The organism is Terrimonas pollutisoli, assembly GCF_029360765.1.
GTDB lineage: Bacteria > Bacteroidota > Bacteroidia > Chitinophagales > Chitinophagaceae > Terrimonas_B > Terrimonas_B pollutisoli.
The window spans coordinates 115,343-173,013 of the sequence record NZ_JARKNA010000008.1; the positions used below are offsets into that span (position 1 = coordinate 115,343).

54 protein-coding genes and 1 riboswitch (1 of these 55 cut by a window edge) are annotated in these 57,671 nt (G+C 40.9%); of the genes, 28 read left to right on the top strand and 26 right to left on the bottom strand.

What is annotated here, in order from left to right; all coding sequences use genetic code 11:
- The first annotated feature begins 122 nt into the window (after positions 1-122).
- From P2W73_RS14835 to P2W73_RS14855, 5 genes are all read left to right on the top strand, one after another.
- Complete coding sequence (locus tag P2W73_RS14835) at positions 123-1,640, top strand: aldehyde dehydrogenase family protein (RefSeq protein WP_276502849.1); 1,518 nt, start codon at positions 123-125, stop codon at positions 1,638-1,640.
- A 166-nt stretch (positions 1,641-1,806) separates the two neighbouring features.
- Positions 1,807-2,163, top strand: a complete 357-nt coding sequence (locus P2W73_RS14840) for a four helix bundle protein (RefSeq protein ID WP_276502850.1) — start codon at positions 1,807-1,809, stop codon at positions 2,161-2,163.
- Positions 2,164-2,193: 30 nt separating this feature from the next.
- Positions 2,194-3,147, top strand: coding sequence for an aldehyde dehydrogenase family protein (locus P2W73_RS14845; protein ID WP_276502851.1), 954 nt, complete (start codon positions 2,194-2,196; stop codon positions 3,145-3,147).
- A gap of 115 nt (positions 3,148-3,262) precedes the next feature.
- Entirely contained in the window at positions 3,263-3,709 is a 447-nt protein-coding gene (locus tag P2W73_RS14850) for an SPOR domain-containing protein (protein WP_276502852.1), read from the top strand.
- 82 nt (positions 3,710-3,791) lie between these two features.
- On the top strand, positions 3,792-4,967 hold the full coding sequence (locus P2W73_RS14855) for a M20 metallopeptidase family protein (RefSeq protein WP_276502853.1): 1,176 nt from the start codon (positions 3,792-3,794) through the stop codon (positions 4,965-4,967).
- A gap of 261 nt (positions 4,968-5,228) precedes the next feature.
- Here the strand turns inward: P2W73_RS14855 and P2W73_RS14860 are convergent, their stop codons facing one another.
- Genes P2W73_RS14860 through P2W73_RS14890 form a run of 7 tightly spaced genes read right to left on the bottom strand, consistent with a single transcriptional unit; the run spans position 5,229 to position 10,115 of the window.
- Positions 5,229-5,993: an ABC transporter permease gene (locus P2W73_RS14860; RefSeq protein WP_276502854.1), complete on the bottom strand. Its 765-nt coding sequence runs from the start codon at positions 5,991-5,993 to the stop codon at positions 5,229-5,231.
- On the bottom strand, positions 5,990-6,901 hold the full coding sequence (locus P2W73_RS14865; protein ID WP_276502855.1) for an ABC transporter ATP-binding protein: 912 nt from the start codon (positions 6,899-6,901) through the stop codon (positions 5,990-5,992). The genes P2W73_RS14860 and P2W73_RS14865 overlap by 4 nt, the downstream gene beginning before the upstream one ends.
- 38 nt (positions 6,902-6,939) lie before the next feature.
- Entirely contained in the window at positions 6,940-7,695 is a 756-nt protein-coding gene (locus P2W73_RS14870; protein ID WP_276502856.1) for a hypothetical protein, read from the bottom strand.
- 14 nt (positions 7,696-7,709) lie between these two features.
- Positions 7,710-8,084 carry a GntR family transcriptional regulator gene (locus tag P2W73_RS14875; RefSeq protein WP_276502857.1) on the bottom strand — a complete coding sequence of 125 codons (375 nt, stop codon included), beginning with the start codon at positions 8,082-8,084 and terminating at the stop codon, positions 7,710-7,712.
- Between the two features lie 51 nt (positions 8,085-8,135).
- Positions 8,136-8,939 (bottom strand): hypothetical protein, encoded by an 804-nt coding sequence (locus P2W73_RS14880; protein ID WP_276502858.1) that lies wholly within the window; start codon positions 8,937-8,939, stop codon positions 8,136-8,138.
- Positions 8,940-8,965: 26 nt separating this feature from the next.
- On the bottom strand, positions 8,966-9,235 hold the full coding sequence (locus tag P2W73_RS14885) for a hypothetical protein (protein ID WP_276502859.1): 270 nt from the start codon (positions 9,233-9,235) through the stop codon (positions 8,966-8,968).
- Between the two features lie 49 nt (positions 9,236-9,284).
- A complete protein-coding gene (locus P2W73_RS14890) occupies positions 9,285-10,115 on the bottom strand; it encodes an ABC transporter ATP-binding protein (RefSeq protein WP_276502860.1) in 831 nt (276 codons plus the stop codon).
- A 251-nt stretch (positions 10,116-10,366) separates the two neighbouring features.
- Between P2W73_RS14890 and P2W73_RS14895 the strand changes: the two genes are divergently transcribed.
- From P2W73_RS14895 to sucD, 5 genes are all read left to right on the top strand, one after another.
- Positions 10,367-12,715 carry an NADP-dependent malic enzyme gene (locus P2W73_RS14895; protein WP_276502861.1) on the top strand — a complete coding sequence of 783 codons (2,349 nt, stop codon included), beginning with the start codon at positions 10,367-10,369 and terminating at the stop codon, positions 12,713-12,715.
- A gap of 155 nt (positions 12,716-12,870) precedes the next feature.
- Entirely contained in the window at positions 12,871-13,608 is a 738-nt protein-coding gene (locus tag P2W73_RS14900; RefSeq protein ID WP_276502862.1) for an MlaE family ABC transporter permease, read from the top strand.
- Positions 13,609-13,722: 114 nt separating this feature from the next.
- The gene (locus tag P2W73_RS14905) at positions 13,723-14,532 is read left to right on the top strand and encodes an ABC transporter ATP-binding protein (RefSeq protein WP_276502863.1); all 810 of its coding nucleotides are present in this window, start codon (positions 13,723-13,725) and stop codon (positions 14,530-14,532) included.
- A 202-nt stretch (positions 14,533-14,734) separates the two neighbouring features.
- The gene (locus P2W73_RS14910; RefSeq protein ID WP_276502864.1) at positions 14,735-15,058 is read left to right on the top strand and encodes a YcxB family protein; all 324 of its coding nucleotides are present in this window, start codon (positions 14,735-14,737) and stop codon (positions 15,056-15,058) included.
- Positions 15,059-15,186: 128 nt separating this feature from the next.
- Positions 15,187-16,062, top strand: a complete 876-nt coding sequence (gene sucD, locus P2W73_RS14915) for a succinate--CoA ligase subunit alpha (RefSeq protein ID WP_276502865.1) — start codon at positions 15,187-15,189, stop codon at positions 16,060-16,062.
- An 81-nt stretch (positions 16,063-16,143) separates the two neighbouring features.
- On the opposite strand, the gene P2W73_RS14920 is transcribed toward sucD, so the two are convergent.
- Positions 16,144-16,917, bottom strand: a complete 774-nt coding sequence (locus P2W73_RS14920) for a proline and serine-rich protein 1 family protein (protein WP_276502866.1) — start codon at positions 16,915-16,917, stop codon at positions 16,144-16,146.
- Positions 16,918-17,186: 269 nt separating this feature from the next.
- Here P2W73_RS14920 and P2W73_RS14925 point away from each other — a divergent pair, with 269 nt between their 5' ends.
- A complete protein-coding gene (locus P2W73_RS14925) occupies positions 17,187-23,378 on the top strand; it encodes an alpha-2-macroglobulin family protein (RefSeq protein ID WP_276502867.1) in 6,192 nt (2,063 codons plus the stop codon).
- Positions 23,379-23,566: 188 nt separating this feature from the next.
- Positions 23,567-24,628 carry an NAD(P)/FAD-dependent oxidoreductase gene (locus P2W73_RS14930; protein ID WP_276502868.1) on the top strand — a complete coding sequence of 354 codons (1,062 nt, stop codon included), beginning with the start codon at positions 23,567-23,569 and terminating at the stop codon, positions 24,626-24,628.
- Between the two features lie 103 nt (positions 24,629-24,731).
- Here the strand turns inward: P2W73_RS14930 and P2W73_RS14935 are convergent, their stop codons facing one another.
- Entirely contained in the window at positions 24,732-25,514 is a 783-nt protein-coding gene (locus P2W73_RS14935; protein WP_276502869.1) for a zinc-dependent peptidase, read from the bottom strand.
- Between the two features lie 359 nt (positions 25,515-25,873).
- On the opposite strand from P2W73_RS14935, the gene aspS reads away from it, so the two are divergent.
- Entirely contained in the window at positions 25,874-27,703 is a 1,830-nt protein-coding gene (aspS, locus tag P2W73_RS14940) for an aspartate--tRNA ligase (protein WP_276502870.1), read from the top strand.
- 47 nt (positions 27,704-27,750) lie between these two features.
- Positions 27,751-28,188, top strand: a complete 438-nt coding sequence (locus tag P2W73_RS14945; protein ID WP_276502871.1) for a hypothetical protein — start codon at positions 27,751-27,753, stop codon at positions 28,186-28,188.
- Here the strand turns inward: P2W73_RS14945 and P2W73_RS14950 are convergent.
- On the bottom strand, positions 28,185-29,597 hold the full coding sequence (locus P2W73_RS14950) for a S1C family serine protease (RefSeq protein WP_276502872.1): 1,413 nt from the start codon (positions 29,595-29,597) through the stop codon (positions 28,185-28,187). The two genes, P2W73_RS14945 and P2W73_RS14950, sit on opposite strands and share 4 nt — an antisense overlap.
- 222 nt (positions 29,598-29,819) lie before the next feature.
- On the opposite strand from P2W73_RS14950, the gene P2W73_RS14955 reads away from it, so the two are divergent.
- From P2W73_RS14955 to P2W73_RS14975, 5 genes are all read left to right on the top strand, one after another.
- Positions 29,820-31,268 (top strand): circularly permuted type 2 ATP-grasp protein, encoded by a 1,449-nt coding sequence (locus tag P2W73_RS14955; RefSeq protein ID WP_276502873.1) that lies wholly within the window; start codon positions 29,820-29,822, stop codon positions 31,266-31,268.
- A 50-nt stretch (positions 31,269-31,318) separates the two neighbouring features.
- Positions 31,319-32,257: an alpha-E domain-containing protein gene (locus P2W73_RS14960; RefSeq protein ID WP_276502874.1), complete on the top strand. Its 939-nt coding sequence runs from the start codon at positions 31,319-31,321 to the stop codon at positions 32,255-32,257.
- A gap of 11 nt (positions 32,258-32,268) precedes the next feature.
- Positions 32,269-33,216: a transglutaminase family protein gene (locus P2W73_RS14965; protein WP_276502875.1), complete on the top strand. Its 948-nt coding sequence runs from the start codon at positions 32,269-32,271 to the stop codon at positions 33,214-33,216.
- A gap of 98 nt (positions 33,217-33,314) precedes the next feature.
- A complete protein-coding gene (locus tag P2W73_RS14970) occupies positions 33,315-34,583 on the top strand; it encodes a replication-associated recombination protein A (RefSeq protein WP_276502876.1) in 1,269 nt (422 codons plus the stop codon).
- Positions 34,583-34,981, top strand: coding sequence for a group III truncated hemoglobin (locus P2W73_RS14975; protein ID WP_276502877.1), 399 nt, complete (start codon positions 34,583-34,585; stop codon positions 34,979-34,981). The genes P2W73_RS14970 and P2W73_RS14975 overlap by 1 nt, the downstream gene beginning before the upstream one ends.
- Before the next feature lie 36 nt (positions 34,982-35,017).
- On the opposite strand, the gene P2W73_RS14980 is transcribed toward P2W73_RS14975, so the two are convergent.
- Positions 35,018-35,476, bottom strand: a complete 459-nt coding sequence (locus P2W73_RS14980; RefSeq protein WP_276502878.1) for a CHRD domain-containing protein — start codon at positions 35,474-35,476, stop codon at positions 35,018-35,020.
- A 161-nt stretch (positions 35,477-35,637) separates the two neighbouring features.
- On the opposite strand from P2W73_RS14980, the gene P2W73_RS14985 reads away from it, so the two are divergent.
- The 4 genes from P2W73_RS14985 (at position 35,638) to P2W73_RS15000 (ending at position 38,618) form a co-directional block, all read left to right on the top strand.
- Positions 35,638-36,081: a GNAT family N-acetyltransferase gene (locus P2W73_RS14985; protein WP_276502879.1), complete on the top strand. Its 444-nt coding sequence runs from the start codon at positions 35,638-35,640 to the stop codon at positions 36,079-36,081.
- A 143-nt stretch (positions 36,082-36,224) separates the two neighbouring features.
- Complete coding sequence (locus P2W73_RS14990; RefSeq protein WP_276502880.1) at positions 36,225-37,184, top strand: hypothetical protein; 960 nt, start codon at positions 36,225-36,227, stop codon at positions 37,182-37,184.
- A 38-nt stretch (positions 37,185-37,222) separates the two neighbouring features.
- Complete coding sequence (locus P2W73_RS14995; RefSeq protein WP_276502881.1) at positions 37,223-37,612, top strand: hypothetical protein; 390 nt, start codon at positions 37,223-37,225, stop codon at positions 37,610-37,612.
- Positions 37,613-38,009: 397 nt separating this feature from the next.
- Positions 38,010-38,618 (top strand): Yip1 family protein, encoded by a 609-nt coding sequence (locus P2W73_RS15000; protein WP_276502882.1) that lies wholly within the window; start codon positions 38,010-38,012, stop codon positions 38,616-38,618.
- 124 nt (positions 38,619-38,742) lie between these two features.
- On the opposite strand, the gene uvrA is transcribed toward P2W73_RS15000, so the two are convergent.
- Entirely contained in the window at positions 38,743-41,652 is a 2,910-nt protein-coding gene (gene uvrA / locus P2W73_RS15005; RefSeq protein WP_276502883.1) for an excinuclease ABC subunit UvrA, read from the bottom strand.
- A gap of 163 nt (positions 41,653-41,815) precedes the next feature.
- On the opposite strand from uvrA, the gene P2W73_RS15010 reads away from it, so the two are divergent.
- From P2W73_RS15010 to P2W73_RS15030, 5 genes are all read left to right on the top strand, one after another.
- Positions 41,816-42,676: a hypothetical protein gene (locus tag P2W73_RS15010; protein WP_276502884.1), complete on the top strand. Its 861-nt coding sequence runs from the start codon at positions 41,816-41,818 to the stop codon at positions 42,674-42,676.
- 180 nt (positions 42,677-42,856) lie between these two features.
- A riboswitch (SAM riboswitch) is annotated at positions 42,857-42,986 on the top strand.
- Positions 42,987-43,194: 208 nt separating this feature from the next.
- A complete protein-coding gene (locus P2W73_RS15015) occupies positions 43,195-44,376 on the top strand; it encodes a trans-sulfuration enzyme family protein (protein WP_276502885.1) in 1,182 nt (393 codons plus the stop codon).
- A 222-nt stretch (positions 44,377-44,598) separates the two neighbouring features.
- Entirely contained in the window at positions 44,599-45,924 is a 1,326-nt protein-coding gene (locus P2W73_RS15020; RefSeq protein WP_276502886.1) for an O-acetylhomoserine aminocarboxypropyltransferase/cysteine synthase family protein, read from the top strand.
- Between the two features lies 1 nt (position 45,925).
- Positions 45,926-46,984: a homoserine O-acetyltransferase family protein gene (locus tag P2W73_RS15025; RefSeq protein WP_276502887.1), complete on the top strand. Its 1,059-nt coding sequence runs from the start codon at positions 45,926-45,928 to the stop codon at positions 46,982-46,984.
- 84 nt (positions 46,985-47,068) lie between these two features.
- Positions 47,069-48,325 carry a homoserine dehydrogenase gene (locus P2W73_RS15030; RefSeq protein ID WP_276502888.1) on the top strand — a complete coding sequence of 419 codons (1,257 nt, stop codon included), beginning with the start codon at positions 47,069-47,071 and terminating at the stop codon, positions 48,323-48,325.
- 350 nt (positions 48,326-48,675) lie between these two features.
- On the opposite strand, the gene P2W73_RS15035 is transcribed toward P2W73_RS15030, so the two are convergent.
- The 14 genes from P2W73_RS15035 to P2W73_RS15100 all read right to left on the bottom strand — a co-directional run.
- Positions 48,676-48,945 (bottom strand): helix-turn-helix domain-containing protein, encoded by a 270-nt coding sequence (locus P2W73_RS15035; protein ID WP_276502889.1) that lies wholly within the window; start codon positions 48,943-48,945, stop codon positions 48,676-48,678.
- A gap of 162 nt (positions 48,946-49,107) precedes the next feature.
- Complete coding sequence (locus P2W73_RS15040) at positions 49,108-49,281, bottom strand: hypothetical protein (RefSeq protein WP_276502890.1); 174 nt, start codon at positions 49,279-49,281, stop codon at positions 49,108-49,110.
- On the bottom strand, positions 49,278-49,574 hold the full coding sequence (locus P2W73_RS15045) for a hypothetical protein (protein WP_276502891.1): 297 nt from the start codon (positions 49,572-49,574) through the stop codon (positions 49,278-49,280). The genes P2W73_RS15040 and P2W73_RS15045 overlap by 4 nt, the downstream gene beginning before the upstream one ends.
- Positions 49,575-49,586: 12 nt before the next feature.
- Positions 49,587-50,723, bottom strand: coding sequence for a hypothetical protein (locus P2W73_RS15050; RefSeq protein ID WP_276502892.1), 1,137 nt, complete (start codon positions 50,721-50,723; stop codon positions 49,587-49,589).
- Between the two features lie 31 nt (positions 50,724-50,754).
- The gene (gene traN / locus P2W73_RS15055; protein WP_276502893.1) at positions 50,755-51,522 is read right to left on the bottom strand and encodes a conjugative transposon protein TraN; all 768 of its coding nucleotides are present in this window, start codon (positions 51,520-51,522) and stop codon (positions 50,755-50,757) included.
- A 26-nt stretch (positions 51,523-51,548) separates the two neighbouring features.
- Positions 51,549-52,835, bottom strand: a complete 1,287-nt coding sequence (traM, locus tag P2W73_RS15060) for a conjugative transposon protein TraM (protein WP_276502894.1) — start codon at positions 52,833-52,835, stop codon at positions 51,549-51,551.
- A complete protein-coding gene (locus P2W73_RS15065; protein ID WP_276502895.1) occupies positions 52,832-53,317 on the bottom strand; it encodes a hypothetical protein in 486 nt (161 codons plus the stop codon). Before P2W73_RS15065 ends, traM begins: the two co-directional genes overlap by 4 nt.
- Positions 53,318-53,321: 4 nt before the next feature.
- A complete protein-coding gene (traK, locus tag P2W73_RS15070) occupies positions 53,322-53,939 on the bottom strand; it encodes a conjugative transposon protein TraK (RefSeq protein WP_276502896.1) in 618 nt (205 codons plus the stop codon).
- Between the two features lies 1 nt (position 53,940).
- Entirely contained in the window at positions 53,941-55,104 is a 1,164-nt protein-coding gene (traJ, locus tag P2W73_RS15075; protein WP_276502897.1) for a conjugative transposon protein TraJ, read from the bottom strand.
- 24 nt (positions 55,105-55,128) lie between these two features.
- Complete coding sequence (locus P2W73_RS15080; protein ID WP_276502898.1) at positions 55,129-55,755, bottom strand: TerB family tellurite resistance protein; 627 nt, start codon at positions 55,753-55,755, stop codon at positions 55,129-55,131.
- Positions 55,752-56,390 carry a hypothetical protein gene (locus P2W73_RS15085; protein ID WP_276502899.1) on the bottom strand — a complete coding sequence of 213 codons (639 nt, stop codon included), beginning with the start codon at positions 56,388-56,390 and terminating at the stop codon, positions 55,752-55,754. Before P2W73_RS15085 ends, P2W73_RS15080 begins: the two co-directional genes overlap by 4 nt.
- Positions 56,387-57,061: a conjugal transfer protein TraI gene (locus tag P2W73_RS15090; RefSeq protein ID WP_276502900.1), complete on the bottom strand. Its 675-nt coding sequence runs from the start codon at positions 57,059-57,061 to the stop codon at positions 56,387-56,389. Before P2W73_RS15090 ends, P2W73_RS15085 begins: the two co-directional genes overlap by 4 nt.
- Positions 57,058-57,429, bottom strand: a complete 372-nt coding sequence (locus P2W73_RS15095) for a hypothetical protein (protein WP_276502901.1) — start codon at positions 57,427-57,429, stop codon at positions 57,058-57,060. Before P2W73_RS15095 ends, P2W73_RS15090 begins: the two co-directional genes overlap by 4 nt.
- 11 nt (positions 57,430-57,440) lie before the next feature.
- Positions 57,441-57,671: the end of an MT-A70 family methyltransferase gene (locus tag P2W73_RS15100; RefSeq protein WP_276502902.1), read on the bottom strand. 330 nt of this gene lie beyond the right edge of the window; 231 of the gene's 561 nt are visible here — the last part of the coding sequence; its start codon lies beyond the right edge, outside the window — the gene reads right to left on this strand; it ends in the stop codon at positions 57,441-57,443.

Genomic DNA, 57,671 nt, shown 5'->3' on the forward strand with positions numbered 1-57,671 from the left:
GGCTGTGTGTTGGAGGCCTCCCTTTAGGGAGGTCGGGAGGGTTTCGCGAACAGAACGATGAAGTGTGCGACGCAACAGACGATGATCCGTGTTAGTGTCGCTGGTAACATAAAAAATAAACTATGCCAGTTGCAAAAAAATCATCTCGTACAAAAGCGGAAAATGCGAACGGGAAAACGAATACACTCAAATTAAAGTTTGATACCAGTTGGACCTATGCACCGGCTCCGGAAAGCAAGAGTGCAGCTACCATCAATAAGCAATACGATCTTTTTATAAATGGTGAATGGCAAAAGCCATCATCCAAAAAATATTTTGACAGCATCAACCCGGCCAATGAAGAAAAATTGAGTGAAATAGCCGAGTCCAACGCTGCCGATGTTGATAAAGCAGTGGCGGCTGCCAGGAATGCTTATGATAAGGTTTGGAAAAGAATACCGGCAAAAGAAAGAGCAAAATATATCTTTCGTATTGCAAGAATGATACAGGAGAAAGCAAGGGAACTTGCAATCATTGAATCATTGGATGGTGGTAAACCCATTCGGGAGAGCCGCGATTTTGATGTACCTACAGCCGCCAATCATTTCTTTTATTATGCCGGATGGGCCGATAAGCTGGAATATGCGTTTCCCAATCGCCGAACTGAATCGTTGGGCGTGGCGGGACAAATTATTCCCTGGAATTTTCCGCTACTGATGGCAGCGTGGAAGATTGCCCCGGCATTGGCAACAGGCAATACAGTTGTGTTGAAACCTGCAGAAACTACTTCTTTAACGGCGTTGAAACTGGCTGAGATCATACAGGAATCGGATCTGCCGCCGGGAGTGGTGAATATTATAACAGGCGCCGGCGAAACCGGGGCTGCTATCGTCAATCATCCCGACATTAACAAAATTGCTTTCACCGGGTCTACAGAAGTAGGCAAGATAATTCAAAGAGCTATCGCCGGCACGGATAAGAAAGTCACTTTGGAGCTTGGCGGGAAAGCTGCGAATATCATTTTTGAAGATGCACCCATAGACCAGGCGGTAGAAGGCGTGATCAACGGCATTTATTTTAACCAGGGACATGTTTGCTGCGCCGGTTCAAGGTTATATGTGCAGGAATCAATAGCAAAAGAAGTCATTCGAAAATTAAGAGACCGCATTGAATCACTGATCGTAGGTGATCCGCTTGACAAGAACACGGATATCGGCGCTATCAATTCCAAACAACAATTACAGACGATTCAAAAATATATTGGCATTGGCAAAAAAGAAGGCGCTGAAATGTATGAAAGCAATTGCTCTTTACCGGGCAAAGGATTTTGGTGCAGGCCTACGATGTTTACCAATGTGGCGCAAAGCAACCGGATAGCGCAGGAAGAAATTTTCGGACCGGTATTATCTATTCTTACTTTCCGCACCGATGATGAAGTGATTGAGAAAGCCAACAACTCTCCTTATGGATTAAGTGCCGGTGTATGGACGGACAAGGGTTCTAAAATATTTAATATGACGAAACGGATGAGAGCCGGTGTGATTTGGGCCAATACGTTTAACAAATTTGACCCCTCCTCTCCTTTTGGTGGTTATAAAGAAAGTGGTTTTGGAAGAGAGGGTGGGTTGCATGGATTGTTGCCTTATGTGAATCTGATTTAAAATGATGTTTAAAAGGTTTAAGAAGTTCAAGGAGTTTAATAAGTTTAACTCATTCTATTTAATTTCATTTGACCAATGAAAAACAACCTGTTAAACCTTTAAACTCTTCACTATGGCAAAAATTGAAAGATTTGAAGATATTATTTCCTGGTAGGAAGCAAGAAAGTTGAACAAAACAATTGGCACTTTAATTGACGATGGCAGGTTTAAGCACAGTTACAGGTTGATAAACCAAGTTGAAGGTTCTGCAGGATCAATCATGGATAATATCGCCGAAGGCTTTGAAAGAGGTGGTAATAAAGAATTCACACAATATTTATATACATCAAAAGCATCTTGTGGCGAATTAAGATCACAACTGTATAGAGCATTGGACAGAAATTATATAAATCAGGCAGAGTTCGATATGTATGCAGCTCATGCAATGAAGATCAGCAGCCTAATTCAAAAGTTCATAACCTATTTAGAAAACTCCGAAACAAAAGGAATAAAGTATAAACAAAAGAACTCTAAAACTTTTTAAACCTATTAAACCTTTTAAACTCATTAAACAATGGGTAAAGCACTAATAAAAAAATCTTCGCTCACCATCGGTGAGAATGGGCTTGAAAAAGCAGTCAGCAGCAAACGCCTTGAAGTTTTAAAAACCTATAAAATTTATATCGGCGGACAATTTCCCCGCACTGAATCGGGCCGTTATTATATTCCGATGAATGCCGCTGGAAAAAAATTGGCCAATGTTTGCCTGAGCTCGAGAAAAGATTTTCGCAACTCCGTCGTAGCTGCAAGAGGGGCGGTTAGTGGATGGAGTGGTCGTGCAGCTTTCAATCGCGGACAGATACTTTACCGGATGGCTGAAATGCTGGAAGGAAGAAAGGCACAGTTTATCGAAGAGTTGATATTTCAGGATAGCACCCGGGCCAAAGCAGAAAAAGAGGTGAACCTGGCTATTGACAGATTGATCTGGTATGCCGGCTGGTGTGATAAATTTCAGCAGGTGTTTAGTGCCGTCAACCCGGTGGCCTCATCGCATTTCAATTTTTCGGTTCCAGAGCCTACCGGCGTTGTTTCCATTATTGCACCACAAGGGGATTCGTTGTTGGGACTCGTGTCGGTAGTAGCACCTGTTATTGCAGGTGGTAATACCTGCGTTGTATTGGCCTCAGAATCAAAACCACTTTGCGCAGTTACTTTTTCAGAAGTTTTAAACTCCTCCGATCTTCCGGGTGGAGTAGTTAATATTCTGACCGGTAAGGTGAGTGAACTGGCAAGTTGGTTTGCCGATCATATGGACGTAAATGCAACCATTTATTGTGAAAAAGATTCTACCATACAGAAAATGATGCGTGAAAAATCGGCATTGAATGTAAAACGCATTGTTTTTTATGATAAAATAAACTGGATGAGTGACGAAGGACAATCGCCTTATTTTATCATGGATACACAGGAAATAAAAACCACCTGGCACCCCGTGGAGAATATTGCGGGAGCCGGCGGCGGGTATTAGGTTCCAAAAGTTCAAGGAGTTTAAAGGTTTAAGAGGTTGTCGCAACTTATTGAACTTTTTAAACCTCTTAAACTTATTAAACTTCTTTTGGTAAGAAATTTGAATACGATATTTCATGAAAAAACTTTTATTTTTCTGCACCCTGTTTCTTTCGCTGAACCTGTTTGCCCAGAATACGCAAAGCACCGGTGATACGAACAACGTGGTGATACATAAGGACCCCCGCATTGATCTGTTGATTAGCAAACAAGCACAGATCAACGAAGAAACAACCCGTGAATCACGCCGCACTGTAAAAGGTTATCGCCTTATGATCATCAGCACCAGCAACCGTGATGAAGCGATTGCCGCAAAAACCACCGTTTATACTTATTTCCCTGAACTAAAAGCCTATCTCTGGCATCAATCACCCTATTATAAAGTAAAAGCCGGTGATTTCAAGGAAAGAAAAGAAGCGGAAGAATACCAGAAACGTTTAAACGTGTACTTTACAAAAGGTGTCTACATCATGAATGACATAGTAGAACTGAAACCTGAAAAAAACCGCGAAGAACAATTATAAGTTTTCCTCTACCGTTTGTTCGCTTTTTAAAAACAGTCTTCATTCAGAATTTATCTTTTCTGCGAAACGCTATTTTTGCGTTATGATAGAAAAGATCAAGTCGTTAGCGAAACAGTACGCTCCTGAGTTTATTGAAGTGCGTCATCACCTGCATGCACACCCCGAACTGAGTTACCAGGAGTTTGAAACTTCCAGGTTTGTACAGAAGAAGCTGGAGGAAATGGGTATCCCGTTTGAAATAAAAGCTACGACTGGTGTGATCGGCTTGATAAAGGGCCAAAACCCGGATAAACGTATTACTGCTCTCCGCGCCGACATGGATGCATTACCCATCAAAGAAGAGAATAACATTTCCTATAAATCAAAAAATGAAGGCGTAATGCATGCTTGCGGGCATGATGTGCACACGACCTGCCTGCTGGGTGCTGCAAAAATTTTAAATGAAACAAAGGATAATTGGGAAGGCACGGTAAAACTGATATTTCAGCCGGGTGAAGAAAAAAATCCAGGTGGTGCCAGTTTATTGATCAAAGAAGGTGTATTAGAAAATCCAAGACCCTCTTCTATTTTTGGCTTGCATGTTCATCCGGGACTTGCAGTCGGTAAAATGAGTTTCAGAGGCGGCAAAGTAATGGCCAGCGCTGATGAATTATATATCACCATCAAAGGCAAAGGAGGTCACGCCGCATCCCCACATTTTTGTATCGACCCTATTTTAATTGCATCGCACCTTATCATCAGTCTGCAGCAGATTGTAAGCCGTAATAATAATCCGCATAACCCAACTGTACTTTCTATTACTTCGGTGCAGGGAGGATCAACTACCAACGTTATTCCAAATGAAGTGAAACTGAAAGGTACGTTCCGTGCCATGGATGAAGTATGGCGGTTTAAAGCTCATAAGCTGATCAGAAAACTGGCGGTTGATTTAGTGCATAGCATGGGTGGCGAAATTGATCTGCTGATAGATGTTGGTTATCCTTCCGTGTACAACAATGAAGCATTAAATGAAATGACAAGAAAAAAAGCAGAAGACTATATCGGCAAAGCAAATGTGGAAGAAACCGAGGCCAGGATGGGAGCGGAAGATTTTGGTTATTATACTCAGCAAATACCTGGTTGTTTTTATAGGCTTGGTGTGATGAATACAGAAAAAGGAATTGTATCAGGCGTGCATACTCCTACTTTCAATATTGATGAATCAGCCATTGAAACCGGCATGGGGATGATGGCCTGGCTGGGCGCTTCTTCGCAATAATATTTGGTGCAGCAACAACATCGTTACTGCACCCGGAACAATGTTCTCCATTTAGCCTTCATAAAGACGACGCCGTTTTTTGGCAATTAAAAGGATGATAATTAAACCCACGAGAGAATAATTGCCGGAAACTTTGCCTGTAATGCTATTTAACAGATCACACAGATGAAATAAAAGCCGGGCAACGCTTTCAAAAAAAGTTATCGTTTGCTCAAGCAGATAAGAAAGCATACTATTCTTTTTTTGAGATTGTTAAATGTATTATCCCTTCTCCTTTCTGAAACGCATATCTAAAAATGCAAGAATGGTAAAGAAGGCAAAATAACCTATCGAATTCCATTCGTGGTTCTGCAACAGCGGCCCTTCAGTATCCCGCACTCCTTCCATAGTCAGCACAGGCAGGGCATAAGGCACTTTGTAAACATGCTCCCACCTGAACTGATAAATGATCAGAGCGGTGACAAGCAACCCAAGCCCTATTCCAATGGGAACAATGAAATTCCGGAAACGAAGGCTTACCCAGTATTGAATAGCGATAATCCCCAATAGTGATACAAATGTTTTAAAATTTAGGCGGAGCAACTCCTGCCAGTCTATCGCCGTATTTAGAAAACTAAACTTTCTGAAAAACAAGTTGGGGACGACGCCGGATAATAGTAGAAAAATATTGAACAGCAGGAAAAGAAACAAGATCATGATCAATATTGTGAACCATTTTGAGAAAAAAATACCACCTATCGACTGCGGTGACGCAAACACCTGTTTCCAGGTATTGTTTTTATATTCGATCTGCGGAATAAGACTGCAAACAAGTATGACGAACATTGGCAAAAGAAATGCGTTGAACGCCTGCCATCCCTGCATTAAATGCCTGTCCCAGCCTTGTGAATAACTTTTCTCTGGCTTTATAACATAAGCAAGAAAAAATATTAAAGGAATAACGGCTGCACCCGTAACGCTTAGCCAAAACGAAGCGCTGCGCTTTGTTTTTATCAATTCTGCTTTTGTTGATACTAGTAGACTCATGAGTTGGTAGATGTAATGTCAAGAAATAGTTGTTCAAGGTCGTTTTGCTGTGGGTGCAGTGCATAAACATCAAGGCCGCCCTGCACCAGCAATTTATTGATGACGGCAGTTTGCTCTTTGTTTTCAAACGGTAAAACCAGTTTACCATTTACACTCGTTATCGTAAATGACTCCAGCAGCCGGGCCGCCTGCTCATTATTATTTGTTTCGACTTCCAGTGAAGTTTGTCTTGTTTTCATCTGCTGCAATTCCGTTAATGGACCCTGGAAGAGCATTTTACCTTTGTGAATAATACCGACATGACTCGCCATTCTTTCTACTTCATTCAGGATATGACTTGAAACGATGACCGTGGTGCCATGCTCTTTATTCAGTTTTTTGATCAACTCTCTTGTTTCAATGATACCATTTGGGTCCAACCCGTTTGTTGGCTCATCCAGTATCAACAACTCGGGCTGGTGGAGCAACGCAATGGCGATCGATAATCGTTGTTTCATGCCCAATGAAAATTGCTTTGTTTTCTTTTTACCGGTATGATCGAGCCCTACAATTTTCAATACTTCATCGATGCGGGTCTTACCAACATTATACACGAGCCGGTATATCTCCAAATTTTCTTTGGCTGTCAGGTGCAGGTACAGCGATGGTTGTTCGATCAGGGAACCAAGTCTTTTCAAAATTTCGATCCGGTGAGAAGCAAATTCTTTCCCAAAGATCTCCAGCTTACCTTGCTGATTTTTTAAAAGCCCCAGTAATAAACGCAGCGTGGTTGTCTTACCTGCACCATTAGGTCCAAGAAAACCATAGACACTGCCCTGCGGAACCTGGAGATTGATATTATCGAGTGTTTTATTACCGTTCCTGAATGAGTAGGTCAGGCCGGTCGTTTGAATAACGGCGGAGCTCATATGATAAACTTTAATGGTTAAGTTTTGTGACTGAAAAACTAAGGCCGGTCTAGCCCTGTCAATTGTTTTAAATATTTCCAATTGGCTTTTACGGATGAGCTGTCAGAAAGTGAACCCATCACTTCATTTACCATTGCTCCATCACTGATCGTAACATCAGCTGATCCGTTTGTTTCTAATTGCACTCGTGATACACTCACGTTCTTGCCAATAAAAAACCTGCTTCCGTTTGCTTTAACTGCCAGTTGATCAATTTTTAAAGAGGCTTCTGAATCATTTCTGGAATAATTTTCATGCCTTCCTATACTCAATAAACTATTTTCGTTTAATATTATATCCACCCTATTAAACGCTGAAGAATCATTAGCGTTTATAAAAGCTTCTGCATTATCTACGACTATACCTTCCAATGATGGCAATGATAAATCAACCCATACGTCATTTTGAAAATGATCATCCTGGCTTTCCTTCGCCTCGCCTACCGATTGAATAAACACTGTATCTGCTGAATGATAAATTTTCACGCTATCACTTCCGTCAACCGAGTATTTATAACAGGCCGTGTTGGCCACACTTAAATTCACTTTCAGGTTATTGCCTTTTGCACCCACTAGTTTGATCACTTTGAATGACGCAATATCTCCTTTACGTGAGTTGATGCTTTGGAATGAATCATTCCTTACAAGCGTATACTGTCCCTTTTTGATCTTGCTCTTGAATGACATAAACATGGCGATAGGTACCAGAAATACGATGATAAAGAAACCTGTCAATATTTTACTGCTTGTCTTCATGTTAGTTGGTTTTATCAGGCGGCGTAATTTTTTTTGAATTTTTCAAACCTTGCTTTTAGGTCGTCCATTTCAATACCCAGCATGTGCATAATACGGAACACGGCCGGCATTTCTTTTTCAGTAAATTCATGTTTGCGATAATCCATAGCGTTTTTTGGACCATTTGCAGATATGAAATACCCGATACCACGTTTATCGTAAATGATATCCTGTTGTTTTAAAAATTCGTAAGTACGGGCCACCGTATTGGGATTTACCTCCAATTGCACTGCCAACTCCCTCACACTCGGAATTTTATCCTCTGCCAGCCACTCTTTCAGCAACACCTTCTCACACACATAGTCAGCTATCTGCAGATATATTGCCTGGCCACTATTATTAAATTGCATAAAGCATTTTTTTCTGTTCAATAATTTAGAGAAACGACACAACCACTTTTTTTATAATTGTTTTTCTTTTAACCGAAACCATGTCACTAACCAAAACACCGGCGCCCACACAAACTTTACAGCGAAGCCAAGCAGGTTGGTTGCAGCAGGTGACAGCCCGTATAACTTATAGGTCGCTGAACCCTCTTCGTATTTCCGGATATGATCACCATTCCATGAATAGCCGTTAAAAGAATCCTGCAACAATTCCATGGTAAACCAGATAAAGAAGAAAATCAATACCGATCCGAGTATAGTGGTGATAACAAAAGAATACCTGGCAAAAAAGCTGGAGCCCATCAGGTAAAAAGACTGCACCGCAAAAAAACCATATAGGAAATAAGGCATCACATTCAGGAAAGTACGGTTGCTGTCCCACAATGATCTGCGGAAAGTATATACACCGGGATTATCAGTAACAATAGCATTGACATAACTAACACCGATTGATTTTACCAGGAAAAAACATAGTGTAAAAACGATTGAAAAAGCAATCACATTATAAAAGATCATACACAACAATTTCTCCAAATGACTGGCAGGAAAAGCCAGCCAGTAAGTACCCCGCTCTTTATTACCAAGCATCGAGAAAGACATACTGGCGTACACCGCACCAGCTATATATAACCCAAAAAGAAAAATGATATAGAGCGAATCTTCGCTGTAGTGCGGCCCGGATGATATAACCCAAAAAGTGATGATCAATCCCAGCAATCCCAATAGAGCCAATATGGAATAGATGTAAAGCCGGGAGTTTTCAACCCATTGCTTACGGATCAGTTGCAAGAGGCGTGAAAAACTAAATGTAGTTGCCATGTGATAAAAAAGTTTATGCAGTGTGGTTATTGAAATACAGAACGGATAGCGTCACCATTAGTAACAATACTCCTGTATTGCGACTCGCTGTCAGCCTGGCTGCGCCTTACATCGCCAGCCGCTTCGTTTGTTTCAAACTGTTTGCTGGTATAATATCCTTCATCCTGAGGTTTCCAAAACGTAAAAACAGCCAGCAACAGCAGGACTAAAAAAAGCAATGAGTATAATCTTGCATTTTCATCCCAGCTTTTTTTAATAACCGGCAGGCGTTGGGATAAACTAAAATTGGCTGACATAATAAATTAAATTAAAGTAGTTGGATAAGGTTAAATGGTTAATGATTGCTTATTTGAAAGTCGAACGGATCGCTTCTCCGTTTGTGACAATTGCTTTGTATAACATTTCCAGGTCGAGTTTACCCTCTTCATCATCATTATTGGCAGTAATGATCGCATTACCCTTTAAAGATTCCTCACGGTATAAAGCTTCTTTCACTTCCGCACTGTCAAACGATATTTTAAAACTTAGCCTGGACGTTATCTGGTCAACCGTCTGGTCGAATAAAATTTTTCCTTCATCAATGATAGTTATCCGGTCTATCAGGCTTTCCATGTCTTTTACCTGGTGAGTACAAATGATGATACATTTACTATCATCAATCGCTCCTGCAATTACTTTCCGAAACTGGCTTTTACTCATGATGTCAAGTCCATTGGTTGGCTCGTCCATTAACAACAAAGAAGTATTGCAGGCAAGACCAAAACTGATCAGCGCTTTTTTCTTTTGACCATAACTCATCTGCTGCAATTTGTTGTCGATGGGTATTTCAAATTCCTTCAGGTAATTGTTGAATTGCGGCTGATTGAAACGCGGATAAAATGGCGCATTGCAATCAACAAACTTTTTGATGGTAACGTTTGGCAGGTAAAACTCTTCGGGTACCATAAAAAGCTCCTGCAGAAAATCGGGCTGACGCAACCCTGGCGTATGGCTTAAAACCTTAACCGTTCCCTGGTCCGGAAATAAGAGGCCGGCAATATTCCGAAGCAAGGTTGATTTACCCGTACCATTTTTTCCCAGCAGACCATAGATATGACCGGCCTGCAGCGAAAGGTTGAGTCCGGTGAATACCTTTTTCTTTTTATAAGCGAAGTGAAGGTTTTGGATATCTATCATTTCTTATCGTTTTAGTGTACTATTGTAGTAGTACAGTACAAATGTAGGCCACTTTTCCATATTGCCAAATATTTTTGATCCCGTTCATCCAATTTTTTTTACCCGCCGGTTTAGCATTCAGAATAAATAGCTGATTTACAAGCATTTAAAATGGATGGCGGCGCTAAGGTGGAACGAAATTTAATTTTGTACCTTGCAGCCCCATTATCAATGAGTTGTGCTGTAGGAATTTAAATCACCAATAAACAAGTATGAACAAAACCGAATTGCGTCGCCAACAGGCGTTAGAATATCACTCAAAAGGAAGGCCGGGGAAGATTGAAGTTGTCCCCACTAAGGATGCAAAAACCCAAAGGGATCTTTCCCTCGCTTATTCTCCCGGTGTTGCCGAACCTTGCAAAGAAATTGCTGCAAATAAAGAAAACGTCTATAAGTATACAGCAAAAGGAAACCTGGTAGCCGTTATAAGCAACGGAACCGCTGTGCTGGGTCTTGGAGATATTGGGCCAGAAGCGGGTAAACCTGTGATGGAAGGAAAAGGCGTGTTGTTTAAAATATTTGCAGACATCGACGTATTTGATATCGAGATCAATGAAAAAGATCCTGAGAAGTTTGTACAGATTGTAAAAGCATTGGAACCCACTTTTGGTGGCATCAACCTGGAAGATATCAAAGCTCCTGAATGTTTTTATATAGAAAAGAAACTGAAGGAAACCATGAGCATCCCGGTGATGCACGATGATCAGCACGGTACCGCCATAATCAGCGCCGCGGCTTTATTGAATGCACTGGACATCCAGAAAAAGAAGATCGACAAGGTAAAATATGTAGTAAACGGCGCTGGCGCCGCTGCCATGGCCTGCGTGCAATTATATGTTGCATTGGGAGCTAAGTTTGAGAACTTTCTCATGTTCGATCGCAAAGGCGTCATTCACAAAGGAAGAACAGATCTCGATGAATTGAAAGCAAAGTTTGCCAATGCCAAAAATGAAATGACCCTGGAACAAGCGATGAAGGATGCCGATGTATTTATAGGATTAAGTGCCGGCAACGTGGTATCGCAGGACATGGTCAAGTCAATGGCTAAAAATCCTATTGTTTTTGCTATGGCCAATCCTGATCCTGAGATCACCTGGGAAGATGCTACTGCGGCAAGAAAAGATGTGATCATGGCAACCGGCCGCAGCGATTATCCTAACCAGGTAAATAACGTGTTGGGATTTCCTTATATCTTTCGCGGTGCACTTGATGTTCGGGCCACGCAAATCAATGAAGCCATGAAAATGGCCGCAGTAAAGGCATTGGCCGAGTTGGCCAAAACCCCCGTTCCGGATATTGTGAACCTGGCTTACAATGAGAAAACAATTTCATTCGGCCCAAATTATATCATTCCCAAACCCGTTGACCCGCGTTTGCTGGCAACTGTTTCGCCCGCTGTAGCTAAAGCCGCTATGGAAAGCCGAGTGGCGCAGCACCCTATCACCGATTGGGATGCTTATGTCTCGCATTTGGATAACCGGCTCGGCATCGATAACCAGGTAATGAGGGCTATTGGTAATAAAGCCCGCCGTGATCCCAAACGAATCGTATTTGCAGAAGCAGATAATGCAAAAATTTTGAAAGCAGCAGCCGTTGCATTTGATGAAGGCATCGCTTACCCGATTTTATTGGGTGATGAAACAAAGATCAGAACCCTGGCTGCGCAAAATGCTATTGAGCTGGATGGGGTACCTATATTTGACCCCCGGAGCGACAGTACCGAAGAAAAAAGAAATCAATACTCAGAGATCTTTTTTGCAAAAAGAAACCGCAGGGGCTTCAATGCCTATGAATCTAAAAAAATCATGCGTGACCGAAATTATTTTGGCTGCATGATGGTGGAATGCGGCGATGCAGATGCCATGATCTCGGGTCTTACAAAAAATTATCCTGATACGATTCGCCCAGCCCTGCAAATTATCGGAACCGAAGACGGTGTCAATAAAATAGCGGGCATGTACCTGATGATGACAAAACGTGGTCCCCTGTTTTTGGCTGATACAACCGTTAACTTTAATCCCACAGCGGAAGAGTTAGCTGAAATTACCTTGCTGGTGGCAAAAGAGGTTCGTCACTTCAATATCATTCCCCGCATTGCCATGTTGAGCTATTCAAATTTTGGCAGCAGTAATTCCCCGGAAGCAAGATTGGTAGCCGAAGCAAGAAAAATGGTGAAAGAAAAAATGCCTTCGCTGATTGTGGATGGAGAAATGCAGGCCAATGTGGCGTTCAATAAACAAATGCTGAAAGAAAATTATCCGTTTTCTGAACTAGTTGACAAAGATGTAAACACATTGGTGTTCCCTAATCTTGCAGCAGGTAATATCACATATAATATTTTAAAAGAGTTAGGCGGTGCCGACGCCATCGGTCCGGTATTGTTGGGTTTAAAAAAACCTGTGCACATTTTACAATTGGGTAGTTCGGTAAGAAGTATTATAAACATGGCGCTGGTTGCCGTGGTGGATGCACAGATCAAATGCAAAAATTCTTCAACCGAAGATATTGTCAATAAATCTCCGTGGTGGAAACGGTTTAAAAAAGTAAGCAGGGATATGTGAGAGGTTTAAAAAGTTCAAGGGTTCCGGGATTCAAGACGTTTAAAAAGTTTGGCAAGGTCATTTGAAAATCTTTGAAGCATATTGAACATCTTAAACCTATTAAACATGTTAAACCTTTTAAACTTTTCAGCGTATTTTACAGAATAAATCTTTGGATGAAAATTATAAAGGACATAGGCCGTTTCCTGTTGATGCTAAAGGGAATGTTTACCAGGCCCGAGAATGGGAAGATGTATTGGAAGGAGTTTATGCATCAATGCAATGATATTGGCATTGGTTCGCTGGGTATCGTCGCTATTATTTCTGTTTTTATTGGCGCCGTATCTACCCTGCAGACAGCTTATCAGCTGGTAAGCCCGCTGATTCCTCTTTCTACCATTGCACAGATTGTTCGTGATACCGTGATCCTTGAATTTGCGCCTACGCTTACCTGCATCGTATTAGCCGGTGTGGTAGGCAGCAAAATCGCCAGTGAATTAGGTAACATGCGGGTAAGCGAACAAATAGATGCGTTGGAAATAATGGGCATTAATACAAAGTCATATCTGATCTTGCCCAAAATAGCCGCGGGGCTATTGATGATCCCTTTTTTGGTTATTGTTGCCATGACGCTGGGAATCTGGGGAGGCCGCTTAGCTGGTAGTATGGCGGGCATTCTTCCAACAGAAGCATATGATAAGGGGCTGCATGAAACATTTAAACCTTACAATGTATTTTTTGCATTGGCTAAGTCATACACTTTTGCCTTTATCATTTGCAGTATTTCTTCTTTTTATGGTTATTATGTACAAGGAGGCGCATTAGAAATTGGAAGAGCAAGTACTAAAGCGGTGGTTGTAAGTTGTATACTTTTATTGTTTGCGGATTATGTGTTGTCGGCGTTGTTACTGTAAAGAAAAGCTATGAGTCCGGGGCATGAGGTCACGAACTGCGGGACTTAAAACTTATAAAGCCAATATTTATTCTAAAAGCTCATAGCTCCCAGCTAATAGCTCAAAGTTTTTGTTATGATCGAAGTAAAGAATATTAAAAAAAGTTTTGCTGATAAGATCGTCATCAACGATGTGAGTGCTTCGATGAAAGCCGGGCAGTGCAACCTGATCATCGGGGCAAGTGGAAGCGGAAAGACTGTTTTGATGAAGTGCATGGTGGGATTGTTTGCACCTGATAGCGGTGAGGTATTATATAGTGGAAAGGATTTTACCGGCATGAACAATGAAGAGAAGACACAGGTTAGAAAAGAGATTGGCATGCTCTTTCAGGGCTCAGCTTTGTTTGACAGCCAAACGGTGGAACAGAATGTAATGTTCCCGCTGGATATGTTTACCAAAGACAACTACAGCACAAAACTAAAACGGGTCAACGAAGTTTTGGCAAGGGTAAATTTGGTAGACGCCAATAAAAAATTTCCTTCAGAAGTGAGCGGCGGGATGAAAAAAAGGGTGGCTTTAGCAAGAGCCATTGTACTAAACCCCAAGTATCTTTTTTGCGATGAACCCAATTCGGGCCTTGATCCCCAAACGTCGCTTGTTATCGATAAGCTTATTCAGGAAATCACCCAGGAATATAATATCACCACCGTAGTCAATACCCATGACATGAACAGTGTAATGGAAATAGGGAATTATATTTTGTATATGTACAAAGGCAATAAAGAATGGGAAGGAACTAACAAAGAAATTATTTTCAGCAAGAACCAACGCCTCAATGAATTCATTTTTGCTTCAGAATTCCTGAAAGATGCCAAAGAGATGCGTATGCTGGAGGAAACCGGTAAAATACCTAATAATAGGAATATAGATGATATGATGAAGTAGGATCAATGGTCCAATACACTTAAACAATCTACAAATTTGCCATGACATAAAAACCAAACTGACTGAAAAGGATCTAATCGATGTAAATTTTTTTTTGCTGTATAGTAAACTATCGATAAAAATTTTTACGGGGATTGGAGTATTCATGTCGGTAATATCGACTGTATCATTCTTTTTTCAGACCCGGCATTCCTCTTTTACAATGATCATCGCACCCGTATTTATGCTGATCGGGTTTCCGCTTCTACAATATTTTGCATCTAAACGAGATTATACTTCAAATAAAAGGATCAGTGAGACGATAGAATACCAATTTGGCAAGGACCTTCTTTTTGTTAAAGGAGAATCTTTTACAGCTCAACTTACCTGGGACAAAATATATAAGGTCAGCAAAACCAAAAATTGGCTATTGATCTGGCAAAACAAACAAGTAGCAAATGTCATACCCAGGCGGGATATATGGGAAGGCGACATAATTGAATTAAAGGAGATCTTACAAATCCATAATGTAACGAATAATTTGTAAGAAACCGGGCAATTGATCGGTTTTCGGATTCAAGATCAAGCTCAATTTTTCCCAAATCAAAAACCATAAACCACCCACCCATTAACTCACAACAATCCCTTACTTTTGCCCCACTTAATTTTAGACTTATGAGCATTCTCGTCAATAAGAATTCAAAAATATTAGTACAGGGCTTTACCGGGACGGAAGGCACTTTCCATGCTACACAAATGATCGAATATGGAACTAACGTGGTTGGCGGTGTTACCCCCGGCAAAGGAGGAAATACACATCTTGACAAGCCAGTATTCAACACTGTAGCAGATTGTGTCAAGGCTACGGGTGCTGATGTAAGCATCATTTTTGTTCCGCCTGCCTTTGCCGCAGATGCCATTATGGAAGCTGCTGAAGCAGGAATCAGGCTGGTAGTTTGTATCACCGAGGGTATTCCGGTACAGGACATGGTAAAAGTGAAAAACTATTTACAGGGTAAAGAGACCCGGCTTATCGGGCCGAACTGTCCCGGTATTATTACCGCCGGTGAATGTAAAGTAGGTATCATGCCAGGCTTTGTATTCAAACAAGGCCGTATCGGTATTGTTTCAAAATCCGGAACATTGACTTACGAAGCGGCAGACCAGGTGGCAAAAGCCGGCTTGGGTATTTCAACAGCAATTGGTATCGGTGGCGACCCTATCATTGGCACTCCTACCAAAGAAGCAGTTGAATTATTTATGAACGACGCTGAGACAGATGCCATAGTGATGATCGGTGAAATTGGGGGTGGCATGGAAGCAGAAGCAGCAAAATGGATCAAAGAAAATGGAAATAAAAAACCGGTTGTAGGATTTATTGCTGGCCAAACAGCGCCTCCCGGTCGCCGGATGGGGCATGCCGGTGCGATTGTAGGTGGTGCCGATGATACAGCCGCTGCTAAAATGAAAATCATGGCCGAATGCGGTATCCATGTAGTAAACAGCCCGGCTGATATTGGTAAAAAAATGGCTGAAGTGATGAAGAAGTGAAAAGTGAAAAATATTCTTAAAAAGAATGGCCTCCGGTTTGGAGGCCATTCTTATTTTGTGGTCTTTCATTCATTAATACCATCAATATCTGTCATAACCCCTGATAAATCTTTCCAGTTCTGCTTTGCTGCTATTGTAGCTGAATACGTCCATCAGCATATCATAATTTTGTTTATCCACTGTATTAGCGTAAGCTTCCTTGGCCAATTGCAATTTATTGTTTTCAAAATTGAACAGTAAAAGCATTTGCTCCACCTGTGCTGCTGTCAGGTTGTTTGTTTTCACCACCTGCGAAGCCGATTTCATTTTATTCGTTTCAAGCCATTCTTTTTTGATGGCGGCAATCACATTTCTGAACTCGCTATCATTCATACCACGGGCATACCCGTTGTGGCTGTCGTAATCACCATGGCTTCCCCACTGACCACCATTATCATAATCATATGTCCTGTCATTGTCATCGCGGCGATTGTCCCAACCACGGTCTTGCCTGTCCCAATCTCTCCTTAGTTTATTTTCCTGCATGCTGATACGACCGTTTCTTTCGATGGTGACAAAAAGATGGGTTCTTCTTTTGATATGGATGGTAGAGTTAAACACCATTTCGTAACCACGGCCAGACATGTTGAAGAAACCACCTCTTCTTTGTCTGAACACTTTTATAGTGTGATAACCGTCATCAATGCCCCGTATCATCATTGAGTTATCGTTAGGATCAAATCTTTTGCCGTCCAGTACAACCTTGATATCGGCATTGTCCGCTGATTTAATCGTAAGTATGCTTTGTGGTCTTGCAGCAGCAAAAACAGCGATACTCATGAATAAAGAAGTTAAGAGTGTAAAAAATGTTTTCATACTATTTGTTTTTACGTTTATTCAAAATTGAATTCACTTGTATAGAAGTGAAACAAAATCCTTCGTTTAAAAAAGATTTGGGAAGAAAAAGTTAAAAGCTACAGCACTAACCATAGAAAGATTATCGTAAGGCACTCCAAAAGCAGGCCCGGCCTGGCTTTTAACAGGTCCTGATTAACCACTTCCGTTACGTATGAAATCCGAAACATTTCTGCATCTTATCCCTTGCACAGGATTCTTTAACTTGTCATTGATTTTAACTACCAGATATGAAACTTATAAAAAGGATTTGCTTTTTTACAATCTTACTCAGTCTATTTACCATGAGTGCCGAAAGCCAAAACAACATAAAGAAATACGACGCTGCCTGGAAAAGAGTGGAAGAATTTTCCAAAAAGAATCTTCCCAAATCAGCCCTGGCTGAGGTAAAAAAGATATATGACATGGCTAAAAAAGATGGCTCGGCAGGCTCACCACAGGAGGCTCAACTTATAAAATCCCTGGTGTATATGACCGGGCTGCAGGCTGAGAACCGGGAGGACAATGAAGTGTTTTCGATTGCAGAAATGGAAAAAGAAATTGCGGTTTCCAAAGAACCGGTTAGTGCGATTTTGAATAGCCTCTTAGCTGAAATGTACTGGAACTATTATCAGCAAATCCGCTGGGATTTATATAACCGAACCAAAACGACCAATTTTAATAAAAATGATATTGCCACCTGGGGTGCTGATGATTTTCATAAAAAGATCGGCGAATTATACCTGCAATCGATAAAGCCTGAAAAACTATTGCAGCAAACCAAATTGGAATCCTTTGATGCCATTATTATAAAAGGAAATGTTCGTCATCTTCGTCCTACCCTTTTTGATTTGCTGACTCACCGGGCATTAGATTATTTTGAAAACGACGAAAGAGACATCGCAAAACCAGCTTATGCTTTTGAAATCGACCAGGCAGCGGCTTTTGATCCGGCTGCAGATTTTATTCACCGGAAATTTTCAACCAAAGACTCCTTGTCCCTGCAATACCACGCATTAATCATTTATCAGAAATTAATCGCCTTTCATAGCAAAGACACAAAACATGACGCTTTGATTGATGCGGATATTAAGCGTATTGAATTTGTAAGAAACAAATCAGTGCATCCTGACAAGGAACAACTCTATTTTAATGCCATCAATCACCTGGCCCGTCAATATGAAAGTACTCCCGCCGCATCCCAGGCCTGGTATTTGTTAGCGGCTTATTACAATCAGCAGGCCGATGAGTACAAACCATTTGGTGATACAACACATCGTTATTCAAGAGTAAAAGCAAAGGAAATTTGTGAAAAGGTTTTAAAAAATAAAGCTGCAGAAGGGACTGAAGGAGCCATCAATTGCTACAATTTATTAAATCAACTGAATAGCCAATCACTGCAATTCAGTGTAGAAAAGGTGAATGTACCTGGCCATCCCTTCAGGGCTTTTGTAGCGTATAGAAACGTCAACCAGCTTTCCTTACGCCTGATCAAAGCAGATGAAACATTGAAAAAACAATTGGAAGATCAATATGGTGATAAATACTGGACATCCATCCTTGCAGCCAAACCCATTCTCGACTGGCAGCGACAACTTCCGGCAACCAACGACCTGCAGCAACATAGCGTTGAAATAAAGATCGACGCCCTGCTTTCCGGGGATTATATATTGGTGGCTGGTACAGACAAAGAATTCAACAACAAAAAAACTTTGCTCGGCGCCAGGTTATTTTACGTATCCAACATCAGCTATGTCAACAATGGTAATGATTTTTTTGTGTTGAACCGCGACAACGGTCAACCACTGGCCAATGCCGCAGTACAGGTTTGGGAGCAGAAATATGATTATAAACAATCAAAATACACAAAGGAAAAAGCGAGGCTCTATAAGACTGACAATAATGGCTTTTTCAAAAAAGAACAAACGAGCCAGGAGGCCGGCAAACGTTATAGCAATTATTCATATCTGCTGGATATTACCTATAATAATGACCGGCTATTTATGAATGACCTGGTGTATGACTATTACTATTATCGTGATAATATTCCTAAGGAACCCAAAACAAGCAGCACTGTTTTTCTTTTTACCGATCGCAGCCTTTATCGCCCGGGGCAAACGGTATATTTTAAAGGCGTAGTGCTAAACAGGTCGGTGGAAGAAAAAAAGGCATGGACTAATGACAACTATCAAACGACAATTTATTTGCGTGATGCGAACTACCAGGATATTGATACAATCGTTGTCAAAACCAATGAATACGGTTCATTCTCCGGCAAATTTCAATTGCCACAGTCTGGTCTGAATGGGGATTTCAGTATTTACACCAAAAAAGATAATGGCAATGCCGGATTTAAAGTGGAAGAATACAAACGTCCCAAATTTTATGTGGATTATGAACCATTGAAAGGCACTTATAAAGTAAATGATACAATAAAAGTGACCGGTGTTGCAAAAGCCTATGCAGGAAACAATATAGATGGGGCCATGGTAAAATACCGGGTAGTTCGCCAGCCCCGATTTATTTATCCGTGGTTATTTTGGCGTGGCTGGTTTCCACCCACTGCACCTATGGAAATTGCACATGGCGAGGCTACAACAGATAAGGGCGGCAAATTTGTTGTCAAATTTACCGCCATACCTGATCTGAAAATTGAAAAGAAACTGGAGCCGGTATTTGACTACACGGTGTATGCGGATATTACCGACATCAATGGAGAGACAAGAAGTGGTGAGCAAAAAATTTCTGTTGGTTATAAATCATTGCTTTTAAAAACAAACATCCCTGCAACGATTTCCGTTGACAGTTTAAAAACATTATCTATTCGTACGGAGAATATGAATGGACAGTTTGAACCTGCCAACGTAAAAGTCACCATCGCTAAATTAAAAGAAGAAAAACGCTTGATCCGCAGCCGCTATTGGGAAAGGCCTGACCAGTTCGTCATCAGTAAAGAAGAATATATCAAGAACTTCCCTTATGATGAATACGATAATGAAAATGACCCTAAGACATGGGAGAAAGGAGAAAGAGTTTTTGAGAAGAGCGATTCGGTGAAGCAGAGTGGGGAATGGCAAGTGGAAAATGGGAGATTTGGTATAGGTTTTTATGTTATCGAAATTTCAACGAAAGATAAAAACGGTGAAGAAGTAAAAGATGTAAAATATATTGAGCTATATGATGAAAAAAGCAAACAATTAGCCACACCACAATATTTATGGTCAGAAGGTGCCAAACCCATTGAGCCCGGAGAAAAAACAACAGTCAGGCTGGGAACATCGGCCGATAATTTATTTGTAGTACAACAATTGGATAAAGAAACCGGCAACCAGCAACCGGGAGCTGGCAACTATTCGTTCCTGAAATTAAATAATGAAAAACGTTCTTTTGATTTCACAGCATCCGAAGCTGACCGTGGTGGTTATGGCGTGAGCTGGTTATTTGTAAAACATAACAGGGTTTATCAATACAATCAAACCATTATGGTTACTTGGACGAATAAAGAATTGAGTATAGAATATGCGACTTATCGTGACAAAACATTACCCGGCAGTGAAGAAAAATGGAAACTAAAAATCACCGGTTATAAAAATGAAAAGCTGGCTGCTGAAATGCTCGCAAGTATGTACGACGCTTCACTCGACCAGTTTTATCCGCATCAATGGAATAAGCCTTCTATCTGGCCAACATATAATTCCCGCAGATTCTGGAATAGCAGCAACAATTTTGTAAAGGTCGAGTCGAATGTTAAGCCTGGAGTTTATCCTGACTCAAAATATTTTCAGAAACAATATGATCAACTTCTATCGACCTACTTCAACGAAATAGTTGTTGTCGGATACGGAAAACAAAGGAGAGCTCTAGCGGGTAGAGTACCGGGAATTGAAATGGCTGACATGAATGTTGCTGCTGCTCCTCAAGTTGAAATGATGAAAATGACCGAACCAAAAATTGTTAAAGACGAGGAAGTATCTGAACCTCCTGCAACGCAAGAAGAGTTGGATTCTGCAATCATGACAAAAAAAATTGGGCAAAGGCCTATCGATAACTCAGCCATTCAAATCCGCAAAAATTTCAATGAAACAGCTTTTTTCTTTCCCAATTTAAAAACAGACGAGAGAGGTGCTATTGAATTTTCTTTCACTTTGCCGGAAGCATTGACCAAATGGAAATTCCAGGCGTTGGCGCATACCAAAGAAGGCGCACTAGGTTATAGCACTAAAGAAATCATTACGCAAAAGCAATTGATGGTGCAACCCAATGCGCCAAGATTTTTACGGGAAGGCGATAAAATGGAATTCAGTGCCAAGATTGTCAACCTCGCCGATAAAGAATTGACAGGACAGGCAGAACTACATTTGTTTGATGCTACCACTAACCAACCAATTGACGGCTGGTTCAGCAATATGGCGCCGGTACAGTTTTTCACCGTAGCTGTGGGTCAAAGCCAAGCCGTGCAATTCCCGATTGTTGTTCCCTATCAGTTCAATAAAGCATTAGTGTGGCGGATCGTTGCGAAGGCGGATGCTTTTAGCGATGGAGAGGAAAATGCCATGCCTGTTCTAACGAATCGCATGTTGGTTACGGAAACACTGCCATTGCCGATGAGGGGTACAGGCACCAAAAATTTCTCCTTTGAAAAATTATTGAACTCCGCAAATTCGGAAACTCTTCAGCACTATTCGCTCACCGCAGAATACACTTCTAACCCGGTATGGTACGCCGTACAGGCATTACCTTACCTGATGGAGTATCCTTATGATTGTGCAGAGCAAACCTGGAACCGTTATTATGCTAATTCACTGGCAACGTTTATCGCCAATTCGTCGCCACGCATTAAGCAGGTTTTTGAGCAATGGAAAACAAAAGATACTGCCGCACTGCTTTCCAACCTGCAAAAAAATGAAGAGTTGAAGGCCATCCTGCTGGAAGAAACTCCCTGGGTATTGCAGGCAAAAAGCGAAACAGAACAAAAAAAGAATATTGCTTTATTGTTTGACATGATACGAATGAGCAAAGAAGTCAGTAGCTCTTACGACAAGCTGAAGCAAATGCAAAGCAGCAATGGTGGTTTTGTGTGGTTCAAAGGTGGACCCGATGATCGCTACATGACACAATACATTGTCACAGGCATCGGTCACCTGAAAAAATTAAATGGTTATGCCGAAGGGCAAAAACCAAAGCTGGACGAAATTTTAGTATTGGCAATTCCTTATCTCGATAAAAAAATAAAAGAAGATTATGACAACCTGGTCAAACACAAAACCGACCTCACAAAATACACACCCGATTACAGCATTATACAATACCTGTATATGCGAAGCTTTTTCCCGGAGTATAAAATAGCGAACGCTTCACAAAAGGCCTATGACTATTTCAGGACCAGAACCCAGTTAACCTGGACAAAGCAAAACAAATACATGCAGGGAATGATCGTACTTGCTTTAGGCAGAACAGGTGACGCAAAAACGCCGGTGGAAATATTGAAGTCATTGAAGGAAACTGCGATTATCAATGAAGAATTGGGCATGTATTGGAAGGATGCAAGGCGGGGCTGGTTCTGGCATGAGGCGCCAATCGAAAGACAGGCATTACTGATAGAAGCGTTCCAGGAAATTGGCAGGGATTTTAAAACCGCAGATGATTTAAAAACATGGTTATTGAAAAACAAGCAGACCAATCGCTGGGAGTCAACCAAAGCAACAGCCGAAGCCTGCTATGCCTTATTGTTGCAGGGCACCCAATGGTTAACAAATGAGCCATCGGTTCAAATTAAACTCGGCGACCTTCTCATAACCCCTTCCAAAGGAGAAGGAACAGAACCTGCTGAAGCTGGCACAGGTTATTTTAAAAAAACTATCGATGGGAAGGATGTAAAACCAGTAATGGGAAACATCTCCGTAACAGTAGGTTCTTCGCAAGTCTCTCGGCCGGCTGGCGGAGGAGATTTAGAGGGGGCCACATACGGTGCTGTTTACTGGCAATATTTCGAAGACCTGGATAAGATCACGACTGCCTCTACTCCACTCCAGCTGGTAAAGAAATTGTTTGTAGAAAAGAACTCTGATCGAGGGCCTGTGTTGACGCCAGTGAATGACGGCGACATTTTAAAAGTAGGTGATAAGATAAAAGTGCGGATAGAACTGCGGGTTGACAGGGAAATGGAATATGTGCATATGAAAGATATGCGGGCATCTGCTATGGAACCGGTAAATGTATTGAGCAGCTATAAATGGCAAGGCGGTTTAGGCTATTATGAATCTACCAAAGACGCCAGCACCAATTTCTTTTTCAGTAACCTGCGCAAAGGAACTTATGTTTTCGAATATCCTTTGTTTATTACTCATGCCGGCAATTTCAGTAACGGCATTACAACTATACTATGTATGTATGCTCCGGAATTTTCTTCACACAGTGAAGGAATTCGCATCAACGTGGAGTGATCGATTCCTCCTCTCCTTTGGAGAGGAGGTTAGGAGGAGAGGTCATGCACCGGAATTTAGTTCGCATAGCGAAGGGATTCGCCTGTCAATAGAATAATTTATAGATGCTTATTAGGGTTGGTCAGTTGATCAACCCTAATCTATTTATTCATTAGTTATCATACTGTCAATGAACTTATTTTTGCTTCATGCAGATAGATTATTTAATTGTTGGACAGGGCATCAGCGGAACTTTTCTTTCCTATTATTTGCAAAAGGAAAATAAAAGTTTTTTAGTCATTGATAACAACTATGAAAATGCTCCTTCAAAAATCGCAGCAGGTATCATCAACCCGGTAACCGGAAGAAGATTAGTAACAGTGTGGATGGTGGATGAAGTGTTACCTTATGCATGGAAAGCTTACCAGGAGTTTGGCCATGACCTTGGAATAACTGCCATATCTCAAAAACCAATCATTGATTTTTTTCCCAACCCTTTCATGCGGGAAAGTTTTTTACAAAAGATTGAAAGTGGTGATAAATATGTACACTCCTACCCGGAACAAAATCATTTCAATAATTTATTTAACTATGAATTTGGTTGTGGCGAAATACGACCAGCATATACGGCGCACCTCGAAACATTATTACCTGCCTGGCGAAAAACACTGATTGCAAGCAACAATTTATTGGAGGAAAATTTTGAGCCGGAGCATTTAAAAATTGAAGCCGATAAAATTCAGTATAAAGAAATTATCGCCGATAAAATTATATTCTGCGATGGCACATCCAGTTTTGAAAATCTTTTTTTCAAACAACTCCCTTTCGCACCCAACAAAGGGGAAGCATTGGTTGTGTCGATTCCCGGTTTACCCGACACGCATATTTATAAGAAATCAATGATGATTGTTCCGCTGGCGGAAAAAGATTTGTTTTGGGTTGGCGCCAGCTATGTCTGGGATTTCGAAAATGCCAATCCAACAACTGCGTTCAGGGAAAATACAGAACAGGTTTTAACACAGTGGTTAAAAATTCCTTTTACGATTGTTGAACATCGATCGGGGTTGCGGCCGGCCACACTGGAACGACGGCCCTTTGTTGGATTTCATCCCTCACATCCATCGATCGGGATATTGAATGGCATGGGTACAAAAGGATGTTCACTGGCACCTTTTTTTGCCAGACAGCTGGTGGATCATCTTTTATACGAAGAGCCAATTGCAAAAGATGCAGATATAAAAAGATTTTCAAAAATTTTAACCCGCTCCTAACTCCCCTTTAAGGGATGGGGGTAAGTAGCTACGGCAGCTGCCAGGCGTCTTTTTTTATAATTTTTGATAAAAAGACGGAGACGGTAGAGCAGAAATAACGTAATCATGGTTCGGTTATGAGCAATTTAGTTTTCGTTACAGGGTCCTGGTTGAGTACATGGCTTAATGCTTCGTAGAGATCAGGCATATTTCTTCGTAAGCCTTCAGGGTTTTCAAAAAACGCTTCAACACTCACTGCCCAGAACTCATGCATATTACTGAAAGCATAGCTTCTTAAATAACTGCGACGCTTTGCAATAACGTCTGCCAATATGGGGCCGGTCTTGGTGGAAAACCGTTCATAGTTTAATCGAAAATTTGGATCCATACCATACTGGGCAAAAAAGTTATTATAAAGTAAAGCATGAGCCATCTCGTGCACAGCTACATTGATGTTATCATTTTTATAAGAATACCCGTACAAAAAATGTTTCCATGAAAGATAGATTCCGTCAGGAGCAACATGACCGATATACAGTTCATCGTCATTATCCAGGCGATAAGCATCGGCCAGGATATAAATGTCTTTGAAATAAGATAGCTGGTAATTTTTTAAACCGAATGTCACCTGCACAGCCGATGAACTTACCAATATAGCCGTGGCTTCATTTTTTTCCATCCCGATAAAATGAAATCGTTTCTGATTACGAAACTGGTGTGCTCTTTTTACAAATTTCCATTTAGAATAAATCGGGAGATCATTGAAATAAGAAAACACACTCCCGATCACATAAGAATAATCATTGAAAATGGCGGCATCAATACTTTCTTCTTCAGGTAGTGGGGTTATAGCCGAACGGGAAGTTCGGGAAAACAGGCCACTCAGTCTTTGAAGAATTGATTGCATAGTGCACGGTTCGGTGTTTAAATATAGACAACGAATGAACAACTTGCAAACATATACTGGTTATTTTCCGCTAGTAAATCTACGTATAATTCATCAATGAACTAGCAGCCAAGAGGGTGAAAAAGTTATTCAGCAGTTCAACATATTTAATCCTCAGCAACAATCGGACTTCACAACACATTACTCCTCCTGGCTGATTTATTACACCAATGCTTTAAGAATCCTGGCCAATTTATAGTTGAATTGGCCAATACTGTCTCGCTTACTATCTTTGCCGCCCATAAAGAAGCGTAAACCGTTGGCTGTAAAGCCTTCCAGCTGATTTGTTGGACCCTTTAACGCATAATTTTAGAATTTCCATGTATAGAACTCATACCTGTGGCGAATTAAGAATAACAGACGTTTCAAAAGAAGTAACCCTGGCCGGCTGGGTGCAAACTGTCCGGAAATTTGGCGCCATTACTTTCGTGGACCTTCGTGACCGCTATGGCATCACTCAATTATTATTTGGCGAAGAACTAAACAAACAGCTTGATGAAAATCCATTGGGCCGGGAGTTTGTATTGCAAGCCACAGGAATGGTAAGCGAAAGAAGCAGCAAGAACAGTAACATATCCACAGGTGAGATTGAAATAAATATTTCCTCTTTTTCCATTCTCAATAAATCGGCTGTTCCTCCTTTTACTATTGAGGACAAAACCGACGGTGGCGATGACCTCCGCATGAAATATCGTTATCTCGATCTGAGAAGAAATGCTGTGAAGAAAAACCTGGAACTGCGATATGCAGTAAACCGGGCTGCCCGAAATTATTTGCATTCGAACGGCTTTATGGATATTGAAACGCCATTCCTGATCAAATCCACGCCAGAGGGAGCCAGGGATTTTGTGGTGCCTTCCAGGATGAACCCCGGTCAATTTTATGCATTGCCCCAATCGCCGCAAACCTTTAAACAATTGCTGATGGTAAGCGGCTATGACCGCTATTACCAGGTGGTAAAATGCTTTCGGGACGAAGATCTTAGGGCCGACCGTCAACCCGAGTTTACCCAGATCGATTGCGAAATGGCTTTCGTGGAGCAAGAAGACATTTTAAAAATGTTTGAAGGTTTGATCAAATCTATTTTTAAAGAAGTTAAAGGGATAGATTATACTGAAACCGTTCAACGGATGACATGGGAAGATGCTATGTGGCAATATGGTAATGACAAACCCGACATCCGGTTTGGCATGGAACTGTTGAACCTGAAAAAACCTTCTTCTGTTTATACAACAAAAAAAGACAGCCGTGATTTAATTGATGGCGCAGGCTTCAAAGTATTTGATGAGGTAGAAACCGTGTTGGCCATTGCTGTTCCCGGTTGCAGCGAATATACCCGGAAGCAAACAGATGAGTTGACCGAATGGGTAAAACGTCCGCAGATCGGCATGAAAGGTCTTGCTTTTATAAAATGCAATGCAGACGGCAGTTATAAAAGCAGTATCGATAAGTTTTATACTGAAGAAAAATTAAAAGCTATTGCTGACGCAACACAGGCAAAAGCCGGTGACCTTGTGTTGATATTGGCCGGAGCCGAAGAAAGAACAAGAAAAGCCATCAGCGAGTTGCGGCTTGAAATGGGCAAACGCCTGGGCTTTAGAAAAGATGATGAGTTCAAATTGTTGTGGGTGCTGGATTTCCCTCTGTTTGAATACGATGAAGAAGGCAATCGGTGGGTAGCCCGTCACCACCCTTTTACTTCGCCCAAGCCACAGCAGATAGAGACGATGATCAACAACAACCCGGTTATCGAAAACGCTGCAGAATATCTAACTCATCCTTATGCCAATATCAAAGCCAATGCTTATGACATGGTATTAAACGGAAATGAGATTGGCGGTGGCTCCATCCGTATTTTCCAAAGAGAGTTACAGGAAAAAATGTTTGCGGCACTGGGAATGGATAAAGCCGAACAGCAACATAAATTTGGCTTCTTGTTAGGTGCGTTTGAATATGGAGCGCCACCTCATGGCGGAATTGCTTTTGGCTTTGATCGCCTGTGCGCAATACTCGGAGGCAGCGAAAGCATCCGTGATTTTATCGCTTTCCCTAAAAATAATAGCGGGAGAGATGTAATGCTCGATGCACCGGCTACTATTGATGATAAACAATTTGATGAACTGCAGATAAAATTGGATCTGAAATCCTGATGCCCCTCCGCTGGAAACTGTTTAGACTGCTCTGTATCCTGCAGATGATGGCTGCCGGGTTTAAGGCCATGGAGGCATTGCTAACTTTCTTTCAGCATATTTCGTTTGGAAGCATCGTGGGGGTATTGCTTTTTAGTTCAATATTTATGTTGACAATATTGGCAATAAACCTGGTTAACAATAATTATCCTGATAACCCGGTCGAGGGCAGGCAGAAAAAAGTGTTCAACAGGCTTTTTCTGTTGAATTTTGTTTTTCTAACCTTTTTGTTTGGGTTTATCATTATCGAAGTCAGGGAGATCAAACAACTTGCTATGGTATCGGGCAAGAACTTTTTTGATTTCTCGTTCAGCATATTTGTCTTGCTGCTACTTTACACTTCCATGCTTATCCTGCAACTGGTGATTCTTTTTGGTTTATATAAGCTGCGCCTTGAGTTGTATGAAAATTTTATGAACCGGAAATTTGAATTTGAAAGAAATTAATTCAAAATAGTTTTGTTACGATTGGCTTTCCATTTCCATCGGGAATAAATCAGCAATCCTCCAATAATAAACCCGAGAGCAACAAGACGAAAAATGGATCTTCGTTGTATGGTATCCCGGTCCTCTCCCGTACTCATCTTTTTGGAAGACATTTCAATGTAATAGCTGAGTTGCGGATACTCTTCGTTAATCTTTTTTACACCGGAAAAGCGCTTCAATGCTTTTGTGTAATAACCTGAATAAAAAAAGCTCAACGCCCTATTGAATGCAAGTGCTGCCTGGCTCATTTTGGTATCAACCTTTGCCGAATCAAGAAAGCTCCTGATAATTGAGACCGGGATGGCGAAATTAAACCCTGAGGCCAGACTTCCTGTTTTCTGCTCAAGGCTGCCGAAAGTAGCAAGGCCTATCACTTCTCCCCTATTATTGCAAACAGGACTGCCGCTGCTGCCGTGAGTGATAACGGCATCCATTTGAATAACGGGCCACCCACCCACCGATCTTTTCACGGCACTTACAATACCCGAAGTCAGGGTAGGTTCAATATTCGTTTCTTTTGCCAGGAACGTATTCGACGTCACTGGCTCAGGATATCCGTATACTAATACCTGTTCGCCAATTCTGGTGCTTGTTTCTCTACTGAGAGGCAAGGTTGGAAGTTGGAATACGCTGTCAATCTTTAACAAGGCTACATCTTTTCCCGGCATAGGCGTCCCTTTGATAATAACCCGGGCAGGTAATCGCTTCGTCTTTAATTTATCATCGCTGTCATCCGTTCTAAACTGCACATAGATTTCCCGCTGCAGGTCAAACAGGATCATGGAAGATACCTGGGAATAAATGGCGCTATAGGCATTATTTAACAGGTTTCTTTGTTCGTCATTTAATACCATTGCCCAGGATTCCTGCAATGCTTTAATATTAGCTTCCGTCACTTCCTGAAAGGTCGACAAAGTAAACTTGCGCCTGATAAAGGAACTGTCTCTGTCGATGATATGGGCATTTGTAATGAGATAGCCATCCCCGGTTATAAAAAAACCTGTTCCGGAGGATAAGATGCGGTGCCGCTGGCGAAAATATTGTGGCGTAGCGGAAAAGAACCGAAACGGGCTATTGTATAAAGCTTTTACAACAATATCCAACTTTTCTTCTGCTGAAAACATGGTGCCGGTCGTGTCAAGTCGTTGCACAGAATCCACAAGCTGGTTAAACCTGCGTTGATTCATTTCTACTTTATTGACATATACGTTTGCCGAAAAAACCGTCTGCACCATTGCCACGGCCGGAGAATTTGCCGCATAACTTTGCTCCGTCGAAATAACCTGGGCATGACCGGCATTATGACTTAAAAGTCCGATAAACAAAAAAAAGGCTATATAATTTCTTCTTACCATTAGCTTTCCAAACATTCGTTCAAAGTAATAAAACAATCCGATTGCCGGCAATAAACAAAAAAATTATCCAGCTAAAACGATCTAATGCTCCCGATATTCTTCATGTGTACTTTGTTTTTTAAACTCAATGCTTTAAAGAGTGTAAATATTTGAGGAATTCGCTATATTCGACAAAACGGTTGCTAAACAGATGTCATTCCTGTGAAGCAACCTTTTTATTTTACAAAAATAACTGCTATGACTGGTCATCAACTTTTTGAACAATACAAAACTTATCCGGGCACCTGGGATGAAATGTGCCACGAAAGTAATATCCGATCGCAATATGGACAGGTCTATAAAGATTTTGCCAATTTTCCGCTGGATGTGTTACTCCAAAAAGATAAACTGGCTGGTGAACTTTTCATGAACCAGGGCATCACGTTCACCGTGTATAGTGATGATGCAGGTATAGAAAAAATTTTCCCTTTTGACATTATACCCCGTATTCTAACCGGCTCCGAATGGAATCATATCGAGCAGGGAATAAAGCAACGGCTGAGAGCCTTGAATCTTTTTTTAAAAGACATCTATTCTGAACAGCAAATATTAAAAGATAAGGTCATACCTGCCGATCTTATTGCATCCTGCCCTCATTACACAAGAGAAGTTTTTGGTATTCGTGTGCCACATGATCTCTATGTTCATATTTCAGGCATTGATTTGATACGCAGCCAGGATGGTACGTTTTATATTTTAGAAGACAATTTGCGGACTCCCTCCGGTGTTTCTTATATGTTGGAAAACCGGGAAGTAACCAAGAAGATTTTTCCGGGAATGTTGTCGAATAGCCGGGCCAGAATGATCAACAATTATCCAATACTGCTCCATAATATCCTGGTGAGTCTTGCGCCACAACAAATCTCCAACCCCACCGTAGCATTACTGACTCCTGGCGTATACAACTCTGCTTATTTCGAGCACACGTTCCTGGCCAGGCAAATGGGTGTACAACTGGTAGAAGGTCGTGACCTGCTTGTAGACAATCATAAGGTATATATGAAGACGACCTCAGGTTTACAACAGGTGCATGTGATCTATCGCAGGATTGACGATGATTTTTTGGATCCGCTGGTATTTCGACCGGATAGTGCTTTGGGCGTTCCGGGGTTGATGAGCGCCTATCGCAAGGGAAATGTGGCTATTGTTAATGCTGTAGGCAATGGAGTAGCCGATGACAAAGCAGTGTATGCTTACGTTCCTGCCATGATCAAATACTATTTAAATGAAGAAATCATTTTACCCAATGTCCCTACTTATGGATTAGAAGATGAAGAGATAAGGAAATATGTTTTTGATAATATTGAGAAAATGGTGATCAAACGAACCAATCAGTCCGGTGGATATGGCATGGTGATGGGAAATTCCGCAAGCGAGAAGGAATTGATTGGCGCAAAAAAAGCCATATTGGAAACCCCACGGGAATTCATTGCGCAGCCGATCATCAAGCTATCGACAGTACCATGTTTTATTGACGGTAAATTACAGCCTCGTCATGTTGACCTGCGCCCCTATGCGCTGTGCGGACCGGAAGGAATAAAAGTGGTTCCCGGCGGCCTGACAAGAGTGGCGTTGCGTGAAGGATCCCTGGTTGTAAATTCTTCCCAGGGAGGTGGCAGTAAGGATACATGGGTAGTAGATCTGTAACAATCGCTAATGAACTTTTAACCCTTAAACTTTTAAATTTAGACCCCTTCATGCTTAGTAGAATTGCAGATTCATTGTTTTGGCTAAACCGATACATGGAAAGAAACGATTGCCTGATAAGAGTAATTCGCACTAATTATATTTTGTCCTTTGATACCGATCAACAGAACGATTTTTCCTTGAAAGATGCCATCATCTTATTTTCCTATAATCATGAAGTGGCTTCGCAGCATGGTGAAAACTCCGATGCTGCCTTAAAATACCTGGTGACGGATACAAGAAACCTTAATTCAAGTAAGGTATTATTGACCAAAGCCAGGGAAAATGCCCGCGGCGTACAGGATTATATCACCAAAGAGGTTTGGGAACTGGTCAATCAATCCTATCATATTGTAAATAAGCCGGGGATAGAACAACGTGTTACCGGTTCCCAGTCCCTGGAAGTGATAGATATGCTGGATCAGAATAGTGTTTTATTCTATGGTGTCATTGATAGCACGATGCCGAGAGGCCAGGGCTGGCAATTTTTAAACCTGGGTAAATTTATCGAACGATGTCTCCTTACCATCGATAACATCCTGGCTCATTCCCAGAAAATCGAACACCGGCTTGATATCCCAAATGATATTCTCTTCTGGCGAAATCTTTTACTTTCTCTCTCCGGTTATGAGTTATATCTGAAAACCTATCCCCGGGGCCAATACAATCAGAACGTAATTGAACATGTCATTTTCAATAAGAACTTTCCCCGGTCAATCATCTATTCCATGCAACGGGTCAAACGTTACTTCAAAGAAATAGCGGAGCACACTCATGTTGATGGCAGTATTTCTTTAGAAAAACAAATTGGCCGGATCTGCAGCAAAGTGGAATTTGCCGACATGAATACTATAAAACAGGAAGGATTACCTCATTTCTTATATTCGCTGCGCAATGATCTTACCGATTTTTCAAAACAGCTTACGCAGATCTATTTTTCATACGCCTAACCAGGAACGAAATGCCCGTTTTTAATATACATCACATTACCAAATACGAATATGACCGCCCGGTAAAAGAGAGTGTAAACGAAATAAGAATTTATCCATTCTCCGATTCAGGACAGGAAACCCTGCATCATGAATTGCACATCTCTGGTCATCCCGAAATTTATCTGATGCAAGACTATTGGGGCAATCGAATTGGCATGTTCAACCTGATGCCATCGCACAAAGAACTTGTTATTGAAAGCAAGCTGATTGTAAGAACACTTGGTCAGCCAGATATTTTTCTTAATAACCAGGCCGGTTTAACTATTCTGAAAAAAGAAATTGCCGATAATCTCTCCTTACTTGAACTATCAAAAATCAGTGAAATAGAATTGAAGGAAAAGATACATGAGGCTGTGAGTGAATTTTACCTGGAAGACATGCCGGTTGCTACGATCATCGAAAAATGCGGCAATTTTATTTTCAATCAATTTAAATATATTAAAGGCATTACCAATATTGAAACAACCGTAGCTGAGATATTGGATCACCGCTCAGGTGTTTGCCAGGATTTTGCCCATGTGATGCTGGAGATGTTACGAAGCCTGGGGATACCCAGCCGCTACGTTAGTGGTTATATCTGTTCAAACAAAAATGGGATGCGTGGTGAAGGCGCCACCCATGCCTGGATTGAGGCCTGGGTTCCTGGGAGTGGTTGGATCGGTAATGATCCTACTAACAATGTTTGGGTCACCAATCATCATGTAAAGTTGGCGGTAGGACGCAACTTTAATGATTGTTCTCCGATTAAAGGAACTTTCAAAGGGCCGGCCAGGCAATCTCTTTCCGTGTACGTCTCCGTGGGGTATGAGGATGGCCACCATTTTGAAGAAATAAATAAAGTAAAACTGGAATCTATGCCGGCCGATGATGAGCTACCGGAATATATAGAAAGTTTCGCCGGGCAACAGCAGCAGTAAATAATATATAGTAAGTTATTCTAAACCGGCATGTGACAGCTAATCGGTAATTTGCAGGTCTTTGATTAATCATTGATCATCGTTTACCTGTTTTAGTTATGATCCCTCTTGCTGAACGCATTCGTCCCCACACATTAGATGAGCTGGCCGGTCAAAAGCACCTGACAGGAAAGGGGAGTATATTAAGAACTGCAATAGAGAATGGCCGGATTCCCTCAATGATACTATGGGGACCTCCGGGCACAGGAAAAACAACCATCGCAAATATTATTGCCAATACGTTGAACGCTCCGTTTTTTACATTGAGTGCTATCAGTGCCGGTGTAAAAGATGTAAGAGAAGTCATAGAGCAAGCGAAGACAAAGCCCGGCTCTATCCTGTTCATTGACGAAATTCATCGTTTCAACAAGGGGCAGCAGGATGCTCTATTGGGCGCTGTTGAAAAAGGAACGATAACGCTGATCGGTGCGACGACAGAGAACCCTTCATTCGAAGTCAACAGTGCATTGCTCAGCCGATGCCAGGTATATGTATTAAAAGCGCTGGATGAAAAAGATCTTATGCTGCTATTACAGACAGCAATAGAAAAAGATGAGTTGCTGAAAAAGAAAACAATTGAATTAAAGGAGACCTCAGCCTTGATCAATATTTCCGGAGGAGATGCAAGAAAATTATTAAACCTACTCGAGCTTGTTACTGAAGCCTCCCCAAACCCCTCCGAGGGAGGGGCTTTAGAAATTACTGACAAATTGGTAATGGATATAGCTCAGAAAAAAATCGCCCTGTATGATAAGAGCGGCGAGCAACATTATGATATTATTTCAGCTTTTATAAAATCCATCCGTGGTAGCGATCCGAACGCAGCCGTGTATTGGCTGGCCCGGATGATAGAGGGCGGAGAGGATGTAAAATTTATTGCAAGAAGATTACTCATTCTAGCCAGCGAAGATATAGGGAACGCTAATCCCACTGCATTGGTGATGGCCAACGCAACATTTGAAGCAGTTAATAAAATAGGATATCCTGAGTCAAGCCTGATCTTATCACAGTGTGCTATTTATCTTGCTTCAAGTGCCAAAAGTAATTCTGCTACCGTTGCCATCGGGGCCGCTATGAACGCCGTTAACGCAAAAGGAGATTTATCGGTGCCTTTGCATATACGAAATGCCCCAACCAAATTGATGAAGAATTTAGGGTACGGCAAGGATTATGAATATTCTCACAGCTATGAAAATAACTTTTCACCACAGGAATATTTACCAAAAGAATTATCCGGTACAAAATTTTATGAGCCAGGGAAAAATGCACGGGAAGAGGAACTGAGAAAATTTCTAAAAAACCTGTGGAAGGACAAATACAATTACTGATGGACATTCAATCAAGAAAAGATATTGAACTACTAATGACTGCCTTCTACGAAAAAGTAAAAAATGATGATGCCATCGGTTTTATTTTCAATGATATTGCCCGCGTAAACTGGGACCATCATATACCCATTATTTGCGATTTCTGGGAAACTCTTTTATTAGATGCAGCTTCTTACAAAAAAAACGCCATGGAAGTTCATTATATTCTCAACAGGAAAGTACCATTCCAGGAAATACACTTTGAACAGTGGTTAAAATTTTTTTTCGAAACAGTCGATCAACTTTTTTCGGGCAAAATAGCCAACATGGCAAAAACAAAAGCAAAGTCTATCGCTGCTTTGATGCAGTTTAAAATGAAACAAGAAACCGAAGGTTTGAATAGTTTTAAGAATTCCTGACGGGGAGGTATATTATCAATCAATACCTCCCGTTCCTTACAGTTTAGTTAACTGTCCTCTTATCTCTCCGCCTCCATTATCTGCAGTGTGGATGTTTACATACCATAAATTATTCATCAAGTCCGCCTCCATGGATGCGTCCAATGCTCCCGATGACCATGTAAAAGGAGAGGGTCCCATTGTACCATAGTTCAACCCATCTACCGGCAAACCGCTGACACCCACCGCAGCTTTATGCACATGCCATACGGTGATGGCACTTGACAGGCCGGAATAGGTCACGGTAATCGTCAGTATTTTAGAGGTCTTATCATAGGAGCCTGTCACATTTCCTGTAGCAGTCGTTGTAACGGCAGGAACTTCGTTTGCTCCACTCATTGCTCCTGAAAACTGAACAATGTTATTAGTGTTATCGTCATCATCATCCTTATCGCAGGAAGATATTGCGGCCAGGCACAATATTATGCCTAGCCCAACCAGGGTTCTACGTAGCATAAATTGTAGTTTAATAGTTTACGATTAGTCTTTCCATTGTCGTATCGCTGAAAAAAGAAGTAAAGTTGCCCAAAGTATAAAACCTAATTTCGCCGCACCTGAAAATGGAATTAGTACAATTCAACAACCTAACTTTAGCGCCTTTAATAAGCTGAATTTCTATGCTCAACTGGTCGTTAAAAAAATTCGAAGACCTAAGTCCTGATGAACTGTACGCTATTTTGCGGTTACGCAGCGAAGTATTCGTAGTGGAACAAAACTGCGTTTTCCTGGATATGGATAATAAAGACCAACAATGCTATCATCTGCTGGGCTGGCAGGACGATCGTTTAGCTGCCTATACAAGGCTGGTACCGCCAGGCATTTCGTACGAGCAACCATCGATTGGGCGGGTCGTTACTTCTCCTGCGGCACGAAGAGGTGGAATTGGAAAGCTATTGATGCAAAAAAGCATTGATGAAACAATTAAACTATTCGGAAAAAATTCAATCAAGATAGGAGCACAGTTATACCTCAAAAGATTTTATGAATCATTAGGCTTTGTGCAGGTCGGTGATATCTATGATGAAGATGGCATTGATCATATCAAAATGATACGTCAATAATGCTACCTCGTAAATACACTAAGTAGAAAGACTTTTTATTAAACTAAGATTCAAAAAACTTTCTAAAAGATTCTTTTCTTACATTTTTCTTTTTCTATTTTGGGCCATAATCCAATAGAAGAAAAAACCAGAAATCTGAATCTATGAGAAACAAAGTAGTCTCCGCAGCATGTATGCTTGTGCTGTGCTTAGCTCTCAACTTATTATCCTTTCGATCTTTCTCACAATCAATTACAACCGGCAATGGAAAGTTTGAGGTAGGACTTGGTCTTGGACCGATGTTCTTTTTAGGTGATCTTGGTGGTAGTGCTGGTATCGGTCGTGACTTTTTAAAAGATGTTGACTTCCCGATGACCAAGCTTTCAAAGATGGTGTATGTAAACTATTACCCGGCAGAGTGGCTTGGGTTTCGTTTGGCTTTAAATCATGGCGTATTAGAAGGTGCTGATGCTGAAGCACCAAATAAAGGCGGCAGGGAGATTTCCCGTATCAAGAGAAATCTTAGTTTTAAATCATCGGTATTGGAAGGTTACCTGGCTGCAGAAATATATCCAACAGTATTTTTCGAACAATTTGATGGACTTCAGGGTAAACTTCGTCCATACGGACTTATTGGCATTGGCGCATATAAGTTTAAACCAAAAACACAACTTAACGGTCAATGGGTGGAACTACAGCCCCTTCATACAGAAGGACAGGGTTTGATTGATGGGAAAAAAGATTATAAGCTTACGCAAATGGAGGTACCCATGGGCTTTGGATTCAAATATTTTATCAGAGAAAATATGTATGTGGGTGCGGAAATTTTACACAGGCAATTGTTTACGGATTATGTGGATGATGTGAGCACAACTTATGTCGATCCTGTAATTTTTAATGCTTTACCAGCCTCGGATCGTAGCAAAGCTGTGCAGCTGTATTATCGCGGAGATGAGTTATCTGGCTCCACAGGTTCCCGTCCAACACCACGTGTAAACGAGCAAAGAGGCGATCCAACTGACAATGACGCCTTTTTCTCCACAATATTAAGATTTGGCTTTAGAATTGGTAATGATCCCAACAGCAATGCAAGAAAACAAATGCGTTGCCCGGTGTTTTATTAAAGACCCTCGTTATTTCCTTTAATAAATCCGATAACCCTATGAGTAAAAGATTTACACATTCCATTGCCCCTGCTATTTGCTTTGGTATTTTGGCCATGCAGCCTGCCACAGCAAAAGCAATGACATCAAAAAGGATAGACGAGGAAAAGAATCCAAGTGCAAAAACAAGATCTTCCTCCTCATTAAACAATCATGCTATAAAAATATATCCTGATGCCATCAGCAGGGCTATGCATGTGGTTGCAAAGGGAAATGAAGGAAAACAAATTGATTTTTTCATCTTTGACCTTCAGGGGGAATTAATGAAACATTATAAATTAGATGAAGGTGATCATAAAAAAATAACCGGCCTCCGGCGGGGAAAATATATTTATCATGTTTTTTGTGGCGACGAAGAAACTGCTACTGGAAAACTCGATATTCGCTAATGTTCTTTTACAAGTGCAACACCTCTGTTTCCAATAAGCAGCAGGGAGCTTAATAGAATCTGATACCCTGGTTGACAAACCTAATCCGTTCTCTATTGGTACTCTCATTAGTATAAATTTTATTAAACACTCTCTGCATATGCTTATTGGATTTTTTTGAGTTCTTTCAATTATCATAACTAAGACCCGTAAAGCAGGGAAATTGCCAAAATCCATTATCCTGAAAACACCACATTGCTGGCCTGGAAAAGATTTTTTCAATCACTCCCTGCTTTATTTACGGGAAACATAATCCCCTCATTACATATCTATCCTACTCGTATACACCTAGCTGTGCATTATTGCTTTAGTAAATACTAGCCAGATACATTATATTAGTTTACTAAAACCAACGTTTATGAATTTAATTGAACGAGTAAAAAACATTATCACTTCTCCTGCAAAAGAATGGGATGTTATTGCTACCGAACAGCCTGACACCGGTAAGATTATTACCAGCTACGTTCTACCTCTTGCTGGTGCAGCCGCTCTCGCTGCTTTTATTGGATATGGACTAATTGGGGTTAGTTATTTTGGTGTCAGGTATTCAGGAATTAACTACGGTATCTCCCAGGCCGTCTCGGTACTGGTGGGTGCATTAGTGGGCGTTTTTATCAGTGCGTTTGTAATTGATGCCTTAGCTCCAAGTTTTGAATCGGAAAAGAATATGAGCCGATCTGTGCAACTTGTTGCTTACTCTTATACCCCCGCATGGATAGGAGGACTATTGGCAATATTACCTGTGATCAGATGGCTGGGAGCTTTGGTTGCTTTATATGGTTTATATCTTTTATACATTGGCTTGCCAAAGCTCAAAAGAACACCGGCTGAAAAACATGTAGGATACTTTGTTGTATCCCTATTAGTGATAATTGTGGTTTATATTGTTATCGGAATGATCATGGTGGCCATACTTCCCGGAATGGGCCGGCCTTACGACGGCGGGTCAATTAATGTTCGTTACTGATTGAAATAATTTGCTGTGAAGAACGGTTTCAATGATTGAAGCCGTTTTTTATTTTTGTCACTTATCATCATCCCAATAAAAGTCATCCGGCTCTTGAAAATTGCTCAATTTGTCGCTGTCTAATTTAGTTTAGCTCGGTCTTCAGAAATCTGGCTGTATGACTCTCTTTATTCTTTATTAATTCTTCCGGTGTACCTTCAAATAAGATCATACCGCCGCCATCACCACCTTCCGGCCCCACGTCAATAATATGATCGGCCACTTTGATTACATCCATATTATGCTCTATCACAAGAACCGTATTTCCCCGATCCACCAGTTTATTTAACACATCCAGCAGGTGTTTGATATCTTCAAAATGCAAACCGGTAGTTGGTTCGTCCAGGATATAAAATGTTTTACCAGTATCCCTTTTTGAAAGTTCAGTAGATAACTTTACCCGTTGTGCCTCTCCCCCGCTCAATGTCACGGCCGATTGACCCAGTGTTATATAGCCCAAACCAACTTCTTCCAGCACTTTGATCTTTCTATAGATATAGGGAACCGCCTGGAAAAACTCAACAGCTTCTTCCACCGTCATTTCCAATACGTCAGCAATTGACTTTCCTTTGTATCGTATCTCCAATGTCTCCCGGTTGTAACGTTTACCATTACATTTTTCACAATGCACATACACATCAGGTAAGAAGTTCATTTCTATCACCCGCATACCACCACCTTCACAAACTTCGCAGCGGCCGCTTTTCACATTAAAAGAAAAACGACCGGCATTATAACCCCTGATCTTTGCTTCCGGCACTGAGGCGAATAACGTTCTTATCTCGGTAAAAAAGCCACAATAAGTAGCAGGGTTGCTCCGCGGTGTACGACCAATAGGTGATTGATCAATCTCCACTACCTTATCGATATTCTCCAATCCTTTTATCGATTTATATTCCAATGGCGTTCCTTTCGATCCATAGGCATGATGCGAAAGAATGGGATATAATGTTTCATTGATCAGTGTCGACTTGCCACTACCGCTTACACCAGATACTACGATAAACTTACCCAAGGGAAATTTTACATTTATATTGTTCAGGTTATTTCCTTTCGCACCTTTTAATTCTAAAAACTTGCCATTGCCTTTTCTTCGCTCAGCGGGAACTTCAATCTTTAGATGACCATTCAAATAACCTGACGTCAGCGTATTCAATTTCAATAAGTGTTTAGGATCACCCTGGGCCACCACTTTTCCGCCATGAAAACCTGCTCTTGGCCCAATGTCTATTAAATGGTCGGCCGCCAGCATAATGTCTTTATCATGTTCTACCACCAATATACTGTTCCCGATGTCACGAAGATTTTTCAACGCATCGATCAGGCGATGATTGTCACGTTGATGCAAACCGATGGACGGTTCATCCAATACATAGGTGATACCCTGCAGCTGAGAACCGATCTGGGTCGCCAATCTTATTCGTTGCGATTCACCCCCACTCAAGGTTTTGGAACTCCTGTTTAACGTGAGATATGTTAATCCTACATCGAGCAAAAACTGTAACCTTTCTCTTATTTCCTTTAATACATCTTTACCAATAATGTTTTGCTTATTGGAAATACGCAGTTCAATACCATCAAGCCATGCAGCCAAATTATCGAGGTTCATATTGCTCAGCTCTGCGATATTTCTCCCGGCCACTTTAAACCACAGGCTTTCCTTTTTTAATCGGGCTCCGCCACAACTTTCACAGGGTTTTAATTGCATGTATTCTTCGGCCCAGTTTCGCAATTCTTCCTTATGCCCATTGTTGAACCAACGGTTGAGCATATTTACAATGCCTTCATAGGTGCCATTCGAATCTTCCCTGATGTTTTCAAAATCTACTTCATTTTCTACTCCTTCCTCGTTACCGTACAACAAAATATTCAGTGCTTTTTGAGGAATATCTTTTATCGGTTTGGTCAATGATATCTTATTCTTCTTAGCAACTTCCTGGGCCTGTTTGTAAACATACGCTTCTCTTTCCCCTCCCAATGGAGCAATACCACCCTCACTGATGCTTATGCTATTATCCGGAATAACAGCTTCCATATTTATATGAAATGTTGTCCCCAATCCTTTACAAACAGGGCAGGCACCGTAAGGTGAATTGAAAGAAAATGCATTAGGGGAAGGCTCTTCATAACTAATCCCAGTGTCCTCGCACATCAATAATTTTGAATACCGGGCCTCCCCCAACCCCTCCGAAGGAGGGGCTTCAAAAACCTCCAATGATAGAGCCTTTTTCTTTTTAGCAGATTTTTCCGAAAGCCCCCCTTCGGGGGGTTGGGGGGCCACAAACATCAGGTCCTTGCCCAGCTTCAATGTCTGCTGAACGCTTTGACTCAATCTTGCTTTTAATTCGTTTGTCACCTGTAACCGGTCCACCACCAGTTCAATGTCATGAATTTTATAGCGGTCGACCTGCATTTTGGGAACAATGTCTTTTACTTCGCCATCCACTCTTACCTTCAAAAAACCTTTTTTCCTGACATCTTCAAACAGTTCACGATAATGTCCTTTTCTTCCTCTTACTAATGGCGCCAGCAGACTTATTTTTTCACCATGATATTTTGCAAAAATATTTTCAACGATTTCCTCCTCGCTCCATTTTACCATCTTCTTCCCGGTGTTGTAGGAGTATGCTTCACCAATTCTTGCAAACAATAACCGAAGAAAATCATATACCTCTGTGATGGTCCCCACAGTGGATCGGGGGTTTTTATTGGTGGTTTTTTGCTCAATAGAAATTACGGGTGACAGCCCGGTGATTTTATCGACATCTGGTCGCTCCATATCACCAATGAATTGTCGGGCATAGGCGCCGAAAGTTTCCATGTAACGACGCTGACCTTCGGAGTAAATGGTATCAAAGGCCAATGATGACTTACCACTTCCGCTAATCCCCGTAATGACAACCAATTTGTTTTTTGGGATTGAAATATCAATATTCTTTAGGTTATGCTCCCTTGCGCCAAAAACATCAATCGCATCTGCCCTGGTATTCTCCATATTTTTAAACAGGTTCCTTTTTCAGTATTAAAAGAGGCCAACGAAGATAAAACAAGCGTTAAAGCAAAAAGTTAGAAAAATTCGAATCCAACTTTATCGTTTGAAAACGAGGGTCTCAGGAAGGGGTTATTTCGCAAAAAACAACTTTTTTTATCGATTTTCCGTGAAAAACGAATTTCTGGCACAATATTTAAATAAGATGTGTCGAAACCAGATATTAAATCATTCAAAATTTGAAAATACCATGAAAAAAATCGCAATCATTACCAGCGCAGCGCTTTTATTTGCTACGGCTGCCGTTAATGCCCAAACGGACACCGTTCCCAAACAGCCCACTGAACAACCAGCAGCTCAACAACCTGTAGCTACTGAACAGACACAACAGCCTACCGCTAAAGTATATAATGATAAATACAATAACTGGAGTGCTGATACTTACAAAATGCAGCCAATGCCAGAGGCATTAACTATCGAAAAAATATTTCCTGTATTGGGTAAATACCAGCTCACTGACAAAGACGGGGCAGCATCTACTGTAACAATTGCAATGGATGAATCTAATAAAGGTATTGTTTGGATTGATGGTTTACCACAAGGTAAAATAAAAGCTACGCTCAGAAAATCTCCTGCTACTTACAAAATTCCTGTTCAAAAATTAGAAGAAGAAACTCCCGTAGTAGCTGAAGAAACAACAACGGATGCTAAGAAAGCAAAAACTGCAAAAGCTAAACCCGCTAAAGAATTGGCTGAAGGTGTTTTAATCTATGACAAAGACGCTAACGTTTTAAATGTATGCATTGGTTGCAAATACGATAATGAAAACCCTGCAGTTGCCTTCACACCTGCTACAACTGAAGAGCCAGCAGCAACTGAAGAAGCTCCTAAAAAAGCTAAAACAACTAAAAAGTCAACAGCAAAGAAAGTTGTTAAAGTAAAACCTGTTCATTACACTGGTAGCAAGATAATCGAAACTCCTGCTGCTACAGAACAGCCCGCAACTCAGCAGCCAGCTGTACAACAATAAGAAAGAAATAGTCAATTTGTATCCAATGAAAAATATTTGGAGGTTGCCCGTAAGCAACCTCTTTTTTATTTCAGTAATTGCTTATTAGGTTTCGCCAACAACTGTTGATGAATTTTAACTGCAAAAAAATTTGGCCATCTGAATATTGCGCCATTATCTTTGCACCAGTTCTTTACAGATCACTTATCAAGAAAGGCAGAGGGTAATGGCCCGATGAAGCCTTGACAACCTATTCCGACATCCTGAGTTTATCGAAGGACGGAAAAAGGTGCCAATTCCACCCCGACGGGAATGTCGGGACAGATAAGTCAGATTCAAAGCTTCAAAATATCTAATCACAATATTCAAAAGCTCATCTGATTTATCGGATGAGCTTTTTTGTTGTCCGACTGAACCGGCAACTAATACTCTCCGGTAAGCATTGTCTCCCCTTCTTGTTTCAGTGTTCGTAAAGACTTGTCTAATCAATTTTTAATCAGCTCCCCGACTAAAAGTGAGCAACAAAATGTCTAAACAAAATGAGTAACGCAACACAACTAATCCACAGCATCCCGGTAGATCCGCTAACCGGAGCCATCTCCGTTCCTATTTATCAAACCAGCACTTTTGTGCAAGAGGCGCCGGGTGTAAACAAAGGTTATGATTATGCCCGAACCGGCAATCCAACCCGTACAGTATTAGAAACGCTAATTGCAACGCTTGAAAACGGGAGCACCGGTATTGCATTTGGCAGCGGGCTGGCTGCTATTGATGCGGTGGTGAAGCTTTTGAAAAGCGGTGACGAAATAGTAGCAGTTGATGATATTTATGGCGGAGCGTTTCGCTTGTTTACACATGTTTATGAGAAGTTCGGTATTACTGTTAACTATGTAGACGCAACAAACGCAGAGAATGTTTTCAACGCTGTCACGACCAGGACAAAATTGATCTGGATAGAAACACCAACCAATCCAACATTAAAAATATCAGACATCGAAGCCATCGCAAAAATTGCAAAAGCCAACCGATGTTTGCTTTGCGTGGATAATACTTTTGCTTCACCCGCCTTACAACAACCTCTTTCGCTTGGAGCTGATATTGTAGTGCACTCCGCCACTAAATACCTCGGCGGCCATAGTGATTTGATTGCCGGGCTGGTTGTAACAAAAGAGAAAGAGATTGGTGAAAAAATTAAATTCATTCAAAATGCAAGTGGTGCAATCCTGTCCCCATTTGACAGTTGGCTGGTCATACGTGGTATCGAAACTTTAGAACTGCGGGTGAAACAGCATAGCGCCAATGCGTTGGCTATAGCTAAATTTTTAGAAAGACATCCCGGTGTTGACAAAGTATTTTACCCTGGTTTAAAATCTCACCCTAATCATATTGTGGCTGCCCGGCAATCAAAAGCTTTTGGAGGTGTAGTATCATTTACCCTAAAAGACGACACAATTGAAGCCGCTACAGCTTTTGTAAAGTCAACCCGCTATTTCAAACTGGCCGAAAGCCTGGGAGGCGTAAAAAGCCTTCTATGCCACCCGGCGCAAATGACGCACAAATCAATACCTGAAATAAAAAGAAAAGCAGCCGGTGTAGCTGACAGCCTGATACGGCTTTCTGTAGGATTAGAAGAAACCGACGACTTAATAAAAGACCTGGAACAAGCATTTTTTAACCTTAAAACAAACATCCGTTCACAAAACGCATTAACAGTTAATTAGAAAAAGGCGATGGGAAAAATTTGTTTGATCAAAATTAGCCTACTAAATTCGTAGGATAATTAAACTCACGGTGACACAACAACAAAATATCATTCTTAAAACTCGCAAGAGTGTTTGTTGTACCACCTGTTGTATGTAGTAGTATCTCATACAAATTTTCCTCCCTCTGACTTGTAGCCTTGCTTCTGACCCGCTTGTTTCAAACTTTTAAAAAAATAAATTATGAGTAACAAACTCCATTTCGAGACTCTCCAGCTTCATGCTGGTCAACAAATTGACCCCACTACCAAATCCAGGGCGGTTCCAATTTATCAAACTACTTCTTATGGTTTCAACAGCACTGATCATGCTGCTAATCTTTTTGGATTGCGTGAATTTGGAAATATCTATACCCGCATCATGAATCCAACTACGGATGTTTTTGAGCAGCGCATTGCCGCTTTGGAAGCTGGTGTTGCTGCATTGGCAACTTCTTCGGGACAGGCCGCACAATTTCTTGCACTAAATAATATTCTGCAAGCAGGAGACAATTTTGTATCAACTCCTTACCTGTACGGTGGTACTTATAACCAGTTTAAAGTTGCTTTTAAACGTCTCGGTATTGAAGCCCGGTTTGCAACGGCTGATGATGTAGAGAGCTTTGTGCCGCTGATTGATAAAAACACCAAAGCAATTTATCTTGAAACCATTGGCAATCCAAGATTGAACATTCCTGACTTTGAAAAATTTGCCGACCTGGCTAAGGAGTATGACCTGCCATTGGTAGTTGATAACACATTTGCAGCAGGTGGCTATTTATTTCGTCCATTGGAGCACGGCGCCAATGTTGTCGTTGAATCAGCGACCAAATGGATCGGCGGACATGGCACCAGCATTGGCGGCGTAATTGTAGATGGTGGAAATTATAACTGGGGCAATGGCAAGTTTTCGCAGTTTACAGAACCGTCTGAAGGTTATCATGGCTTGAAATTCTGGGATGTATTTGGAGAAGGAAACCCGCTTGGCTTGCCCAATATCGCCTTTGCAATTCGTGCCAGGGTGGAAGGCCTTCGTGATTTTGGTCCTTCATTAAGTCCTTTTAATTCATTCCTGCTTTTACAAGGACTGGAAACTTTATCACTCCGTGTTCAGCGACATGTGGACAATGCATTGGCATTAGCCGAATGGCTTGAACAACATCCACAAGTAGAATATGTATGGTATCCCGGTTTGAAAAGCAGCCCTTATAATGCGCTTGCTAAAAAATACCTGAAACGTGGCTTTGGCGGCATCCTGAATTTTGGCATCAAAGGCGGTCTTGAAAACGGAAAGAAATTTATCGACTCGTTACAACTGATCAGCCATTTAGCCAATGTAGGTGATTCCAAATCCCTGGCTATTCATCCAGCCTCTACCACACACGAACAGTTAAGTGAAGCTGAACAAAAAGAAGCCGGTGTATTACCAAATTTAATTCGCATCAGCACAGGCACAGAGCATATTGACGATATCAAGGCAGATTTTGAACAGGCATTTCAAAAAGTATTTGCAAAAGAACTAGTAGCATAAGATGACATCGATTTTTAAATACGATAATTCGTTTACGTTAGAGTCAGGGGTAACTCTTCCGGGTTACCACCTGGCTTATACTACCCATGGAAAACTGAATGCTGATAAAAGCAATGTGGTATGGATATTTCATGCATTAACGGCTAACAGCAACCCTTTGGAATGGTGGCCCGGTCTTGTTGGTGATGGAAGGTTTTTTGACCCGGCAAAATATTTTATTATTTGCGTCAACAAACCCGGCAGTCCTTATGGCAGCATTTCACCATTAAGCATCAACCCGCAAACCAATCAACCTTACTATCACGACTTTCCTCTTTTTACCATTCGTGATATGGTAAGAACTTACCAGCACTTAAAAGATCATTTAGGAATAAGTAAAATTTTTATTGCTCTTGGTGGCAGCACAGGAGGAATGCAACTGCTGGAATGGGCCATTGAAGAGCCGGCATTGTTTGAACATATCGTCCCGATTGCAACCAATGCAATTTTATCGCCGTGGGGAATTGCCTTCAATGCCTCCCAACGCATGGCGATTGAAGCTGATAGTTCCTGGCTGGAAAGAAGACCTGATGCCGGTCAAAAAGGATTGGCGGCAGCAAGATCTATTGCTTTACTTTCCTACCGGCACTACAACGGCTATGATATAACGCAGGCAAGGGACAAGGCCTTTGTTGCTCTGCATAATGAAGTGGTTTTTGCCTCGGACAATTACCAGCGGTACCAGGGGCTGAAACTCGTAAATCGTTTTAATGCGCTTTGTTATTATCGCCTTAGTCAAAGCATGGACAGTCATGATGTAGGAAGAAAAAGAGGAGGTGTCGAAGCTGCATTGCAGAAAATAACCGCAAAAACCCTGGTAATAGGCATCAAGTCAGATGTTCTTTATCCAATTGCTGAACAGGAGTATTTGCAGAAAACTATTCGTGGCGCCGAACTGTTAAACATTGCAAGCGATTTTGGGCATGATGGCTTTTTATTGGAATATGAAAAAATTGAACCAGCCCTAAGAAAGTTTATTGAAGACAAACAATCACATCATTTAAAAGTAGTGAACGAATAAAGTTCAAGAGTTTGGGTGTTCACAAGTTCAAAAAACGACCCGCAACTTGTGAACAAATGAACTTGTGAACTGAAAAACTTAAACATGGAAACACATAAGCAATTAACGATCGGTTTATTTGGATTCGGCGTAGTGGGTGAAGGGCTTTACAAAGTGCTGCAACAAACACCATCCCTTAAAGCCACCCTGAAAAAAGTATGTATCAAGAACCCGGAAAAGAAAAGGAACGCCCCGGCATCTTTATTTACAACGGACAAAGAAGTCTTGTTGAATGATCCGGAGATAAATGTCATAGTGGAAGTGATCGACGATGCTGATGCTGCATACCAGATCGTATCGACGGCACTAAAAAATGGAAAGGATGTGGTGAGTGCCAGTAAAAAAATGATCGCCGAACATCTGCCAGCCTTATTGGATATACAACAGCAAACTGGCCAGTCTCTCTTGTACGAGTCTGCCGCTTGTGCCTCCATCCCTGTCATCAGAAATCTTGAAGAGTATTATGATAATGATCTGCTGCATTCCATCAAGGCCATCGTTAATGGATCAACCAATTTCATTCTTACTAAAATGTTTGAAGAAGGTCTTGATTTTAAACAGGCGTTGATTTTAGCGCAACAGCTTGGTTTTGCTGAAAGCAATCCAAAACTGGATGTAGAGGGGTTTGATGCAGTGAATAAATGGACCTTCCTGCTGACACATGCTTATGGCATCATCGAGTCTCCTGAAAATATTTTGTTTAATGGTATCCAAAACATCCAGGCCGGCGATGCAATCGTAGCAAAAGAAAAGAATCACCAGATTAAACTGGTAGCCCAGGCTAAAAAATTACAAAACGGGAAAGTAGCGGCATTTGTATTGCCTCAATTTGTAAAACCGGACGACCACCTTGCTTTTGTAAAAAATGAATACAATGGCGTGGTAATTGAAAGTGGATTTGCTGACAAGCAATTTTTCTATGGCAAGGGAGCTGGAAGCTTTCCAACCGCTTCGGCTGTATTGAGTGATATTTCTGCTTTGCGCTATCAATATAAATACGAGTATAAAAAATTATATCATCACCAGCCGCATGAGCTAAGCCAGGATGTGTTTCTGCGGGTTTATGTGAGCTTTGATGACATTCAATATATACCAAAGGATCGCTTTGAATGGCTGGAAGAATGGCATGCGCAGGAGGAAAGAAAATACCTGGTAGGTGTGATCTCCTTCCAGCAGCTGATTGGCAATGACTGGTGGAAAGAAAATAATACGTCGCTGATTCTTACCCCTGACCCGGTGATTGAAGATGTTGAACTTAGAAAATTAAAAAAGAAAAGCCTCGAATTAGCCGGACTTCTATAGTTTTTCTTATTAGTTGTGTAGTTATACAAGAGGTCTCTGTCAAAGAGGCCTTTTGCATTTTATTTAGTTGGCAGAACTGTTCATGTTAATCCTTCTAATCATGCATCTATGATATTTTCATCAGCCTATTAAAAAAGGAAAGTCCTGCCTTTCGGCAGGACTTTGTCGGGAAGACAGGATTCGAACCAGCTTATAAATTAATTGATTATCAATGTGTTCCTTACTCAGAGAATATCAAACTCACGGATTAACTCACTGACAAATAAAACTCGAAAGAGCATGTTGCAAATCTAAAGCTTGCAAGATAGTTTACCAAATAAGAAAGGCTCTTTGAGGAGCCATTTCAATTTCTAATATCCTTCTTCTAATAACCGCTTCACATCTTCCTTATTATAATAGTTGGTACCGCCGATTTTTTTCATGCGAAGCTTTCTTGTGATCCGGAGCGCAACCAATTTGTTCACAGAACAACCCAGAATCTTCCGCACATGAGATGTCTTATATCCTTCAATGTTTTCATTGGTAGGTTGCCGAGCTTGAATAATGATTGTTTTAAGATCATTAATCAGCTGCGTTCGTAATTCCTGCAAATCTTCCTTCGTCACTATTTCTACTGACATACACTTATTTTTTTATAAGAAATAATATCAAGATCTCGCAATATGGATAAAGCCCGTTGCCGGGCTTTATCCTGGGTTTATCCCCGCCTGCACCCATATTGCTGGCGGGTCGCTCTCCAGCGTTGCCCGCTTCCTCTTCTGGGCGGTTTTCCTATTCGGTTTCTATTTCATCTGCTTTTTTGCCTCACCAAAAGTGATCAACAATTGCTGAATAGAATCCGCTTCCAACAATATTTTATCTCCATATTCTTTCCTGAATGATAAAATATCTTCATCCTTTACTTTCATGATAGTATAATCTTTTTCCTGCTCCTTTTTAATTAAAAAAACTCTCATTTCGGTTCAGCATTTTTCATATACACCAGGCTTTTTAAAAAGGGATTAAATGATGGGATATATTTGATGTATCCGTATTCCTCTAATTCCTTTATACATTTATGGTAAGTGGCCCGGCCATTGATCTTTGCGATTTGCATCACTTCTTGCCTGGTAACGGAAACAGGATTCTGAAAATGATTGAGATTCCAAAACTGAAATAATGCCATGTAGATGCTAATATGAGTAACCCCGATTCTGGCATCATACTCTATAGCTTTATAAAATTCAGATAATTGTTCTAACTGTCCCATAAGACATTGTTTTTAAATCTTCACTCCCTTACCTGTGCTTTCCTTATTCTTTGGCAACAAATCGTCATCACCTCCTTTCGCTTTCCCCCTCACTTTTTTTTTCTCGGTTTTGGGAATTAAATCATCACCTTCACCGTTTTGCTTTTTATTCCCTTTCTTTTCACCATTTACTTCCGATTGTTTTGCATTTCTCACTTCAACGGTAATTGCTCTTAAATTTTTATCGTATAATGCTACCTTATTAGCTTTACCGCTTTCAGGCTCTGCTGCAATAAATATTCTTTCTCCATTTTGGTCAGTAGCTGCCTGAAGATTCCCTTTCTTTAATGACTGCAGAAGATCTTTTGTTTGGGTTTGATCTTCCAATTCCTTAATTGAATGCTTTCCTAAAGCTTTTTCAATATCATACCCAAAATTTTCATGATACCTTTGCATTTTATAATTACCTTGATCATTCTTATTCTCAAAATCGAGTTTAACCCAAGCATTGTATTTTTGTCCGTCTGAATTCACAAAGTCTTTGTTAACAGCACGGCCTTCTAATAAATTAGCCGCTTCCTTCAAAGTAAATCCTCTTCCTTTGTCCATATAAAAAGTTTGCTCCAGGGTTTCATTGCCTTTGCTCAGTCTTGCATCGTACTTATTAAAAAAATACATTTCGTTCTGCTCTCCCTGTTTGAAATAAAGAGTAGCTTCCATTTTCCGGTTATTGAAGTCTGTTGAATGGTTCAACGTAAATTCCGGAATAGCCTTTTTAATATTGCTTTCCAATTCCGCGTTTAACGCTTCACCAAAACCTGAAAACTTCAGGTTGTTGTTCAGGTAGTTTAAATTATCCTGGTTCATAATATCATTTTTTGAAGTTGATAAATCATTTTGTTTTACTTGCACAAGAAAATCGGGTCTTTTAACGGAATAGACCGGTACGTAAGTATCCCATAAATAGTTAGCTGTCGTTACTCCATTCTCCATTTTGGAGAGCCGTAACAAATCGGCCTTGATGTCATTTACCTGATTAATGCCTCTATCCCATACATCCGGGTCCTCTGTATAATCATAATACCAATCTGCACCCGCCATTTTCTTCATTAAGCCAGCGACATCAAAACCATCAAGTATATTCCTGGGAATGGGATAATTATTTTCCATAGCATTGAATTTAAAGGTTGCAAATTTGTACTCACTTCAGATCAGGTAAGGAAACAGCTTTAATAATCTTGTTATTTTTCACTTTCATAAATAGATGCCTGCCGCCATTTTTTTCCATGATTTGAATAGCCAAGTATTTGGCATCAGGAATCGTGAATTTATCCAGCGCTACAACTATGACATTGTTGTTTCCGGCTTTCACTTGCATAGTATTACCAGCTATATACAAAGGTTTTAATTCGATTTCCTGTATAGCTGTTCGCTTACCTTTCTTCTTATCGCGGATATAAAACCGCAGCAGCACAATGTCATAGTCAATGGGGCTTTGATTATCGAGCTGCAGTTGGTAATAGATAACATTCTCTTTGATGTATATGCCCGTTATTTTCGCCAGCATATCCCAGTTATGATCCCGTATGCCATGCATTGTTCGCTGGTTATCTAAAATACCATTGGCATAGGTGGCTAATGTCGCCTTACTGTTAACAGGCATATTATAGATCCATACTGACGGTTTACTATCATAGCATACCCCAAATGAATAGACACTGCCATCGTCAGTTACCACACTTAAATTGGTTTCTGGAAATTCCTTTGCGGCTGCTTTGACGAGCAAGATGTTATCAGCCTCTTTTACTTGCTGCACCAGCACGTCTTTTGTTCCCCTGTCCACATGACGGATGGCAAAAGGAAAGATCAGGCTGGTAGTTTTATCTGTTGTAATACATAAGGATGGGGTTTGCGCCATAGCGGAAACGAGTAGCCAGCATCCACAAACCAAACACACAAATCGTTTCATAAAAATTGTTTTTAGTGGTTAAGAAATTATTGTTGAATATTTCTGTCCTTGAGTAAAACCTGATAACCAGCTTTAACCATAACCTTGACCAATTTAACTTTTTTGCTCAGTAAACTTTTTGCGGCGTTGATACCAGCCGCTGCCGCCTGCGCTTTAAATGACGGATCCATAGTGGAAAGTTCCATTAGTTGCAGGCCGTTGTCGGCAGATTGCTTTGCAACATCACGGGTGATTGCACCGGGAATATGAATGCCGGGCAGTCCATCCATATCATACACTTCCAGCTTAACAGTAAATAACGACTGATCGCAACGAATGGAATTGATTTCAATTTGCAGGCGTTCATCATTAAGGGAAGTAATCCCAAACACAAAATTGCCTTTTGGGATCAGGGAGCCATTGATATAAATATCGTTCAGCAAACGAAGCTTCACCACAGCGCCATTTACTAATGTCTGATTTTCATGTACGACAGCCTCAATAGCATTATTACCTTCGTTAGCCTCTGATTCTTCATTTAATCCATAAAATCCTGTTTCGTTATCCTGCTTTTTCTCTACAGTATCTAGCAAACTGATACGTTCCTCTTTCGGCTCTTTACTGACAGCAAATACCTGTTGTTTACTTTGCAAGGACTTTTCTCTGATGCGATCTTTGACCCTTTCAGGATGCTGAATATCCAGTATCTTATTTAAAGTATTGTCTAGTTGCCTCATTTCCGGGTCATCGGTATCGGTTTTATTCATCATTCCCATCATGCTTTCCAATCTGTCTACCTCATTTGAAAATGCCGGGTCAAACCCATTTTCTTTTTCGTTGACCATTTCATCATTTACTGCTGTCGTTTTATTTAACTCCTTTTCCAGTAGTGTGAGTTTTTGGATGATCTTTTGTTCAGGATCATTCCCTTTATTTTCATAGGGCGAGGTATTTAATCTTTGATTAAATTTTGATGTTGTTTTCTCTGTGAGTTGTTCCAGGTCATTAGAAACAGGTTTACTTAGTATGGTATCCCTTTTCATATAATAAGGATCGCTTCGCATCCACTCCTGCAACTTCATGGAATCTTTATCGGCCTTATAGTAAAAACTAAGTTTGTCCGAAACCTTGTCTTCCTTTAGGTTCGCATCCGGAAGGTTAAGATTTAACCCCTGATTATTGACAGAAGGCTTCGAACCGTCGCTTCCTTTACCGCCACCCATTGCCCAGAAGGCCATTGTTAGAAACGGGATGACCAGTAAAGGCATTACCAGCATCATTTTTCTTTTTCGCAGGAATGCTTGCGATCTTTCTGCACTTTTCATACGTTTCATTTTAGTTTTTGTGAATTATAAATTTCCTCCAGCATCAGAATACTATCCATTAAGCCGGGTCTTGCGATCATGATGCTATCATAGAGTTTGCTTTTATTGATTTGAAGACTATCCATGTATTGTTTGAATCTCTGTATTTTCCGGTAGGTTTCTTTATCCACATAGCTTTCAGGTGGAATTATTTCATCGCCTGCTTTGTCGAAGTGTTTGGGCACTTCTACCTGGTCAATTTGGAACGAACGCTGTTTTTTATCGGAACTGAAAATCGCATTGGCAATTAGATAAATACTATATCCACCGCAACTAAGACAGAAGGCGATCAAAAAGGTTTTTAATTTTTTTATATTCATACCGGCAAACAGTTTATTCATAAAATCAGTAAATTTCGATTGCATCTTTATTCCTGCACCCGCGATCGTTCCAGCTACCTTATCCTGCAATGGGTTTTCCTTTTGTTCTTTATTTCTTTTTCTGCCAAACATGAATCTATCTGCTTTGAGTATTGATGTCTTTGTTCTCCAGCGTCCGCCATTTTTCAATCAGGAAACCGTGTGAATTATTATCTGACCGGGAAACATTTCTTAAATAACCTTCCGTGATCAAACTTCTGATAACAATAGTAGTAGGCCGGATGATCTTTTGCTGCCCCTTATACCTGAAATAGTATGGATAGCTTTCGGTATTGATGATTATACTATCGGCCTGCATTTCCTGGCTTATATTACCAGCGATCAGATTGCTATAATATCCGTTCTCCTTTAAATTATCATATTGCTGTTTGGCAGAACCATCGGCGAGATACAAGGCTTTGGTGATATTGGATTGAATGACCTTGTCATCCGGGTCAAGTGAAAAGAAATAATGATGAAACATTTTTACATGATCCTTTGCCTCAACGGGTATATTATCTTTTCGGTCTGCCGAATAAGCCTCCAGTGCTTTACCATTTGCCAGGATATAAATTTTTTGTTGGGTTTCGGAAGCCAGTTGATAGCTTTTGTAAGCGATAAACACCGAAATGATGATGCAGCCTATTATGAACGTAACAGAAAATAGCCGGATATGCCGGAATGCCGTGTCTATATTTTTTGTTTTCTGGAACATCTTATTTCCCTTTTATTTTGTCTTTGAAATAGCCATCAGTGGAGCCGTGTCCAGCCATGCTCTGGCGAGTTTGTGATGCAGCACTACCGAAAGCATCTGCTACCATGCCGCCACCAGCCATTGTCATGTTTTTAGCCCTGCTTGTCTCGTACGAAAATCGATCTGTGACTTTTTGTAGCAATGCGCTATTTGGACCGGCATTAATGATGTAGTTGGCCACGCTTGGTACAGTGAAATAACCAATGATTCCAATAATCATGAAGATCAGATAGGCTGTATCTGTCGTACTGAAAAATGTATCCCCGTTTGTAGCAATCTGCTGCAAATCTTCCTTCAGCATATTCTCCTGTATTTTGCCCATAATTCCGCCGAAAACATTAGCCACCGGCAGCCACAAGAAGATATTGAGATAACGGGCGATCCAAACTGTTAAGGTGTGCTGAAATCCATCAAAGACGGCGATGCCAAAAACAAGCGGCCCAAGAATAGCCAATACGATCATATAAAACGTCCGGATAGTATTGATGCAAAGGGCGGCAGCTTCAAATAACACCTTGAGTACTTCGGCCATCCATTGCTTGATGGAGTTGCGAAAGTTATAAGAAGCCTTAGCAAAGGCGAATTTGATATCATTGCCAATGCTTTTAAAAAAACCTTCGTTTTGGTCGCCATAATGATACTTGTACCACTTGTCCCTGTCGCCACCGCCCGAGGGGCCGACATACATCTGCCAATAAGCCGTTTTTTTAATGGCTTCTTCCTTCATTTTGAGCAACTGTGTTATCGCCTTGTCAGAATCCGTTACCATCGCCGCTGTTGAAGTAACGGTGGGCCTCATCACGCCGTTAATCATAGCAATGACCGATGGAAAGATCAATACAGCAAAGCCTAACACAAACGGCCTGAACAAGGGATAAAAGTCTACAGGCTCGGCTCTTGCAATATGCCCCCATACACGGCTGGCAATATACCAGGTAGCGGCAAAACCGGCTATGCCTCGACCTACGCCAATAAGCCGGCTGCAAAGCGGCATCATGTCATCATACAACTCCTCCAGCACTTCATGAAGGCTCCTGATGCGATTTGCCATGTCCTGCGCCTCCGCCAAATGAGGAACTAATAGTATCACTATTGCTATAAAAGCAATTCTTACACACAATTTCATGCCCACAAGTTTTAATAGCTCCAATTACTCCTGATAACCATTGATCCTTCTTGATATCCGGATTTCCGCTTGTTCACTTTTTCGTTGTAATGATAAAAGGGCCGTATTATTATTGAATTCCTTCAGAAAAGCGAATTGATCTTCCATAGAAGCATAAATCCGGTCAATAGCCTGCAAACGTTCATCATCGCTCATTCTTAATTTGCCAGCCGTGATAACCATTGAGAGTTCTTCCAGTTTTTTTGCACTATGATCAACTAAGTTTGCATATATCTTTCCCAGGTATTCGATTTCTTTATCGGTAAAACTTTTATCTGCCTTGAACAGGTTAAAAGCCCCTTTATATTCTTTCACAATCCGAAACTGATAATTAATGATATCAGCGATCCGCGTATATCTTTTAACTGCCGGACTCACCTCCATTAAACCATCTAAAAAAGTCTTATGTAACCTGAAATTCCCCTCAGATAAATTCTTTACAGTTGTATAGCCTTTATGTATGATCTTATAGCCCTCATACATATTCTGCAGGATTTTTTTGAATTGGGTCAGTTTTTCCCAATTCAAAAGCAATTGCTGCGCTTCCTGGCTCTGGGCAAAAGAGATTTTATTTATTGTAATCATCAGCAGTATTATAAATATCTTTCTCATTGCAATCCATTTAAGATTTTAGAAAGATTGATTTCTATTTGTTCCCCTATACGCTGCACCGATAACAGTCCCATTTCCTCACTAAAAGTGGAACTAAAGGCATACTTATTCTGCATGTCAGTATACAGAGCGTCAATACGTTTAATCCTTTCATCGTCCTTCATTTCCAATACTCCCGAAGTGATAAGGAGAAATAATTCCTCAATACTTTTGAGACATTCCTTCAATAAATTGTCAAAAACTATTTTGCAATAATCGAGTTCATCCGTTGTAAACTGCCCGGTTTCACGCATACCCTGCAGCGTCTTTTTAGTTTCCTTCATGATGCGAACCTGGTAAGCACTAATATCAGCGACCTTAGCATACTTTTTAATTTTAGGGTTTACCTGTTTGAGAGACCCAATGAAATCACGATGTAAATTGAAGTCACCGTTTTTAATATTTCGGATGGTAGCTAATCCTTTATTAGCCACATCATAGCCTTTTTTTGCATACCCGATATAAACCTGCAACGCTGCTATTTGTTGCCACAGGTATTTCTTTTGTGTTTTCCTCAGCTGTGTCCATTCTTCCCAATTCTGCGCTTTGGCAAAAAGGGAAATACCTAAAAGCAGTAGGATAAAAATTGTTTTCATAGCCCATAAAGTTTTTTGACGTATTCGATTTCACCTTTCCCTGAAGCTCTCTGCAGGCTGATCATTTTATTCTGGTCGTTGAAGTCCTTCAAATCCATGAACTGCTGCTGAAGGTTATCCGATACAGTATTAATAATTTCCAGCCTTTTCGCATCACTCATTTGTGTCGCAAAGGCATTGACCACCAAAAAAAGCTGATCAATGCTTTTCAGACTTTCATCGAACATCCCCGTATAAATATTATGTATGTAGTCCAGTTCATCTGCCGTGAAGTTCTTATCCTGCCGGAACAAGGCCCAGGCAACTTTATATTCACCGACCATCTGCACTTGTCCCTCAATGATCTCCTTTACCCGGTGATAATAGGTCAGCGCCGCTTTAACTTTCCAGAGTTCATCAAAGTAATCGGCATAGAGTTTTCGCTGTTTCTCTACCCAATCCGATATTTCATCCAGCTTCAGCTTCGACATAGTATTTTCCAGTGTCTTCTGAGCATTTTGCAGCCAGATAGTCTTATTCTGCAACCGCTGAATTTTCAAGTCAACCGCTATAATGACCTTTTTGATGCCTTGCTTTATAATTTCCAGGATTGGTATTTGTGCCTCTGTTTTTTGTATTGGCATCACCGTCAAGCAACATATCAATCCCGTCATTGCCAATAATTTTTTCATAGTTTCTGATATTTAGTAGGTCCATTAAATAATAGCTTTCCCCTTACATCAAAGGAGAACATATCTCCTGTTTCAGTTTCCTGTAATAGTTTATGTTTTGTATTATAGATTCCTGAAGTAGTTAGTCGTTTGTATTCGGGTTCAATGGGCGAACCGTCCAGCACCCGCTCATACTTCCACTTTCGCAAAATTTTGTACTCGTTTGCTGTTTTGTTTTGCGGCGTTATAACTAGCGTGTCATACTCCGTTCCGTATTCATGCTGTGAAAACCGGATATAAGTACCGGGAATAAATGTTTGCATCTCGTCCTGGGAAGAACAAGCCGCTAATAATAAAAGTACAAGATGAATAAGCAATAAAGTTTTCATAAAAAATAATTTTAAACATTGCTTCCGTTAGTAAAATAATTTGGCTCGTTTCCAAATTGTTCCCATGAATCTCTTCTCTCCCTGCTAAAAACATCAATCTTTCTAACTCCCTGATACAAGCGTTCAATCATTTTATAGGCAAGCTCTGGCTTTCTGCTATGCTGCCTTGCTTTCTCAGTAAATACAGTTCTGAAATATCCCCGCCACTCCCTTGCCACAGAAAGTAGCTGCGGCTTATAATA

Coding starts and splice junctions, on each gene's coding strand:
- P2W73_RS14835 (WP_276502849.1), top strand. CDS start 123: ATGCCAGTTGCAAAAAAATCATCTCGTACAAAAGCGGAAAATGCGAAC.
- P2W73_RS14845 (WP_276502851.1), top strand. CDS start 2,194: ATGGGTAAAGCACTAATAAAAAAATCTTCGCTCACCATCGGTGAGAAT.
- P2W73_RS14850 (WP_276502852.1), top strand. CDS start 3,263: ATGAAAAAACTTTTATTTTTCTGCACCCTGTTTCTTTCGCTGAACCTG.
- P2W73_RS14855 (WP_276502853.1), top strand. CDS start 3,792: ATGATAGAAAAGATCAAGTCGTTAGCGAAACAGTACGCTCCTGAGTTT.
- P2W73_RS14860 (WP_276502854.1), bottom strand. CDS start 5,993: ATGAGTCTACTAGTATCAACAAAAGCAGAATTGATAAAAACAAAGCGC.
- P2W73_RS14865 (WP_276502855.1), bottom strand. CDS start 6,901: ATGAGCTCCGCCGTTATTCAAACGACCGGCCTGACCTACTCATTCAGG.
- P2W73_RS14870 (WP_276502856.1), bottom strand. CDS start 7,695: ATGAAGACAAGCAGTAAAATATTGACAGGTTTCTTTATCATCGTATTT.
- P2W73_RS14875 (WP_276502857.1), bottom strand. CDS start 8,084: ATGCAATTTAATAATAGTGGCCAGGCAATATATCTGCAGATAGCTGAC.
- P2W73_RS14880 (WP_276502858.1), bottom strand. CDS start 8,939: ATGGCAACTACATTTAGTTTTTCACGCCTCTTGCAACTGATCCGTAAG.
- P2W73_RS14885 (WP_276502859.1), bottom strand. CDS start 9,235: ATGTCAGCCAATTTTAGTTTATCCCAACGCCTGCCGGTTATTAAAAAA.
- P2W73_RS14890 (WP_276502860.1), bottom strand. CDS start 10,115: ATGATAGATATCCAAAACCTTCACTTCGCTTATAAAAAGAAAAAGGTA.
- P2W73_RS14895 (WP_276502861.1), top strand. CDS start 10,367: ATGAACAAAACCGAATTGCGTCGCCAACAGGCGTTAGAATATCACTCA.
- P2W73_RS14900 (WP_276502862.1), top strand. CDS start 12,871: ATGAAAATTATAAAGGACATAGGCCGTTTCCTGTTGATGCTAAAGGGA.
- P2W73_RS14905 (WP_276502863.1), top strand. CDS start 13,723: ATGATCGAAGTAAAGAATATTAAAAAAAGTTTTGCTGATAAGATCGTC.
- P2W73_RS14910 (WP_276502864.1), top strand. CDS start 14,735: ATGATCATCGCACCCGTATTTATGCTGATCGGGTTTCCGCTTCTACAA.
- sucD (WP_276502865.1), top strand. CDS start 15,187: ATGAGCATTCTCGTCAATAAGAATTCAAAAATATTAGTACAGGGCTTT.
- P2W73_RS14920 (WP_276502866.1), bottom strand. CDS start 16,917: ATGAAAACATTTTTTACACTCTTAACTTCTTTATTCATGAGTATCGCT.
- P2W73_RS14925 (WP_276502867.1), top strand. CDS start 17,187: ATGAAACTTATAAAAAGGATTTGCTTTTTTACAATCTTACTCAGTCTA.
- P2W73_RS14930 (WP_276502868.1), top strand. CDS start 23,567: ATGCAGATAGATTATTTAATTGTTGGACAGGGCATCAGCGGAACTTTT.
- P2W73_RS14935 (WP_276502869.1), bottom strand. CDS start 25,514: ATGCAATCAATTCTTCAAAGACTGAGTGGCCTGTTTTCCCGAACTTCC.
- aspS (WP_276502870.1), top strand. CDS start 25,874: ATGTATAGAACTCATACCTGTGGCGAATTAAGAATAACAGACGTTTCA.
- P2W73_RS14945 (WP_276502871.1), top strand. CDS start 27,751: ATGGCTGCCGGGTTTAAGGCCATGGAGGCATTGCTAACTTTCTTTCAG.
- P2W73_RS14950 (WP_276502872.1), bottom strand. CDS start 29,597: ATGTTTGGAAAGCTAATGGTAAGAAGAAATTATATAGCCTTTTTTTTG.
- P2W73_RS14955 (WP_276502873.1), top strand. CDS start 29,820: ATGACTGGTCATCAACTTTTTGAACAATACAAAACTTATCCGGGCACC.
- P2W73_RS14960 (WP_276502874.1), top strand. CDS start 31,319: ATGCTTAGTAGAATTGCAGATTCATTGTTTTGGCTAAACCGATACATG.
- P2W73_RS14965 (WP_276502875.1), top strand. CDS start 32,269: ATGCCCGTTTTTAATATACATCACATTACCAAATACGAATATGACCGC.
- P2W73_RS14970 (WP_276502876.1), top strand. CDS start 33,315: ATGATCCCTCTTGCTGAACGCATTCGTCCCCACACATTAGATGAGCTG.
- P2W73_RS14975 (WP_276502877.1), top strand. CDS start 34,583: ATGGACATTCAATCAAGAAAAGATATTGAACTACTAATGACTGCCTTC.
- P2W73_RS14980 (WP_276502878.1), bottom strand. CDS start 35,476: ATGCTACGTAGAACCCTGGTTGGGCTAGGCATAATATTGTGCCTGGCC.
- P2W73_RS14985 (WP_276502879.1), top strand. CDS start 35,638: ATGCTCAACTGGTCGTTAAAAAAATTCGAAGACCTAAGTCCTGATGAA.
- P2W73_RS14990 (WP_276502880.1), top strand. CDS start 36,225: ATGAGAAACAAAGTAGTCTCCGCAGCATGTATGCTTGTGCTGTGCTTA.
- P2W73_RS14995 (WP_276502881.1), top strand. CDS start 37,223: ATGAGTAAAAGATTTACACATTCCATTGCCCCTGCTATTTGCTTTGGT.
- P2W73_RS15000 (WP_276502882.1), top strand. CDS start 38,010: ATGAATTTAATTGAACGAGTAAAAAACATTATCACTTCTCCTGCAAAA.
- uvrA (WP_276502883.1), bottom strand. CDS start 41,652: ATGGAGAATACCAGGGCAGATGCGATTGATGTTTTTGGCGCAAGGGAG.
- P2W73_RS15015 (WP_276502885.1), top strand. CDS start 43,195: ATGAGTAACGCAACACAACTAATCCACAGCATCCCGGTAGATCCGCTA.
- P2W73_RS15020 (WP_276502886.1), top strand. CDS start 44,599: ATGAGTAACAAACTCCATTTCGAGACTCTCCAGCTTCATGCTGGTCAA.
- P2W73_RS15025 (WP_276502887.1), top strand. CDS start 45,926: ATGACATCGATTTTTAAATACGATAATTCGTTTACGTTAGAGTCAGGG.
- P2W73_RS15030 (WP_276502888.1), top strand. CDS start 47,069: ATGGAAACACATAAGCAATTAACGATCGGTTTATTTGGATTCGGCGTA.
- P2W73_RS15035 (WP_276502889.1), bottom strand. CDS start 48,945: ATGTCAGTAGAAATAGTGACGAAGGAAGATTTGCAGGAATTACGAACG.
- P2W73_RS15040 (WP_276502890.1), bottom strand. CDS start 49,281: ATGAGAGTTTTTTTAATTAAAAAGGAGCAGGAAAAAGATTATACTATC.
- P2W73_RS15045 (WP_276502891.1), bottom strand. CDS start 49,574: ATGGGACAGTTAGAACAATTATCTGAATTTTATAAAGCTATAGAGTAT.
- P2W73_RS15050 (WP_276502892.1), bottom strand. CDS start 50,723: ATGGAAAATAATTATCCCATTCCCAGGAATATACTTGATGGTTTTGAT.
- traN (WP_276502893.1), bottom strand. CDS start 51,522: ATGAAACGATTTGTGTGTTTGGTTTGTGGATGCTGGCTACTCGTTTCC.
- traM (WP_276502894.1), bottom strand. CDS start 52,835: ATGAAACGTATGAAAAGTGCAGAAAGATCGCAAGCATTCCTGCGAAAA.
- P2W73_RS15065 (WP_276502895.1), bottom strand. CDS start 53,317: ATGTTTGGCAGAAAAAGAAATAAAGAACAAAAGGAAAACCCATTGCAG.
- traK (WP_276502896.1), bottom strand. CDS start 53,939: ATGTTCCAGAAAACAAAAAATATAGACACGGCATTCCGGCATATCCGG.
- traJ (WP_276502897.1), bottom strand. CDS start 55,104: ATGAAATTGTGTGTAAGAATTGCTTTTATAGCAATAGTGATACTATTA.
- P2W73_RS15080 (WP_276502898.1), bottom strand. CDS start 55,755: ATGAGAAAGATATTTATAATACTGCTGATGATTACAATAAATAAAATC.
- P2W73_RS15085 (WP_276502899.1), bottom strand. CDS start 56,390: ATGAAAACAATTTTTATCCTACTGCTTTTAGGTATTTCCCTTTTTGCC.
- P2W73_RS15090 (WP_276502900.1), bottom strand. CDS start 57,061: ATGAAAAAATTATTGGCAATGACGGGATTGATATGTTGCTTGACGGTG.
- P2W73_RS15095 (WP_276502901.1), bottom strand. CDS start 57,429: ATGAAAACTTTATTGCTTATTCATCTTGTACTTTTATTATTAGCGGCT.